The organism is Caenimonas sp. SL110 (assembly GCF_001044395.1).
Lineage (GTDB): Bacteria > Pseudomonadota > Gammaproteobacteria > Burkholderiales > Burkholderiaceae_C > Ramlibacter.
Map to the genome: position 1 here is coordinate 1 of NZ_JANU01000006.1, position 53,767 is coordinate 53,767.

The 53,767-nt window shown below is 63.2% G+C and carries 62 protein-coding genes (1 of these 62 cut by a window edge); 34 read left to right on the forward strand and 28 right to left on the reverse strand.

Annotated features, from left to right (window positions below; all coding sequences use genetic code 11):
* Nucleotides 1-135: 135 nt before the first annotated feature.
* Genes AQ12_RS03630 through AQ12_RS03650 form a run of 5 tightly spaced genes read right to left on the reverse strand, consistent with a single transcriptional unit; the run spans nt 136 to nt 7,830 of the window.
* The gene (locus AQ12_RS03630; RefSeq protein ID WP_048438514.1) at nt 136-888 is read right to left on the reverse strand and encodes a YoaK family protein; all 753 of its coding nucleotides are present in this window, start codon (nt 886-888) and stop codon (nt 136-138) included.
* 2 nt (nt 889-890) lie between these two features.
* Complete coding sequence (locus tag AQ12_RS03635) at nt 891-2,357, reverse strand: DASS family sodium-coupled anion symporter (RefSeq protein ID WP_048438515.1); 1,467 nt, start codon at nt 2,355-2,357, stop codon at nt 891-893.
* Nucleotides 2,354-5,143: a cation-translocating P-type ATPase gene (locus AQ12_RS03640; protein ID WP_048438516.1), complete on the reverse strand. Its 2,790-nt coding sequence runs from the start codon at nt 5,141-5,143 to the stop codon at nt 2,354-2,356. Before AQ12_RS03640 ends, AQ12_RS03635 begins: the two co-directional genes overlap by 4 nt.
* Complete coding sequence (gene arsA / locus AQ12_RS03645) at nt 5,143-6,939, reverse strand: arsenical pump-driving ATPase (RefSeq protein WP_048438517.1); 1,797 nt, start codon at nt 6,937-6,939, stop codon at nt 5,143-5,145. The genes AQ12_RS03640 and arsA overlap by 1 nt, the downstream gene beginning before the upstream one ends.
* Before the next feature lie 9 nt (nt 6,940-6,948).
* Complete coding sequence (locus AQ12_RS03650) at nt 6,949-7,830, reverse strand: MBL fold metallo-hydrolase (protein WP_048438518.1); 882 nt, start codon at nt 7,828-7,830, stop codon at nt 6,949-6,951.
* A gap of 99 nt (nt 7,831-7,929) precedes the next feature.
* On the opposite strand from AQ12_RS03650, the gene AQ12_RS03655 reads away from it, so the two are divergent.
* Genes AQ12_RS03655 through AQ12_RS03670 form a run of 4 tightly spaced genes read left to right on the forward strand, consistent with a single transcriptional unit; the run spans nt 7,930 to nt 9,791 of the window.
* The gene (locus AQ12_RS03655) at nt 7,930-8,256 is read left to right on the forward strand and encodes a metalloregulator ArsR/SmtB family transcription factor (protein ID WP_048438519.1); all 327 of its coding nucleotides are present in this window, start codon (nt 7,930-7,932) and stop codon (nt 8,254-8,256) included.
* The gene (locus tag AQ12_RS03660; protein ID WP_048438520.1) at nt 8,253-8,687 is read left to right on the forward strand and encodes a YeeE/YedE family protein; all 435 of its coding nucleotides are present in this window, start codon (nt 8,253-8,255) and stop codon (nt 8,685-8,687) included. The genes AQ12_RS03655 and AQ12_RS03660 overlap by 4 nt, the downstream gene beginning before the upstream one ends.
* 21 nt (nt 8,688-8,708) lie before the next feature.
* A complete protein-coding gene (locus AQ12_RS03665; protein WP_048438521.1) occupies nt 8,709-9,146 on the forward strand; it encodes a YeeE/YedE family protein in 438 nt (145 codons plus the stop codon).
* 9 nt (nt 9,147-9,155) lie between these two features.
* The gene (locus AQ12_RS03670; RefSeq protein ID WP_053076541.1) at nt 9,156-9,791 is read left to right on the forward strand and encodes a DUF599 domain-containing protein; all 636 of its coding nucleotides are present in this window, start codon (nt 9,156-9,158) and stop codon (nt 9,789-9,791) included.
* Nucleotides 9,792-9,817: 26 nt separating this feature from the next.
* Here the strand turns inward: AQ12_RS03670 and AQ12_RS03675 are convergent, their stop codons facing one another.
* Nucleotides 9,818-10,855, reverse strand: a complete 1,038-nt coding sequence (locus tag AQ12_RS03675) for a zinc-dependent alcohol dehydrogenase family protein (RefSeq protein ID WP_048438718.1) — start codon at nt 10,853-10,855, stop codon at nt 9,818-9,820.
* A gap of 42 nt (nt 10,856-10,897) precedes the next feature.
* Complete coding sequence (locus AQ12_RS03680; protein ID WP_048438522.1) at nt 10,898-11,923, reverse strand: RNA methyltransferase; 1,026 nt, start codon at nt 11,921-11,923, stop codon at nt 10,898-10,900.
* 65 nt (nt 11,924-11,988) lie between these two features.
* Here AQ12_RS03680 and yghU point away from each other — a divergent pair, with 65 nt between their 5' ends.
* Nucleotides 11,989-12,855 (forward strand): glutathione-dependent disulfide-bond oxidoreductase, encoded by an 867-nt coding sequence (gene yghU, locus AQ12_RS03685; RefSeq protein ID WP_048438523.1) that lies wholly within the window; start codon nt 11,989-11,991, stop codon nt 12,853-12,855.
* Here yghU and AQ12_RS22640 read toward each other — a convergent pair.
* A complete protein-coding gene (locus AQ12_RS22640) occupies nt 12,852-13,160 on the reverse strand; it encodes a hypothetical protein (RefSeq protein WP_152682659.1) in 309 nt (102 codons plus the stop codon). The genes yghU and AQ12_RS22640 overlap by 4 nt on opposite strands.
* Nucleotides 13,161-13,386: 226 nt before the next feature.
* Between AQ12_RS22640 and AQ12_RS22940 the strand changes: the two genes are divergently transcribed.
* Nucleotides 13,387-13,557 (forward strand): hypothetical protein, encoded by a 171-nt coding sequence (locus AQ12_RS22940; RefSeq protein ID WP_161798979.1) that lies wholly within the window; start codon nt 13,387-13,389, stop codon nt 13,555-13,557.
* Nucleotides 13,558-13,734: 177 nt separating this feature from the next.
* On the opposite strand, the gene AQ12_RS03695 is transcribed toward AQ12_RS22940, so the two are convergent.
* The gene (locus tag AQ12_RS03695; RefSeq protein WP_048438525.1) at nt 13,735-14,133 is read right to left on the reverse strand and encodes a helix-turn-helix domain-containing protein; all 399 of its coding nucleotides are present in this window, start codon (nt 14,131-14,133) and stop codon (nt 13,735-13,737) included.
* A 95-nt stretch (nt 14,134-14,228) separates the two neighbouring features.
* Between AQ12_RS03695 and AQ12_RS03700 the strand changes: the two genes are divergently transcribed.
* The gene (locus tag AQ12_RS03700; RefSeq protein WP_048438526.1) at nt 14,229-14,729 is read left to right on the forward strand and encodes a hypothetical protein; all 501 of its coding nucleotides are present in this window, start codon (nt 14,229-14,231) and stop codon (nt 14,727-14,729) included.
* Nucleotides 14,730-14,814: 85 nt separating this feature from the next.
* Here the strand turns inward: AQ12_RS03700 and AQ12_RS03705 are convergent, their stop codons facing one another.
* Nucleotides 14,815-15,027, reverse strand: a complete 213-nt coding sequence (locus AQ12_RS03705; protein WP_152682660.1) for a hypothetical protein — start codon at nt 15,025-15,027, stop codon at nt 14,815-14,817.
* A gap of 64 nt (nt 15,028-15,091) precedes the next feature.
* Here AQ12_RS03705 and AQ12_RS03710 point away from each other — a divergent pair, with 64 nt between their 5' ends.
* Genes AQ12_RS03710 through AQ12_RS03720 form a run of 3 tightly spaced genes read left to right on the forward strand, consistent with a single transcriptional unit; the run spans nt 15,092 to nt 17,765 of the window.
* A complete protein-coding gene (locus AQ12_RS03710; RefSeq protein WP_048438528.1) occupies nt 15,092-16,003 on the forward strand; it encodes a glutaminase in 912 nt (303 codons plus the stop codon).
* A 14-nt stretch (nt 16,004-16,017) separates the two neighbouring features.
* Complete coding sequence (locus AQ12_RS03715; RefSeq protein ID WP_152682661.1) at nt 16,018-16,857, forward strand: rhodanese domain-containing protein; 840 nt, start codon at nt 16,018-16,020, stop codon at nt 16,855-16,857.
* A gap of 2 nt (nt 16,858-16,859) precedes the next feature.
* Nucleotides 16,860-17,765 (forward strand): pseudouridine synthase, encoded by a 906-nt coding sequence (locus AQ12_RS03720; RefSeq protein ID WP_048438530.1) that lies wholly within the window; start codon nt 16,860-16,862, stop codon nt 17,763-17,765.
* Nucleotides 17,766-17,775: 10 nt separating this feature from the next.
* Here the strand turns inward: AQ12_RS03720 and AQ12_RS03725 are convergent, their stop codons facing one another.
* Entirely contained in the window at nt 17,776-20,058 is a 2,283-nt protein-coding gene (locus AQ12_RS03725) for an ATP-dependent DNA helicase (protein WP_048438531.1), read from the reverse strand.
* Between the two features lie 48 nt (nt 20,059-20,106).
* Between AQ12_RS03725 and AQ12_RS03730 the strand changes: the two genes are divergently transcribed.
* Both AQ12_RS03730 and katG read left to right on the forward strand, forming a co-directional pair.
* The gene (locus tag AQ12_RS03730; protein ID WP_048438532.1) at nt 20,107-20,706 is read left to right on the forward strand and encodes a M15 family metallopeptidase; all 600 of its coding nucleotides are present in this window, start codon (nt 20,107-20,109) and stop codon (nt 20,704-20,706) included.
* Between the two features lie 91 nt (nt 20,707-20,797).
* Nucleotides 20,798-22,984, forward strand: a complete 2,187-nt coding sequence (gene katG / locus AQ12_RS03735; protein WP_048438533.1) for a catalase/peroxidase HPI — start codon at nt 20,798-20,800, stop codon at nt 22,982-22,984.
* Between the two features lie 21 nt (nt 22,985-23,005).
* On the opposite strand, the gene AQ12_RS03740 is transcribed toward katG, so the two are convergent.
* Entirely contained in the window at nt 23,006-23,377 is a 372-nt protein-coding gene (locus AQ12_RS03740; protein ID WP_238587642.1) for a DUF1992 domain-containing protein, read from the reverse strand.
* Nucleotides 23,378-23,505: 128 nt separating this feature from the next.
* Between AQ12_RS03740 and AQ12_RS03745 the strand changes: the two genes are divergently transcribed.
* Nucleotides 23,506-24,540, forward strand: coding sequence for a VWA domain-containing protein (locus tag AQ12_RS03745; RefSeq protein WP_048438535.1), 1,035 nt, complete (start codon nt 23,506-23,508; stop codon nt 24,538-24,540).
* Between the two features lie 14 nt (nt 24,541-24,554).
* On the opposite strand, the gene AQ12_RS03750 is transcribed toward AQ12_RS03745, so the two are convergent.
* Both AQ12_RS03750 and AQ12_RS03755 read right to left on the reverse strand, forming a co-directional pair.
* Nucleotides 24,555-24,809 carry a hypothetical protein gene (locus AQ12_RS03750; protein WP_048438536.1) on the reverse strand — a complete coding sequence of 85 codons (255 nt, stop codon included), beginning with the start codon at nt 24,807-24,809 and terminating at the stop codon, nt 24,555-24,557.
* A 26-nt stretch (nt 24,810-24,835) separates the two neighbouring features.
* Nucleotides 24,836-25,768: a hypothetical protein gene (locus tag AQ12_RS03755; protein WP_048438537.1), complete on the reverse strand. Its 933-nt coding sequence runs from the start codon at nt 25,766-25,768 to the stop codon at nt 24,836-24,838.
* Between the two features lie 62 nt (nt 25,769-25,830).
* Here AQ12_RS03755 and AQ12_RS03760 point away from each other — a divergent pair, with 62 nt between their 5' ends.
* The 4 genes from AQ12_RS03760 to AQ12_RS03775 all read left to right on the forward strand — a co-directional run bounded on the left by AQ12_RS03760 (nt 25,831) and on the right by AQ12_RS03775 (nt 28,946).
* The gene (locus tag AQ12_RS03760) at nt 25,831-26,238 is read left to right on the forward strand and encodes an FKBP-type peptidyl-prolyl cis-trans isomerase (protein ID WP_048438538.1); all 408 of its coding nucleotides are present in this window, start codon (nt 25,831-25,833) and stop codon (nt 26,236-26,238) included.
* 25 nt (nt 26,239-26,263) lie between these two features.
* Nucleotides 26,264-26,977, forward strand: a complete 714-nt coding sequence (locus tag AQ12_RS03765; protein ID WP_048438539.1) for a YebC/PmpR family DNA-binding transcriptional regulator — start codon at nt 26,264-26,266, stop codon at nt 26,975-26,977.
* A 67-nt stretch (nt 26,978-27,044) separates the two neighbouring features.
* Nucleotides 27,045-27,914, forward strand: a complete 870-nt coding sequence (locus tag AQ12_RS03770) for a hypothetical protein (RefSeq protein ID WP_053076542.1) — start codon at nt 27,045-27,047, stop codon at nt 27,912-27,914.
* A gap of 48 nt (nt 27,915-27,962) precedes the next feature.
* Nucleotides 27,963-28,946, forward strand: a complete 984-nt coding sequence (locus AQ12_RS03775; protein ID WP_048438540.1) for a tripartite tricarboxylate transporter substrate binding protein — start codon at nt 27,963-27,965, stop codon at nt 28,944-28,946.
* Here AQ12_RS03775 and AQ12_RS03780 read toward each other — a convergent pair.
* Nucleotides 28,933-30,372, reverse strand: a complete 1,440-nt coding sequence (locus tag AQ12_RS03780; protein ID WP_048438541.1) for a class I adenylate-forming enzyme family protein — start codon at nt 30,370-30,372, stop codon at nt 28,933-28,935. The genes AQ12_RS03775 and AQ12_RS03780 overlap by 14 nt on opposite strands.
* A 7-nt stretch (nt 30,373-30,379) precedes the next feature.
* Nucleotides 30,380-31,816, reverse strand: coding sequence for a M28 family peptidase (locus AQ12_RS03785; RefSeq protein WP_053076543.1), 1,437 nt, complete (start codon nt 31,814-31,816; stop codon nt 30,380-30,382).
* 28 nt (nt 31,817-31,844) lie between these two features.
* Between AQ12_RS03785 and AQ12_RS03790 the strand changes: the two genes are divergently transcribed.
* From AQ12_RS03790 to AQ12_RS03800, 3 genes are all read left to right on the forward strand, one after another.
* Nucleotides 31,845-32,309 carry an EVE domain-containing protein gene (locus AQ12_RS03790; protein WP_048438542.1) on the forward strand — a complete coding sequence of 155 codons (465 nt, stop codon included), beginning with the start codon at nt 31,845-31,847 and terminating at the stop codon, nt 32,307-32,309.
* A gap of 99 nt (nt 32,310-32,408) precedes the next feature.
* Complete coding sequence (locus tag AQ12_RS03795; RefSeq protein WP_082151395.1) at nt 32,409-32,870, forward strand: CesT family type III secretion system chaperone; 462 nt, start codon at nt 32,409-32,411, stop codon at nt 32,868-32,870.
* 18 nt (nt 32,871-32,888) lie between these two features.
* A complete protein-coding gene (locus tag AQ12_RS03800) occupies nt 32,889-33,350 on the forward strand; it encodes a CesT family type III secretion system chaperone (protein WP_048438544.1) in 462 nt (153 codons plus the stop codon).
* A gap of 77 nt (nt 33,351-33,427) precedes the next feature.
* Here AQ12_RS03800 and clpA read toward each other — a convergent pair whose 3' ends face one another.
* Entirely contained in the window at nt 33,428-35,770 is a 2,343-nt protein-coding gene (gene clpA, locus AQ12_RS03805; RefSeq protein ID WP_048438545.1) for an ATP-dependent Clp protease ATP-binding subunit ClpA, read from the reverse strand.
* Nucleotides 35,771-35,837: 67 nt separating this feature from the next.
* The gene (gene clpS, locus AQ12_RS03810) at nt 35,838-36,206 is read right to left on the reverse strand and encodes an ATP-dependent Clp protease adapter ClpS (protein ID WP_048438546.1); all 369 of its coding nucleotides are present in this window, start codon (nt 36,204-36,206) and stop codon (nt 35,838-35,840) included.
* On the opposite strand from clpS, the gene AQ12_RS23465 reads away from it, so the two are divergent.
* On the forward strand, nt 36,196-36,762 hold the full coding sequence (locus AQ12_RS23465) for a cold-shock protein (protein ID WP_304413813.1): 567 nt from the start codon (nt 36,196-36,198) through the stop codon (nt 36,760-36,762). The two genes, clpS and AQ12_RS23465, sit on opposite strands and share 11 nt — an antisense overlap.
* 5 nt (nt 36,763-36,767) lie before the next feature.
* On the opposite strand, the gene AQ12_RS03820 is transcribed toward AQ12_RS23465, so the two are convergent.
* From AQ12_RS03820 to AQ12_RS03830, 3 genes are read right to left on the reverse strand one after another with little or no spacing between them, the layout of a single operon-like run.
* Nucleotides 36,768-37,943 (reverse strand): FAD-binding domain-containing protein, encoded by a 1,176-nt coding sequence (locus AQ12_RS03820; protein ID WP_053076544.1) that lies wholly within the window; start codon nt 37,941-37,943, stop codon nt 36,768-36,770.
* A 26-nt stretch (nt 37,944-37,969) separates the two neighbouring features.
* Nucleotides 37,970-38,278 (reverse strand): high-potential iron-sulfur protein, encoded by a 309-nt coding sequence (locus tag AQ12_RS03825; RefSeq protein ID WP_048438547.1) that lies wholly within the window; start codon nt 38,276-38,278, stop codon nt 37,970-37,972.
* 31 nt (nt 38,279-38,309) lie between these two features.
* The gene (locus AQ12_RS03830; protein WP_048438548.1) at nt 38,310-39,377 is read right to left on the reverse strand and encodes an NAD(P)/FAD-dependent oxidoreductase; all 1,068 of its coding nucleotides are present in this window, start codon (nt 39,375-39,377) and stop codon (nt 38,310-38,312) included.
* Between the two features lie 103 nt (nt 39,378-39,480).
* On the opposite strand from AQ12_RS03830, the gene AQ12_RS03835 reads away from it, so the two are divergent.
* From AQ12_RS03835 to AQ12_RS03845, 3 genes are read left to right on the forward strand one after another with little or no spacing between them, the layout of a single operon-like run.
* The gene (locus AQ12_RS03835) at nt 39,481-40,539 is read left to right on the forward strand and encodes a MerR family transcriptional regulator (protein WP_082151397.1); all 1,059 of its coding nucleotides are present in this window, start codon (nt 39,481-39,483) and stop codon (nt 40,537-40,539) included.
* Between the two features lie 59 nt (nt 40,540-40,598).
* The gene (locus AQ12_RS03840) at nt 40,599-41,177 is read left to right on the forward strand and encodes a heme-binding protein (RefSeq protein ID WP_048438549.1); all 579 of its coding nucleotides are present in this window, start codon (nt 40,599-40,601) and stop codon (nt 41,175-41,177) included.
* Between the two features lie 10 nt (nt 41,178-41,187).
* Nucleotides 41,188-42,435, forward strand: coding sequence for a TIGR01777 family oxidoreductase (locus AQ12_RS03845; protein WP_053076545.1), 1,248 nt, complete (start codon nt 41,188-41,190; stop codon nt 42,433-42,435).
* Between the two features lie 80 nt (nt 42,436-42,515).
* On the opposite strand, the gene icd is transcribed toward AQ12_RS03845, so the two are convergent.
* Entirely contained in the window at nt 42,516-43,769 is a 1,254-nt protein-coding gene (gene icd / locus AQ12_RS03850; RefSeq protein ID WP_048438550.1) for an NADP-dependent isocitrate dehydrogenase, read from the reverse strand.
* 199 nt (nt 43,770-43,968) lie between these two features.
* Here icd and AQ12_RS03855 point away from each other — a divergent pair, with 199 nt between their 5' ends.
* The 3 genes from AQ12_RS03855 to AQ12_RS03865 all read left to right on the forward strand — a co-directional run bounded on the left by AQ12_RS03855 (nt 43,969) and on the right by AQ12_RS03865 (nt 45,241).
* The gene (locus AQ12_RS03855; RefSeq protein WP_048438551.1) at nt 43,969-44,331 is read left to right on the forward strand and encodes a hypothetical protein; all 363 of its coding nucleotides are present in this window, start codon (nt 43,969-43,971) and stop codon (nt 44,329-44,331) included.
* A gap of 150 nt (nt 44,332-44,481) precedes the next feature.
* Nucleotides 44,482-44,691, forward strand: a complete 210-nt coding sequence (locus tag AQ12_RS03860) for a hypothetical protein (protein ID WP_048438725.1) — start codon at nt 44,482-44,484, stop codon at nt 44,689-44,691.
* Between the two features lie 94 nt (nt 44,692-44,785).
* Nucleotides 44,786-45,241, forward strand: coding sequence for a DUF192 domain-containing protein (locus AQ12_RS03865; RefSeq protein WP_048438552.1), 456 nt, complete (start codon nt 44,786-44,788; stop codon nt 45,239-45,241).
* A 115-nt stretch (nt 45,242-45,356) separates the two neighbouring features.
* Here AQ12_RS03865 and AQ12_RS03870 read toward each other — a convergent pair whose 3' ends face one another.
* Together AQ12_RS03870 and xseA are read right to left on the reverse strand one after the other, a co-directional pair.
* Nucleotides 45,357-45,938: a superoxide dismutase gene (locus tag AQ12_RS03870; protein ID WP_048438553.1), complete on the reverse strand. Its 582-nt coding sequence runs from the start codon at nt 45,936-45,938 to the stop codon at nt 45,357-45,359.
* Between the two features lie 61 nt (nt 45,939-45,999).
* Nucleotides 46,000-47,220, reverse strand: coding sequence for an exodeoxyribonuclease VII large subunit (gene xseA, locus AQ12_RS03875; protein WP_048438726.1), 1,221 nt, complete (start codon nt 47,218-47,220; stop codon nt 46,000-46,002).
* 331 nt (nt 47,221-47,551) lie between these two features.
* On the opposite strand from xseA, the gene AQ12_RS03880 reads away from it, so the two are divergent.
* The 6 genes from AQ12_RS03880 to adk all read left to right on the forward strand — a co-directional run bounded on the left by AQ12_RS03880 (nt 47,552) and on the right by adk (nt 51,381).
* Nucleotides 47,552-48,184: a MotA/TolQ/ExbB proton channel family protein gene (locus tag AQ12_RS03880; protein ID WP_048438554.1), complete on the forward strand. Its 633-nt coding sequence runs from the start codon at nt 47,552-47,554 to the stop codon at nt 48,182-48,184.
* Nucleotides 48,185-48,194: 10 nt separating this feature from the next.
* Entirely contained in the window at nt 48,195-48,626 is a 432-nt protein-coding gene (locus AQ12_RS03885; RefSeq protein ID WP_048438555.1) for a biopolymer transporter ExbD, read from the forward strand.
* 2 nt (nt 48,627-48,628) lie between these two features.
* Nucleotides 48,629-49,651: a tetraacyldisaccharide 4'-kinase gene (lpxK, locus tag AQ12_RS03890; RefSeq protein ID WP_048438556.1), complete on the forward strand. Its 1,023-nt coding sequence runs from the start codon at nt 48,629-48,631 to the stop codon at nt 49,649-49,651.
* The gene (locus AQ12_RS03895) at nt 49,632-49,838 is read left to right on the forward strand and encodes a Trm112 family protein (RefSeq protein ID WP_048438557.1); all 207 of its coding nucleotides are present in this window, start codon (nt 49,632-49,634) and stop codon (nt 49,836-49,838) included. Before lpxK ends, AQ12_RS03895 begins: the two co-directional genes overlap by 20 nt.
* Nucleotides 49,838-50,614 (forward strand): 3-deoxy-manno-octulosonate cytidylyltransferase, encoded by a 777-nt coding sequence (gene kdsB, locus AQ12_RS03900; RefSeq protein ID WP_048438558.1) that lies wholly within the window; start codon nt 49,838-49,840, stop codon nt 50,612-50,614. Before AQ12_RS03895 ends, kdsB begins: the two co-directional genes overlap by 1 nt.
* Nucleotides 50,615-50,724: 110 nt before the next feature.
* Complete coding sequence (adk, locus tag AQ12_RS03905; RefSeq protein ID WP_048438559.1) at nt 50,725-51,381, forward strand: adenylate kinase; 657 nt, start codon at nt 50,725-50,727, stop codon at nt 51,379-51,381.
* Between the two features lie 23 nt (nt 51,382-51,404).
* On the opposite strand, the gene AQ12_RS03910 is transcribed toward adk, so the two are convergent.
* Genes AQ12_RS03910 through AQ12_RS03920 form a run of 4 tightly spaced genes read right to left on the reverse strand, consistent with a single transcriptional unit; the run spans nt 51,405 to nt 53,255 of the window.
* Nucleotides 51,405-51,710, reverse strand: coding sequence for a hypothetical protein (locus AQ12_RS03910; RefSeq protein ID WP_369798956.1), 306 nt, complete (start codon nt 51,708-51,710; stop codon nt 51,405-51,407).
* Nucleotides 51,711-51,740: 30 nt separating this feature from the next.
* Nucleotides 51,741-51,869, reverse strand: coding sequence for a hypothetical protein (locus AQ12_RS23495; protein WP_369798957.1), 129 nt, complete (start codon nt 51,867-51,869; stop codon nt 51,741-51,743).
* A 25-nt stretch (nt 51,870-51,894) separates the two neighbouring features.
* The gene (locus tag AQ12_RS03915) at nt 51,895-52,314 is read right to left on the reverse strand and encodes a hypothetical protein (RefSeq protein WP_048438560.1); all 420 of its coding nucleotides are present in this window, start codon (nt 52,312-52,314) and stop codon (nt 51,895-51,897) included.
* Nucleotides 52,314-53,255 (reverse strand): asparaginase, encoded by a 942-nt coding sequence (locus AQ12_RS03920; RefSeq protein WP_048438727.1) that lies wholly within the window; start codon nt 53,253-53,255, stop codon nt 52,314-52,316. Before AQ12_RS03920 ends, AQ12_RS03915 begins: the two co-directional genes overlap by 1 nt.
* Nucleotides 53,256-53,320: 65 nt before the next feature.
* Between AQ12_RS03920 and lexA the strand changes: the two genes are divergently transcribed.
* A protein-coding gene (lexA, locus tag AQ12_RS03925; protein WP_048438561.1) for a transcriptional repressor LexA crosses the window boundary here: on the forward strand, nt 53,321-53,767 show its 5' portion. It continues 228 nt past the right edge of the window; only the first 447 of its 675 coding nucleotides appear in the window; the start codon lies at nt 53,321-53,323; its stop codon lies beyond the right edge, outside the window.

Genomic DNA, 53,767 nt, shown 5'->3' on the forward strand with positions numbered 1-53,767 from the left:
CGACAAAGACTTAGCGCTCAAATGAGAATGTATCTCCGGACACTAGTGGGTCAAGCCCGCAATGACAGCCAAAATACCCGGCTGTCATGCCGGACTCGATCCGGCATCCACCGCGAAGCGGCAGCTAGCTTCGCGTCAGGAACTCGTCCGCCTCAGCTCCACAAAATCCCTGAATAGCGGTATCGCCGAAATGGCAACCAGCACGGTGGCTATCGGCAGCACAGCCGCATAGCCGATCGACTTGAAACTCCACGCACCGACGATGGCGCCGACCAGAAACAGCGCAAAGATCGTGGACAACACCACAAGCCGCTCACGGTCGGCTCGCACAGGACCGGCTGCGCGACTGCCCCTGTTCCAGTAAACCAGACGCCCCAGTTCAATACCCAGGTCGGTGATCACGCCGGTCATGTGCGTGGTGCGAATTTCAGCGCGCGAAATCTTGGTGATCACCGCGTTTTGCAGCCCCATGATGAAGCACAGCAACAGCACCGTCGTCGGAACAAACAGTTCCACCAGCGTGTTCAGGTTGGCGCCCAGCACTCCAAAAATCAGCAGCAGCGCTGCCTCCACGATCAGCGGCAACGAAAACTCGCTGTGCAGCCGGTGACCACGCGCCCAGTTGATCAGCACTGCAGTGCACATCGCCCCCGCAATGAACGCAGACAGCAGCGCGATTCCGGCCAGCACGAGCCCGATCTGGCCCAGCACCAGGTCGTCGGCAATCGCCGAGACGATGCCCGTCATGTGCGAGGTATACCGCTGCACCGCCAGAAAGCCCCCCGCATTGATCGCACCCGCCACGAACGCCAGCAACCCGCCCAACTGGCGGTTCGCGCGCTGCGTGCGGTCCCGGCCGGTCAGCTTGTTCAGGAAGATCAGCGGCATCGTCAGGCAGGCTTGGTCATGTACCCCATCCAGGGCCAGTAGGTCAGCGCGAACACGACCAGCAGCGCCATCGCCGCCAGCGTGATGACAAGACCCGTGCGCACAAAGTCGCGCGCATCGAAGGTGTCGGTTCCATAAGCAATCATGTTCTGCGGCGCATTCACCGGCAGGATAAAGCCGAAGCTCACGACGAACTGCAGCAGCATCGTCATGCCGATCACGTTGATGCCCGGCGTCTGCACGGCCAGCAGCACGCTCATGATGATGGGGATCATGGTGGACGCCAGCGCAGTGGCACTCGCAAAACCCAGGTGGATGATGATGAGGAACAGCGACAGCAGCATCAGGATGACGAAGGCACTGGCCTGCGCAAGTCCCAGGTTCTGCACGATCAGGTTGGCCAGCCACCCGGCCGCGCTGGTCTTGAGAAGGGCCGTGCCGATGCTGATGCCCACCGCAAACAGCACCACGGTGCCCCAGGGAAACCCGCGCTGCGACTCCTTCCAGTCCATCACGCCGACACGCGGCAGCAGCATCAACGCAATCGCGGCGATGGTCGTCGATGAGGTGTCGAAGTCGTGCAGCACCTTCTCGGTGGCCCAGAAGCCCAGCAGCACCAGCACGATCGCCAGCAGCTTCCACTCGCGCACCGTTGTCTTGCCGATGGCGTCGAGCTGCTCGCGGATCGCCGCCTGCCCGCCTGCGATCTCTTCCATTTCGGGCTTCATCAACCGGGTCATGATGAAGTACACCGCAATGCTCAGCAGCGCGGAGAACGGCGCACCCGCCACGAACCACTCCAGCCAGGTGATGCTGGTCTGGAACTGCTTTTCGATGAAGCCGATGGCCACCATGTTCTGCGCGGCGGCGGTCTTGATGCCCACGTTCCACACGCTCGCGGTCTGCGCAGCCGTGATGACCAGCAAGCCCGCGAAGCGGCTGCGCTTGTCCACCTTGAACGCCAGGATGAAGCCCATCATGATGGGCACCAGGCACGCCACCCGCGCCGTCGTGCTGGGCACGATGAACGACAGCAGAAAGCCCACGACCATCGCGCCGATCACGATGTGGTTGGTGCGCGCATCAACCTTGGACAGCACCAGCAGCGCGATGCGCCGGTCCAGGCCGGTGGCCGTCATGGCCGCCGCGATGAAGCAGGCCGCAGCCACCAGCGCCACGGCGCTATTGGAAAAGCCCGACAGCGCCAGTGCGAGCGCTGCGCCGGTGCCCATGTCCGCGCCCGCAGGCTTTGCCGCATCGGGCACCCACGCCAGCAGGAAGATCATCAGCGCGCCGATCACCACCGCGCTCACGGCATAGTCCAGCGCCTCGGTCATCCACACGATCACCGCAAACGCCAGCACCGCGAGCATCACCTGCCCGGCTGCCGGTAGCCCCTTGGCCGCCGGCATCCACAGCACCAGGAGCAGCGCTGCCATCGCGATAAACAATCCGGCCTTCTTGATCATGCTGATCTCCTGTTGATGAATTTGCGCAGTTCGCTGACCCACAGGACGGCGCTTCCCATCGCCAGGCAGACCAGCCACTGGTGCGCAGACAACGGCGCAGTGCCGAAGGCGACGTTCAATATTTCAAGATGGACGACGCCGACCTGCAGTACAGCCGACAGCGCAACCGCAGCCCACAGCCACGGATTGCTCGTGAGGTTTTCAAAGGCGCTGGCCGTCTCCGACCGGGCGTTGAAGCAATTGAACAGGTGGGCAATGACCAGCACGGTGAAACCTGCGGTGCGTGCGTTGGCCAGGTCGCGGTCGCCTTCGATCAAGCCGCCGGGCAGGTACATGTCCATGGTGAGCAAACTCACCACCGCCACCACCGCACCCAGCAGGACCACACCCTTCCACATATCCGCATCAATCACGCGCTCACCGGCGTGGCGAGGCTTGCGCGCCATCACGTCGTCGCCCGCAGGGTCTATGCCCATCGCCAGCGCAGGCCATGAATCGGTGATGAGGTTGAGCCAGAGGATTTGCGTGGCGAGCAAAGGCAAAACCGGTGCACCGCCCGGCGCGGCAAGGCCGATCACGCCGGCGCCCACCACGCCCAGAAATACGGTGAGCACCTCGCCCATGTTCGACGACAAGAGGTATCGCAGGAACTTGCGGATGTTGTCGAAGATGCCGCGCCCTTCCCTCACCGCATGGACGATGGTGGCGAAGTTGTCGTCGGCCAGGATCATGCGCGCCGCGCCCTTGGCGACCTCGGTGCCCGTCACACCCATCGCGACGCCAATGTCTGCCGCCTTGAGGGCCGGCGCATCGTTGACTCCATCTCCGGTCATGGCCACGATATTTCCGTCGGCCTGCAGCGCGCCCACGATGCGCAGCTTGTGCGCAGGCGCGACGCGCGCGAACACGGATGTCTCTCGCACGGCTTGCGCAAAGCCCGCTTCGTCCAGCTGGTCGAGTTCGATGCCGGTCAATGCCGTTGCACCGGCATCCACAAGTCCGAGGTCGGCAGCAATGCGAGCCGCCGTGCGCGGATGGTCGCCCGTGATCATGATGACGCGGATACCGGCGCGGCGGGCCTGCGCAATCGCTACTGCGGCCTCTTCGCGGGGCGGATCGATGATGCCGGCGGTGCCAACAAAAATGAGGTCACGCTCCAGCAGTTCAGCCGCTTCCAGGTCCTCGTCGGGGCCTAGCGGGCGATAAGCAACGGCCAATGTGCGCAAGGCTGCATCGGACAGGGTGTCGACGTCTTTCAGCACTCTTGCCCGCAGCGCGTCGTCGAGTGCCACGACTTCCATGCCGACCCGCGCGCGCGTGCACAGGCGCAGCAGCACATCGGGCGCGCCCTTGCAGATGACGACGCGCTCATCGCCATGCTCATGGTCGATCTCGATGCTCGACATCCGCTTGCGCTCGGAGGTAAACGGGATCTCGGCGATCCGGTCGAACCGCTTTTCGCGCCGCTCGGTCGCACCCAGCTTGCGTTCGGCCACCAGGAATGCAGCCTCGGTCGGATCGCCGTGGACTTCCCAGGAACCATCTGCCAGTTGCCGCAGCGATGCGTTGCCCGCGAGGCTGCCGCCGCTCAAAAGCACCACATGCTCGGCATGCACAAGGCCCGATTGCAGGTTGGCCCCCTTGTGCTCCACCTGGCCTTCGGGCGAGTAGCCGACGCCGGTCACCTCGGTCGACCCAGAGGCCGTCATGACGCGCACGATCGTCATCTCGGACCGGGTCAGCGTACCGGTCTTGTCGGAGCAGATCACGGTGGTGGCGCCCAGCGTCTCGACCGATGACAGGTTCTTGATGATGGCGTTGTGCCGGGCCATGCGCTGCACGCCCAGTGCCAGCACCACCGACAAGATCGCCGGCAGGCCTTCCGGCACCGCGGCCACGGCGAGCGCCACACCCAGCAGCAAGACACCCACCACGCCTGCGACGCTGTCCGGCCGGTAGATGAAGAGCACGGCGGCAACCACGACCACCGCGATGACCAGCACCGCGATACCCAGCATCCGCCCGATCAGGGTGATTTCTTTTTCCAGCGGTGTGCGCTGCTGCTCTGTGGTCGCCAGCATTCCGGCAATCGAGCCCATCTGCGTGGCCATGCCGGTGGCAACCACCAGCGCACGACCGGTGCCCTGGGCGACGAACGTGCCCTTGAACACCATGTTCAGCCGATCGCCCAGCGCCGCAGCAGCCGCGAGCGGCGCAATGTCCTTGAGCACGGCGGCGCTCTCACCGGTCAGCGAGCTTTCCTGTATCTGCAGCGATGCGGCCTGCACCAGGCGGGCATCGGCTGCGATGGCATCGCCCTCGGCGAGCACCAGCAGATCGCCCTTGACGAGGTTCGCGCTCGGCACCCGTTGTGCCTGCCCGCCCCGCACGACCGAAGCCGTGGGCGCACTCATGCGCGCGAGCGCGGCCACGGCGTCGTGCGCCTTGGCTTCCTGCACATGGCCCAGCACTGCGTTGAGGATGACGATGGCGGCCACGACGATCGCGTCCACCGGCCAGCCCGACATGCCCTCGAACACCCATGCGGCGATCGAGATCGCAATCGCGGCCAGCAAGAGATAGATGAGCGGGTCCTGGAACTGCGCCAGCACCCGGCGCCACGCGGGGGTGCGCGCCACGGCGATGAGTTCGTTTTCGCCGTCGTTCGCGAGGCGGCGCGCAGCTTCAACCGCCGTGAGGCCGAGTTCCAGGTCCGAGTCGAGCGAACGTGCGAGATCGTCGACGGAGGCTACAGAGGGATCGCCTGGTTGCCCGGTCTGCGCCATTACTGTGCGGGCGTCACCAGCTTTGACAGTTCGGTCACTCCGACGGGAGGACGGGTGAGCCATGGAAGGACGAACAGCCGCCGGGCCAATCCGCCCGACATTCTCTTGATCTGCTTGCGCTCGCCCTCCAGCCGCGCCCGCAGCAAGGTATCGCGTGTGCCTGCGGCGATCACGCTCTTGTTGAGGACCCATGCATAGGGTTCGATGCCGGCGCGGCGCAGGTCGTCTTGCAAAGCCGCCGCTTGCGACACGGGCGTCACCTCGGGCAAGGTCACCAGGATGATTCGGGTGTATGACGCATCCTGCAGCCGCATCAAGGGCGTGATGACGCGCGCAGCCCCTGCTTGCTTGCCGGTTCCTTCGTACGCCTGCATCATTTGCCGATGATAGGCCCCCGTGGCGTCCATCAGCAGCAGCGAGTGCCCGGTCGGCGCGGTGTCGAGCACCACGAATGCACTTCGCGCTTCACTGACGATGTGCGAGAACGCATGGAACACCGCGACCTCTTCGGTGCAGGGCGATTGCAGGTCTTCCAGCATGAGCGCCTGTTCCTGCGCATCGAGGCCGGGCGACTTCGCCGCCATCATCTTGTCGATGTAGCGCTGCGTCTCGACCTTGGGGTCGATGCGGTCCACGCGCAGTCCCGGCACCTCGCCCTGCATCGTCACTGCCAGATGCGCGGCCGGGTCGGTGGTGCTCAGGTGCACCGTCTTGCCGCGCTGGGTCAGCCCGATGGCCAGGGCCGCAGCAACGGTCGTCTTGCCGACTCCGCCCTTTCCCATGACCATGATCAGCCCGCGCCCCGCGGCGGCCAGTTCGTCGGCCAGCGCGGAAAGATCCTGGAGGTCGTCGATCTGAACCGGGGTCACTGCAATGGCAGGCCGGGCTGTTGCATTTTCCGCATTCGCCGCATCCCCCGAAAGCAGGGCACGCAACGCTGGCAGACCGACCGTGTCGAAGGCGCGAAGCGGCACCTGGTCCTGCGGCAGTGCGCCCAATGTGGCGGGCATTTTTGCCAGCGCCTCGCGCTCCAGCGCTTCGATGGATGCGGCAACCGCATCGCCCGCGTCGCTGGCGTGGAACACACCGTTGACGATCAGCCGCTGGTTGTTCAGACCCAGCGTGCGCAATTCATCGCTGGTGCGCGCGGCTTCGGCAATGGCGCCCTTGTCGGCGCGGGTCACCAGCACCACCGTCGTCTGCGCCGGATCGCTCAATGCAGCCAGCGCCGCATTGAATCGCTCCTCCTGCATCTTCAACCCCGAGTGCGGCCCGAGGCACGAAGCGCCCCTGTCGTTGCCGCCCAGGAAACCGCTCCAGGCCTTGGGCAGGCTGAGCAGGCGCAGCGTGTGCCCGGTGGGTGCGGTGTCGAAGATGACGTGATCGAACAGGGCGCCGTCTCCTGACAGGAGCGATGCAAACTCATCGAAAGAAGCGATCTCGGTGGTGCAGGCACCCGAGAGTTGCTCGCGCACTTCGGCCAGTTCTGACGAATTCGCATCGGTCCCCATCTGCGCCAGCACGCGCTGGCGATAGGACTCGGCCGCCGTATCGGGGTCGATGTTCAGGACCGACAGGCCGGGCGCACCGGGCACAGGAACCGGCGAGTTGCGAAGGGCGATGCCCATCATCTCGTCCAGGTTCGAGGCTGCGTCGGTGCTCACCAGCAGGACGCGCTTGCCAGAGTCGGCAAGCGCAAGCGCCGTGGCCGCCGAAAGCGACGTCTTTCCGACACCTCCTTTGCCGGTGAAGAAAAGATGGCGCGTCGGCTGGTTCAGCCACGACATGTCAGGCATGCAGGTTCCTTATCGATGTACCGGCAACGCATTGAGCGGAATGCGCAGGTAAGAGACGCCGTTCTCGTCGGCGGGTGGCAATTGTCCGGCGCGGACATTCACCTGGATGGACGGCAGGATGAGCGTGGGCACATCGAGCGTGGCGTCGCGCGCCTTGCGCATCGCGACGAATTCTTCTTCGGTGATGCCGTCACGCGCGTGGATGTTGCCCGCGCGTTGAGCAGCGACCGTCGTCTGCCAGGCCGCGTCGCGCGTCACGGGCGGATAGTCATGGCAGACGTACATCGTGGTCTCGGGCGGCAGCGCAAGCAGCTTGCGCATCGACCGGTACAGCTCATGCGCATCGCCACCCGGAAAGTCCGCGCGCGCGCTGCCCACGTCGGGCATGAAGAGCGTGTCGCCAACGAACACCGAGCCATCGATCAGGTAGGCCATGTCGGCGGGCGTGTGGCCCGGCACGAGGATGGCCGTGGCCTGCACGCCGCCGATCATGAAGGTTTCGCCGTCCTTGAACAGGTGGTCGAACTGGCTGCCGTCGGGCAGGAAATTGCGCTCCAGGTTGTAGAGCTTCTTGAACACACCCTGCACCACGCGAATGTTCTCGCCGATGGCGATCTTGCCGCCGGCCTGCTGCTGGAGGTAGCGCGCGCCGGACAGGTGATCCGCATGGGCATGCGTCTCCAGGATCCAGTCGAGGGTCAGGTCCTTGTCTTTCAGGCACGCGAGCACCTGGTCGGCTGACGTGGTGCTGGTGTGGCCGGACTTGAAGTCGTAGTCGAGCACAGGGTCTATCACCGCCGCGCGACGGGTGGCGGGGTCCCACACCACATAGCTGACAGTCCATGTGTTCGGGTCAAAGAAGGCTTCGGTCCTGATTTGGGGCTGGTTCATCGCATTTCCTTTTGCAGTTTCGATCTATTGACGGATATTATATTACTTGATATATTATCTGCAACCCTGTTCAATCAACCCGCCTCAATTGCATCCCTCATGAAAGAACCTGTACTCATCCTCGACCCCGAAGCGCTGCGTGCCGCTGCGGGCAAGGCCGTCGGCACGCTGAAACTGCTGGCCAATGTCGAACGCATGCTGCTGCTGTGCCAGCTGTCGCAAGGCGAAATGTGCGTGAGCGACCTTGAAGTCAAGCTCGACATCCACCAGCCGACGCTGTCGCAGCAGCTGGGCGTTCTGCGCAGCGAAGGCGTTGTGAGCACGCGCCGCGAAGGCAAGAACATCATCTACGCAATCGCCGATCCCGACTTGATCGAAATCATCTCGGTGCTTTATGACCTCTACTGTCCAAAGGATGAAAAATGACAATCGCATGGAATGAATTCACCCCGTGGTCCGCGCTGGCCGGTGGCGCGCTGATCGGTCTTGCTGCCGCGATGTTCGTGCTGCTCAACGGCCGCATTGCCGGTATCAGCGGCGTGCTGGGCGGCTTGCTCAAACCCGTGAAGGGCGACATTGGCTGGCGCGTTGCCTTCATGGTCGGGCTGGTGGGTGCACCGCTCGTCTATGCGCTGGTGGCTGCCTTGCCTGTCCCCCGGATCGATGCGGGCTTCGGCGCTCTTGTGCTTGCCGGCTTGCTGGTGGGCGTGGGAACGCGCTACGGCGCAGGCTGCACCAGCGGCCACGGCGTTTGCGGGCTTTCGCGCCTGTCGCCGCGTTCGCTGGTGGCAACGGCTGCGTTCATGGGCGCGGGCTTTGCCACCGTCTTCGTCATGCGTCACATTCTCGGCATCTGAACAGCCACCTGAAGGATCAACATGCTTGTCTTTACCTCTCTCCTCGCGGGCCTGGTCTTCGGAATCGGCCTTCTCATCTCCGGCATGGCCGACCCGGCCAAGGTGCAGGGATTCCTCGACCTCGCGGGCGCATGGGACCCTTCGCTCGCGTTCGTCATGGGCGGCGCCATCGCCGTGGGCGTGATCGCATTCGCGCTGGCACGCAGGCGCAGCGTTTCCATCCTGGGCGCCGCCATGCGCCTGCCCAATTCGCGCGAGATCGACCGCCGGCTGGTGGGCGGCAGCGTGCTGTTTGGCATCGGCTGGGGCGTGGCGGGCTTTTGCCCGGGCCCAGGGCTGGTCGCGCTCGGCATGGGCGAGCCCAAGGCGCTGGTCTTTGTCGCTGCGATGCTCGCTGGCATGGGCGCGTTCGAGTTGTTCGAGCGGCGCAAGCACTCGGCCGTGCCGCGCACCGCATAAACTGCCCTGATGGACAGCTACCTCGTCTGGCTCTCAACACTCTCGACCATCGTCGTGCTGCTGGGCTACGAGGGCGCGCTGGCCGTTGCGCAGCGCAGGCGCCCCGATAGCGTGGCCCGTACAGCCCACGCCACGCTGCGCGAGGAATGGTTTGCGGCGGTGTCGCAAACCAGGGGCAGCGAGATCCTGGCCGTGCAGACGCTGCGCAACTCGCTCATGTCGGCAACCATGACGGCCTCGACGGCTGTGCTGGGATTGATGGGCACCGTGACGCTGGCCGCGCCGTCCTTGCATGCGACCTTCGCGCAGGACGCCACGCCGGGCATCACGCCCCGGCTGGTGCTGGAGCTGTTGCTGCTCGCACTGCTGTTCGCTTCGCTGGTGTGCTCTGCCATGGCGGTGCGCTACTACAACCATGCGGGCTTCATTGCCGGTATGCCGGTCGAGTCGCCGGCCCGGCAGAAGTGGGCGACCGCCGGTGCCGCCTATGTGCGCCGCGCAGGCATCCTGTACAGCTGGGGCCTGCGTCACCTGATCCTGGTGGCGCCTGTGCTCGCATCGCTGCTGCATCCCCTTGCGGGTCCGGTCGCAGCTGTTGCCATCGTGGTGGTGTTGTCCGGCTTTGACCGCATCGGCGCGAAGTAACGGCAACAGGCCAAAGCACATGAGTGCTACGCCTCGATGATCACCTTCAATGCCTTGGTGTCTGCTGCGCGCGCGAACGTGTCGTAAGCCTCCAGGATCGCGGTGAGCTTGAAGCGGTGCGTGATGAGTTGCGTCGCATCGATGCGCTTTGACTGCACGGACTTGAGCAACATCGGCATCGACACCGTATCGACCAGCCGCGTGGTGATCGTGATGTTGTGCGACCACAGCCGCTCCAGGTGCAGGTCGGCTTTCACACCATGAACGCCGACGTTGGCGATCGTGCCGCCTGCCGTCACGATGTCTTCGCACAGCGTGAAGGTTGCCGGAATGCCCACCGCCTCGATCGCCGTGTCCACACCGCGCCCGCCCGTCAACGCCATCACCTGTTTCGCGGCCGTGCCGTCGGTGCTGTTCACCGTGGCCGTCGCGCCAAAGCGCTTGCCCACGGCCAGCCGGTTGTCGTCCAGGTCGATCATGATGATTTCGGACGGTGAATAAAGCTGGGCCGTGAGCAGCGCGGCCAAGCCGATGGGCCCCGAGCCGACGATGGCAACGGTTGAGCCCGGTTGCACCTTGCCGTTGAGCACGCCGCATTCGAAGCCGGTGGGCAATATGTCGCTCAGCATGACCAGTGCTTCTTCGTCGGCACCATCGGGAATCGGATAGAGGCTGGTGTCGGCATGGGGTATGCGAACGAACTCAGCCTGCGTCCCGTCGATGCTGTTGCCCAGTATCCAGCCGCCTGTGGTGCAGTGCGAGTACATGCCCTTGCGGCAATACTCGCAGCGGCCGCAGGCGCTGATGCATGAGATCAATACCTTGTCGCCCGGTTTGAAGGTGACGACGCCGGGGCCGACCGAATCGATGATGCCGACGCCTTCGTGACCCAGCGTGGTGCCGGGCTTGCAGGTGGGCACATCGCCCTTGAGGATGTGCAGGTCGGTTCCGCAGATCGTTGTCCTGGTGACGCGCACGACGGCATCCGTGGCGCCCTGGATGACCGGCTTGGGGCGTTCATCGAGTTGTTTCTGGCCTGGGCCGTGATAGACGAGAGCGAGCATGAAGACTTTCTGTGTTGGGTTTGCCAACACCATGCGCGCTGGTCACCGCATCGTCTGTTCGCTGACGTACAAAGTGCCCCGCGCCCGCAGCTGGCCACAACCCGCATCGACGTCCTGTCCTGCTGAGTTGCGCAGCTTGGTGAGCACCCCCCTCGCGTGGAGTTCGCGCGCCAGCGCATCGGCTTTCTCCATCGAGGGACGCCGATAGCCCAGGCCCGGCACGGTGTTGTACGGAATCATGTTGAGGATGGCGTACTTGCCCTTGAGCAGGCGCACCAGGCCGTCGACTTCTTCTGCCGTGTCGTTCACGCCGTCCAGAAGGGTCCACTGCACCTGCATCGGATAGCCGGTCGCACGCGCGTAGGCCTCCCCTGCTTCAACCAGGTCATCAGGGGTGATTCGCGGTGCGCGAGGCAGCAGCTGTTCGCGCAGCTCGGCCCGCGTGCTGTGCAATGAGAGCGCGAGCGCGGGCTTGACCGGGCTGCGGGGCAACGCGTCGAAAACGCGTTCGTCACCCACGGTCGAAAACACCAGGCTCTTGTGCCCGATGTTGCCCGCCGTGCCTAGAAATTCGATGGCTTCCATGACATTGGCGAGGTTGTGCGCGGGCTCGCCCATGCCCATGAACACGACCTTCTTGACGGATTGCAGCGTGCGCGCCAGAACCACTTGCGCGACGATCTCGGCACTGCCGATCTGCCTGACCAGGCCGCCCTGCCCTGTCATGCAGAAACGGCAGCCGACCGCGCATCCGATCTGGCTCGACACGCAAAGGCCGCCTCGCAGCAGCAACACGCTTTCGCAGGTCTGCCGGTCGTTCAACTCCACCAGCAATCGCTGCGAGCCGTCCGCGCCGGGGTGCTGCGATGCGATGCTTGCCAGTGCGTTGAACTCACTCATCAGTGCGGGCAACGCATCGAGCAGTTGCCGGGGCATGAAGTCTTCAAGCTTGCGACTGCCGCTGTCCTGCGGCAGCGCATTCGCCCAGAGGCGAAGCACGCGCTGCGCGTGACGCGGGTTGGCGCCTGAAGCAAGCAGGCGCTGGCGAAGTTGCGAGATGGTGGTCATGTGAAGAACACAAGCTTAACGTGCGCTCCCTGCGGGTTTCAGGTGCGCTCCCTATACTTCATCGCATGTCTGATCCAAGCACCTACACACCCCCTCCCGTCTGGACCTGGAACAAGGACAGCGGCGGCAAGTTCGCCAGCATCAACCGCCCTGTCTCCGGCCCCACGCACGAGAAGGAATTGCCCGTCGGCGCGCATCCACTGCAGCTTTATTCGCTGGGCACGCCCAACGGCGTCAAGGTCACCTTGATGCTGGAGGAGTTGCTGGCGCTGGGTCATCAGGGCGCCGAATACGACGCCTGGCTCATCAATATCAACGAAGGCGCGCAGTTCGGCAGCGGCTTTGTCGAGATCAACCCGAACTCCAAGATTCCTGCCTTGCTCGACCGCAGCGGCGAACAACCCATCCGCGTCTTTGAATCGGGCGCGATCCTGATTTACCTGGCCGAGAAGTTCGATGCGTTCCTGCCGAAGTCCGGCGCGGCCCGCGCAGAGTGCCTGTCGTGGCTCTTCTGGCAAATGGGCAGCGCGCCGTTCCTGGGTGGCGGGTTCGGGCACTTCTACGCCTATGCGCCGCAGAAGATCGAGTACGCCATCGACCGCTATGCGATGGAAGTCAAACGCCAGCTCGACGTGCTCGACCAGCGTCTTGCGCAATCGAGGTACGTGGCCGGCGACCACTACACCATCGCCGATATCGCCATCTGGCCGTGGTACGGCACGCTGGCGCAGGGGCAGCTTTATGGCGCGGGTGAGTTCCTGCAGGTGCAGGGCTACAAGCACGTCCAACGATGGACAAATGAAGTCGCAGATCGTCCCGCAACAAAGCGGGGGCGCATGGTCAATCGCGCTTGGGGCGAGCCCGCAAGCCAGTTGCGGGAGCGGCACGACGCGGGGGATTTCGAGACGAAGACGCAGGACAAGATCGGCTAGATCGAATTGGCTGTCATTGCGGACTTGATCCGCAATCCATCGTTAATCAAGCACAGTGGCCGCTTCGCGGTGGATGCCGGATCAAGTCCGGCATGACAACCTTCGGATTGGGGTTGCAGCAACTGCTGGTGGTGTTCAGGCGCTTCGAAGTCGGCGAGCAGCTGACCGGTATTCACCGGCGTGCCAATGTCCGCCTTCCATGCCTTGATATAGCAGGGACGCGATCGTATCGGCGCGCGAGATAAGGCCTCGATGCGCGCGGTTAGTTCAAAGTTACGAAATCCAATCTTGAGCCAAGCCCGCACGGGTCGTGTGCCACGCGGACTAAGAGCCATTGCCCAGATTCACGGTCCTGCTTTCTTCAAATGCAGTCACTTGTACCCCGATTCCTTACGACAGCGTTTCCACCTAGGAACCGCGGGCTCTTGTTTTTATCTATCGTTGACCTACAGTCAAGTTTGATAAAGCCACAAAACGAAACTTGGTGTGTCCCTAGCGAATTCAGGGTGGCGCAAATTTGGAACGGGATCGATGAACAAATCTTTTTTGCCAGAACTGATCGCGCAATTTCGAAGCGACTGGTCGAAGCTCACAGCCTTGCTACTTGTCGTGGTGATGCCCGCCGCATTTTTTAGCGCAGTTGCGCTCTGGGCCGATTTTCCCGTTGCTCGAAGACTGTTGGGCATCATGAGTGCCATCTGACGGGTCTCAGTTTTGGGCTAGCACCAGTCCTTCCGAGCAGACTTGATGTCATATCGATCTGTAGGATTGCTCTACGCCAACGTGACTCGATCGCCGCGAACAGACTCAGTTCCGATTCGGGCTGCACTGCTCGATTCACCGTCGGTCAAGCCGACGTTGTCCACCGCTTCACCACTGTTACTTTGTTTTCAATGAACCCGAAGCCGCGGCCAGCAGCAGCCGTTGAAACGTCGGGCATTCACTGTGGCTTGGCGCGGGGCACACGGCGGCATGACGAAGACCTTTGCTCATCGCCTTGAGCCGCGCGACCTGCGCGTCGATCTCGTCGGCTTTCGAGGCGAGCATCTTGCGATCGATGTCAGGCTTGCCGTTGGGCGCGAACATGGTCGCAATCTCGTCCAGCGAGAATCCCGCCGCCTGGCCGAGCGCAATCAGCGACAGCTGGTCGATCACACCCGGATCGAACACGCGTCGCAGGCCCTGACGTCCGATGGAGGTGATGAGCCCTTTTTCTTCGTAGTACCGCAAGGTCGAAGCCGCGAGACCCGAGCGTTTGGCGACCTGTGCGATGTCCATGAAAAAACCTCTTGACTTCAAGTTGACTTGAACTTCTATAGTGCAGTCACTCCACCCGTTCGTCAACACGACTCATCCCGAAAGGAATCCACACAATGACCCAGACACTTGCTACTTTTGCCGCCCAGGCTCACGACGTGCTCGCCACGCAGAACAATCCCGCAGGCCGTGAAATCGTGGCCGGTCTGCTGCGCGATGCACTGAACAACCGCGCGTTCGTCGAGTCGCTTTTCGACGATGCATCGCCCGAGCGAAAGGTCGTCTACGAAGACAAGGACCTGGGGTTTTGCATCCTCGCGCATCGCTACACCGATGCAAAGGACAGCGGACCGCACGACCACGGCCCTTCATGGGCGATCTATGGTCAGGCCGATGGGGAGACGGTGATGACCAACTGGGCTGTGAAGCAGGCGCCATCTGGTGATGCGCCGGGCAAGGTCAGCCCGCTGGACAGCTACTCGCTGACGCCGGGCGTCGCGCACGTCTACAACGAGGGTGAAGTGCATTCACCCAGCCGCGCGGGGCCGACACGGCTGGTGCGGATTGAAGGGGTGAATCTGGCGAATGTGGCCAGGGGGAAGTACGAGGTGGTTTGAGGCTGCAACGCAGTTGAAGCTGTCGGCCCTCACCCCGGCCCTCTCCCAAAGGGAGAGGGAGAAATACCACGGGAGCGGAGCGCCGTTATTTTTTCGGCGACATCACGCCCATCATCAGGTCGGTATTGAGCTTGGCCATCTGCTGGATCAGCGACCACTGCTTGGTCATGATCTGGGCGAATTCGGGGCTGGTCGGGTTGGCCTTGCCGGACATGGCGAGCTGCGCCGTCTCCTGGGCCATCTTCTGTTGCTCGCCCATGATCTGTTTCACGGCTGCGTTGTACTCATCCAGGGTCATGATTTCTCTCCAGTTTGCAGGCAGGTTGCCTGCGCGCATCTTACGGTCCACGTCAGAATGCGCCATGGATTTCCAACCCGTTCTTGAAGAAATCGTTGCAAGCCTGCGTCCGCAGCTGGGCCTGGAGGGCCAGGTTGCCAGCTACATCCCTGCCCTGGCCCGCGTGTCGCCCCTGCAGTTGGGCATTGCGCTGCGTACCTGCGACGGCCAGGAAGCGCACGCCGGTGACAGCCTCACGCCGTTCTCGATCCAGAGCCTTTCCAAGCTGTTTTCGCTGACGCTGGGCATGCGCGAGATGGGTGAAGCGATCTGGGAGCGCATCGGGCGCGAGCCGTCCGGCAACCCGTTCAATTCGCTGGTGCAGCTCGAGTCCGAGCAAGGCATTCCGCGCAACCCGTTCATCAATGCGGGCGCGCTCGCGGTCACCGACCGGCTGGTGACCTTGTTCGACGCCAAAGCGCAAATGCTGGCGCTGCTGTCCAGCCTGTGCGGCGAAACGGTGCACTTCGACGAGGAGGTTGCCGCATCGGAAGCATCGACGGGCTTTCGCAACGCGGCGCTTGCCAATTTCATGAAGAGCTTCGGCCGTATCGACAACGATGTGTCCGAGGTGCTCGATGCGTACTTTCATCATTGCTCGGTCAGCATGAATTGCCTGCAGCTCGCGCGCGCTGCGGGCTTTCTCTGCCGCGACGGCGCGCACCCGTTTGCAGGGGAGCCGCTGCTTTCCGAGCGCCAGACGCGCCGCATCAATTCGCTGATGCTCACCTGCGGCACCTACGACGCAGCGGGCGAATTTGCGTTTCGCATCGGCCTGCCGTGCAAGAGCGGCGTCGGCGGCGGCATTGTGGCTGTTGTGCCCGACAAGCTGACGATGTGCGTCTGGTCTCCCGCGCTGGAGGCCAGCGGCAATTCGCTGCTGGGCATGAAGGCGCTGGAGATGTTCACTGCCCGCACGGGACTGTCCATCTTCTGATGGGAAAATGCGCCATGCATCCGAACGACGACCTGGTCCACACCGCCTTCTACAAATTCTCTCCCCTGGCCGACCCCGAGCAGGTCGCAGCGGCGCTGCGCGAATTGCTCGCTTCGCAGGGGCCGGGTGCAGTGACCGGCAGCGTTCTCGTCGCGCCCGAAGGCATCAACGGCATGCTGGCCGGGACGCAGGCCGTGGTGACGCGCGTCGAGCAGGCACTGCTGGGCGATGCGGTGTTTTCGGGCGCTTTCAGCGGCATGGTTTTCAAGCGCAGCGACTGCATCACGCGCCCCTTTGCCAAGCTCAAGGTTCACGTCAAGAAAGAGATCGTGCCGCTGGGAATCGACGGCGTGGATGCGCGCCAGACCGGCATCGACGTCAGCCCGCAGGAGTGGCGCGAGTTGATCCGGCAGCCCGACGTGGTGCTGCTGGACAACCGCAACAGCTTTGAATACCGGCTCGGCCACTTTGAAGGCGCGATCGATCCGCTGGTGCAGAATTTTCGCGACTTTCCCGAGTACGTTCGTGCGCATGTGGACGAGTGGAAAGCGCAGGGCAAACGCGTTGCGATGTATTGCACCGGCGGCATCCGCTGCGAAAAAACCAGCGCCTGGATGCGCGAGATGGATATGCCGGTCTACCAGCTCGAAGGCGGCATCCTCAACTTCTTCCAGCAGATGCCTGACGCGCAGCGCGACTGGACCGGCGAATGCTTTGTCTTCGACAACCGCGTCGCGCTCGATACGAAGCTGCACGAAACATCGACCACGCTGGAAGACGTGTACCAGGGCGAGCCCGACGGGCAGTGGCGGTTGCAGCGCGCGCGCCGCCTCGCGCTTGCAGGCGAGCAGTAAGCATGCTGCCGGTGCGCGACGGCGTTGGCGCGAGCCAGGTCTCGCTGCCTGCAGGTCCGTGGATGTGCGTGCTGGACTTTCTGGTGGAGCGGTTTCCTGCGATCAGCGCGAATGAATGGATAGACCGCATGTCCAGCGGCGACGTGCTGGATTCGGCGGGCCATGCCGTCACACCGGCGCAGGCGTACGTGCCGCACGGCAAGCTCTTTTACTACCGCACCGTTGCAAACGAAGCGGTGAACGCAGCGACAGCAGCCGTGCTGTTCGAAGATGAGTTGCTTGTCGTCGCTGACAAGCCGCACTTCCTGCCGGTAACGCCATCGGGCCAGTACCTGCAGGAGACCCTGCTCGTGCGCCTTCGCAGGCTACTGGACGAACCTGAACTGACGCCGATTCACCGCATCGACCGCGAGACCGCAGGTGTTGTGATGTTTGCGAAGAAGCGTTCGATGTGCGCGGGGTATCAGGCGATTTTTGCCAGGCGTGAAGTGGACAAGCGCTACGAGGCGATTGCGCCCTTCGACGCGCGGATCGCGTTCCCGCTCACGCGCAGCAGCCGGCTGGTCACCAGCGAACACTTCATGCAGATGCGCGAAGCCGATGCTGGTTCGGGCGCCGTCGCCAATTCAACAACAGACATCGAGCTGCTGGAAACGCAGGGCGCGTGGGCGCGTTACCTTCTGCGACCCGCCAGCGGCAAGCGGCATCAGTTGAGGGTGCACATGGCTGCACTGGGTTTGCCCATTCTGGGGGACCGGATTTATCCGCAGCTGCTCGGGCAGGCGGGAGATGATGTGGGCAATCCGCTTCGGCTCCTTGCGCAGGGCATTGCGTTCACGGATCCGTTGACCGGTGCGAAGCGCAGTTTCAGGTCGTTGCAGGATTTGAGATTTCCGTCATCTGCATAGATCCCTGAAGTCATGGATGCCGGATCGAGTCCGGCATGACAACCCGCCACCAGGCTGGCAATAGCTCCCGCACCTGCGCGCGTGCAAACCGGTCATCGATCAGGTACACCACGCCCTGATCCTCCTGCGTCCGGATCACCCGCCCCGCCGCCTGCACCACTTTCTGGATCCCCGGATACAGATAGGTGTAGTCATAGCCCGACCCGAACGCCGCTTCAAGATGGGCCTTGAGCTGCTCATTGCGCTGGTTCACCTGAGGCAATCCCAGCGTCGCGACAAATGCACCAACAAGCCGGTCGCCACGCAGATCAATGCCCTCGCCAAAGCTGCCACCGAGCACCGCGAACCCAACACCCGCGCCACCCGGCGCAAACCGGTCGATGAACGCCCGGCGCGCGCCCTCGTCCATGCCGCGCGATTGCGTCCACATCGGCACTTGCGGGAACAGCCGTTCAAATTCGCCAGCCACCAGATCCAGGTAATCAAAGCTGCTGAAAAACGCGAGGTAGTTGCCCGCCTGCTCGTCGAATTGCTGCGCGATGAGCCGGGCAATCGGAGCTGCAGAACGCTGGCGATCGGGAAAGCGCGTCGATATCTGGCTCACGACTTTGACCTGCAACTGATCCGCGCTGAACGGCGACTGCACATCGATCCACGCCGTGTCATCGGGCAGGCCGAGCATGTCCATGTAGTAGCGCGGCGGGTTGAGCGTTGCAGAGAACAAGGTCGCACTGCGCGCAGACGCAAAGCGCGGTTTCAGGAAAGGCGCCGGGACCAGGTTCTGGATGCGCACGGTGGTTGAAGGCTTGCCGAACGCCACTGATTCCGATGCCAGTTCGATCAGCGAATGCGATCCGAATGACTCGGCCAACCTCTGGAAACCCAGCATGTCGAAATAGAACTGTTGCAGCGCGCCATCGACTGCGCCGGGCTGCGCTTCAGCCAGATGAGACTCGACCGCGGTCACCGCTTGCTTGAGCGCGTTGGTGAAGCTGGCCGGAAGCGAGTCGAGCGTTCCGTCGGCCTGCAAAGGTGCCTTGCGCAGCGCAGTCCAGCTGCGATTGAATTTATCCAGCGCGGGTTTGATGGCCACCGGCGCAGAAAGCCGCACGCCGCGAAGGGGCGCCTGGCCGAGCGATACCGAGTACATAGCGCGGGCGCGCTCGACCAGGTTGTGCGCCTCGTCCGCCAGCACGCCGACTCGCCAGTCGTTGCCTGTCGTCATACCGTGCAGCATCGCGCTGCTGTCGAAGTAATAGTTGAAGTCGCCGATGACCAGATCGGCCCATCGCACGAGTTCCTGCCCGAGGTAATACGGGCAGACCTGGTGCTTGAGCGCAACCGTGCGAACGGCCGTGCTGTCGGTCATCTTGGACGCGACGCATTCCAGGCGTGCTGCAGGCAGCCGGTCGTAGAAGCCGCTTGCCAGCGGACACGAGTCGCCGTGGCAGGCCTTGTCTCTATGCTCGCAGGCCTTGTCGCGCGCCACCAGCTCCAGCACCCGCAGATTCAGCGAAGGCGCGCTGTCACCAATCAGCTGTGCGGCATCGAGCGCCATGCGCCTGCCGGTGGACTTGGCCGTGAGATAGAACACCTTGTCGAGCTTCTGGGGCTTCATCGCCTTGAGCATCGCGAAGGTGGTGCCGACTGTCTTGCCGATGCCGGTGGGCGCCTGCGCCATCACGCAGCGGCCTGTCGCGGCGCCCTTGTACACAGACTCGGCCAACTCACGCTGGCCCGTGCGAAACGCCGGATGCGGAAACGCGAGCGTTGCAAGGCAGTCGTTCCTGCCCTCGCGGTGCGCCATTTCCTGCTCGGCCCAGGCCGTGAAATCACGGCATTGCGCCTCGAAGAATTCACGCAGCTGCACAGCCGTGTGGATTTCGGTGAAGACTGTCTCGGTCTGCGACGCAATGTCGAAGTACACCAACGCCAGCGTCACATCCTGCAACGCCCTCGCCTCGCAAAGCAGCGCGCCGTAAACCTTGAGCTGCGCCCAGTGCAGGTGACGATGGTTTGCGGGTTGCCGGGACAAGTCGCCGCGATGCGTCTTGATCTCTTCGAGGCGGTTCTGCATACGGTCATAGCCATCGGCGCGGCCGCGAACGGTGAGCGGGCCGAACTCAGCGCTCAGGCTGACCTCGGTTTCATAGGCGTCGCCGCGACGGCTCGCCACGAACTGGTGCCCGGCAATACCCTCCTGCGCCGACGGCGAAGGCGTGAACCGCAGGTCCAGGTCGCCGCGCTTGGCGGTGAACTCGCAAAGTGCGCGGACGGCGACGGTGTAGGGCATTGGCTGATCGTATGCGATGGACTTTTCTTTGCCGCTATCCTCGGATGAATGCTGTGCGAAGACCTCTCTCCCGGCCACGGTTTCCTGCGGTTGGCCTCCATCCCCAACATCACGGTCGACCTGCGCTACGCCAGCGAAGACAACTTCGTCGGGCGCAACCTCTACGGCACGCTCGACTGCGCCTGGCTGCATGAACTTGCCGCCGCCGGCCTGTCTCGCGCGGCGGTTTTGCTGCAGGAGCGAGCGCCCGGACATCGCCTGCTCGTGCTCGATGCACTGCGGCCTCATCGCGTCCAGATCCTGCTGTGGGATCACCTGGAGGGCACCGACTTGCGCCAGTACGTGGCCGATCCGGCGCGCGGCTCGATTCACTCGTTCGGCATGGCGCTCGATGCGACCATCCTCGATCCGCAGGGCAAGGAGCTCGACATGGGAAGCGGCTTCGACGAAATGACCGAGCTGTCCCATCCACGGCTGGAAGACATGCACCTGGCCAATGGCGAGCTGACAGCATGGCAGGTGCGCAACCGCCAACTGCTGCGGGGTGTGCTCATCGATAGCGGCTTCACCGGCGTTGACAATGAGTGGTGGCACTTCGACATGCTCGATCGCCAGCAGGTTCGGGGAACATTCATACGCGTCGAGTGAATGAATGACCCCACAAGCTCATCCGGGATTGTGATGAACCTCCCTGTCGGGTCCTCGAAAGCCTACAGTCGCATCACAGGAGATTTCAGCCATGAGTTCAGATGCCCAGTGCCCCGTCGCACACAAGCCCAAGCCCACACGAAACAACGCCAACTGGTGGCCGGACCAGCTCAACCTTGGCCTGCTGAACCACCAGTCCGAGCTTTCCAACCCGATGGTCCAGGACTTCGACTACAAGGCCGAATTCAAGACGCTCGATCTCGACGCCGTCATCAAGGACCTTCATGCGCTGATGACCGATTCGCAGGACTGGTGGCCCGCTGATTACGGTCATTACGGTCCCTTCTTCATCCGCATGGCGTGGCACGCTGCGGGCACCTATCGCATCTTTGACGGACGCGGCGGCGCACGGTCAGGCGAGCAACGCTTCGCACCGCTCAACAGCTGGCCCGACAACGGCAACCTGGACAAGGCGCGGCGCCTTCTGTGGCCGATCAAGCAGAAGTACGGCCGCAAGATCTCGTGGGCCGACCTGATGATCCTGACGGGCAACGTCGCACTCGAGTCGATGGGCTTCAAGACATTCGGTTTTGGCGGCGGACGCGAAGACATCTGGGAGCCGCAACCCATCGACTGGGGCCCTGAATCGACCTGGCTGGGCGATGAGCGCTACAGCGGCGAACGTGAGCTCGCCAGGCCGCTGGCTGCCGTGCAGATGGGCCTGATCTACGTGAACCCCGAAGGCCCGAACGGCAAGCCAGACCCGGTTGCATCCGGGCGCGATATCCGCGACACGTTCGCACGCATGGCGATGGACGATGAAGAGACCGTGGCCCTGGTTGCAGGCGGGCACACCTTTGGCAAGGCCCACGGCGCGGGCGATGCAAAGCTCGTCGGAGCGGAGCCCGAAGGCTCCAACATCGAAGAGCTCGGCCTGGGCTGGAAGAACTCGTTCGAATCCGGCATCGGCGCCCACACCATCACCAGCGGAATCGAAGGTGCCTGGAAATCGACTCCGACACAGTGGGACATGGGTTACTTCGAAACGCTGTTCGGCTTTGAATGGGAGCTGACCAAAAGCCCGGCTGGCGCGCATCAGTGGCGCCCGACGGGCGGTGCCGGTGCGAATGTGCCGGACGCGCACATTCCCGGCAAGTTCCACCAGCCGATGATGACGACCGCCGACATGGCGCTGCGCGTGGACCCGATCTACGAAAAGATTTCGCGCCGCTTCATGCAAAACCCGGCCGAGTTTGCCGACGCGTTCGCGCGAGCCTGGTTCAAGCTGACCCATCGCGACATGGGGCCCAAGGTGCGCTATCTCGGCCCTCTGGTGCCCAGGGAAGACCTGATCTGGCAAGACCCGGTTCCGGCTGCGACTCACGCACTGATTGACGATGCCGATATCCAGTCATTGAAGGCGCAGTTGCTGGCATCGGGCCTGACCACCCAGCAGCTGGTCAAGACGGCGTGGGCATCTGCTTCGACGTTCCGGGGCACCGACATGCGCGGCGGTGCAAACGGCGCGCGCATCCGGCTCGCGCCCCAGAAGGATTGGGCAGCCAACGAACCGGCCGAGCTTGCGCAGGTGTTGGCCAAGCTGGAAGCGGTGCAGCAAAAATTCAATGCAGGCGCAACCGGGGGCAAGAAGGTATCGCTGGCTGACCTCATCGTGCTGGGCGGCTGCGCGGCGGTGGAAGATGCAGCGCGCAAGGGCGGGCACGACGTCAAGGTGCCATTCACGCCGGGTCGCACCGATGCTTCGCTGGATCAGACCGACGTCGATTCATTTGAAGTGCTGGAGCCTGCAGCCGATGGCTTTCGCAACTACGCGCGGCCCGATACGCAAGCCACTGCCGCGACAGCCCTGATCGACAAGGCGAGCCTCTTGACCCTGAGCGCACCGGAGATGACCGCGCTGGTCGGCGGCATGCGTGCGCTCGGCGCGAATGCCGGCAACTCGACGCACGGTGTGTTCACCCAACGGGCCGGAACACTCTCGCCCGATTTCTTCATCAACCTGCTGGACATGCGCACGGCATGGAAGAAATCGGAGACCACGCCCGGTGTCTTTGAAGGCCGTGACCGCAAGACCGGTGAGCTGCGCTGGACGGCGACGATCGCCGATCTGGTCTTCGGCTCGAATGCGCAATTGCGCGCGCTGTCGGAGGTGTACGCCGCCAACGACGGCGAGGCGCATTTCGTCAATGACTTCGTGGCGGCGTGGTCCAAGGTAATGGACCTGGACAGGTTCGACGTGATCTACGGCGGGAAGTAAGCGCGACAGGGATTGAACGGTTCACAGGGAACCGTTCATCCGCAACGATTCCAGGCGCAGCGTGATCTTTTGCTGCAGGTCACTCAGCCTTCTTCGCAGCACCACTCGCTCCGGTTCAGATTGGCAACCGTCGAGGGCAGCCGTCAGTGCTGCCCGCTCATGAAACAGTTCGACCTCGGCAGGCACCACGCCCGCATCCTTGAGAATCTTGAAAGGCATACGCAGAGCCTCGGGCGTTGCTTCCCAGCCCGCGTCCTGCGTCAGCGGTTTGCCGAACCCTTTGGTTCCAGCCAGTTCACCGGACGCGAGGGCCTCGCGAAGATGCCGCGCGATTTCTTCGTCTTGAGTTGGCATGGGGTGCTCCCGGGTTTGGACGAATACGCAGTCTGCCACCCCCACTCCAGGCGCTCAAGTAGCCGCCACGAAACTCTGCGCTGTTCGCACCCAGTTGCCAACCCGCCCCATCCCGTGCACGATGTTGCTGCACCGCAAAAATCCCCTCGCGCCCTGCTCTCAAGCCAATGCTGTTCCTCTGGCCCCAAACCCTGTGGTTGCTGCTTGCGTTGCCGCTTCTGCCGGTGGCGTACCTCTGGTTGCTGCGCCGGCGCGGCAAGGCGGCGCTGCGCTACAGCACGCTGAACATCGTCAGCGCGGCGGCCGGTTCCAACTGGCGTCGGCACATTCCACCCGGCCTTCTTTTGCTGGCACTCGCGGCCATGCTGCTGGCTGCGGCGCGTCCCATGGCTCGCATACCGCTACCGTGGGCGCGGTCCTCCATCATGCTGGCCATGGATGTCTCGCTCAGCATGCGCGTGACCGATATCAAGCCCACCCGGCTGGTCGCCGCCCAGGTGGCCGCGAAGCAGTTCCTGCGCGATTTGCCCAAGGAGATCGAGGTAGGCCTGATCACCTTTGCGGGCAGCAGCCAGGTGGCGCAGGGCACGACGCTCGATCGCGAAGCGCTGGTCGCTGCGATCGACGGCTTCCAGATGCAGATGGGGACGGCGGTGGGCAATGCCATCGTGCTGTCCCTGGCAGAGATGTTCCCGGATCACGGCATCGACGTGGGCGAGCTGACGTTTGGCAGCAGACGCACCGGCCGCAGCCTGGACGACAGGAACAAGCCGCCTCCCAAAGAGATCACGCCTGTCGCACCGGGCTCATACAAGTCCGGCGCGATCATCCTGCTCAGCGATGGGCGACGCACGACGGGAATCGATACGCTGGCAGCGGCGAAGATGGCAGCCGATCGTGGCGTGCGCATCTATGTCGTGGGACTGGGTACCGTGGACGGCGAAGCATCGTCCATCGAGGGCATGCCGATCTATCTCAAGCTGGACGAGCCGACCTTGCGCGAAGTCGCACGCATGACCGGTGGCGAGTACCACCACGCGGGTACCGCCGAAAAGCTCGTTCACGTCTACGAGAACCTGGGCTCGCGCATGCAGGTGATCACACGCGAGACGGAACTGTCGGGCCTGTTCGCACTGGCAAGTGCACTGCTGATGTTCACGGCGGGCCTGCTGTCCCTGGTGTGGTTTCGCCGCTTGGTTTGAACTGGAGGCTTGTATCAGTCCGGCACGAACCGTTCATTGAAGCGTGCTGCATCGGCCTCGATCTCGAATGTGACCAGTTGCCCGTTCTTGCGGTCGACCAGCCGGTGCGCCGCGAAAAGGCTCCACCGCCCTTTGGGTTGATAGCTCGGCGGATCGATGAGCGCGTAGGGATGTGGCACGAACACTTCGTGAGCGAAGATTTCCCGGTCGCGGTTGCGCGGCGACGGAAAAAGCTTGTAGATGCCGGTGTTGATGGTTTGTTCGGGCATGGAGCGACTTTAGGCGATACGCGTCATCAATCCAGCCCAAGCTGGATATCGTCTCGCGCAATCAGGTGCTTCAGCACGATCCTGGATGACCACAGTCGCTTCGCCAGTTCGGAATAGCCGGAGTAGGCGTACCCGGACCCCGCCTGCAGCTTGACGACCATCAGCTGGCGTGAGAGAGCCAGCATCAGCAGATCGACGATCGCGTCGCGATTGCGGTTGAACAGGTCGGTTGCGGCCGATGCAGTCCTGTGAAGCGGCTCGCCGGCCTGGGCAGGCAGCGATGAAAAAGAAAACACACGGTGCTCGCCCAGTGCCTGCCTGAACTCGTGCAGCACGGCGGCGTTGTCGGTGGCGACAAACAACTTTCCGGGAGTCGCATCGCGCAACTGCTCCAGTATCGGCAGATAGTCGCTGCGGTAGTCGGTGTGCCGAACGTGCACGGCGTCGTAGGCTCCGGCCATTGCGATGAGCCTTCGCTTGAGTTCGTCGGCTACCTTGCTGGTCAATCGCATCCGCAGCAAGGCAAACATCGCCACCTCGTTGCGGCCATCGGCGTGATGGACCAGCAGGTCGTGTGGGTGCGAGCGGTTCATGTCGAACGAGAGCAACTTGCCCGTTTGCGTATCGATCCATGCCGCAAGGTCCCCTTCGCGCCGCTCACCTGGTGCCGGCCTGGGTCGCCGCTGCGCCTGGTAGGTGGACACGCGACCTTGCAGGAACTCCGGCGCGACGGTGGCGGCGTCCAGCGCTTCAGGCGTCTCGTCCAGGCCCAGCAGCAAACGTGACTGCAGCGACTCGAAGTAGTGGCGCAGGTCGTCATTGAAGGTCGAGGGACCGCCGAAGTTCGCGTCGACGATGACCCGGCGTCCCGATCGTTCTGCGTACCGGCAGCAGACCTCGATCCGGCTCAGCATGTCGTTCAGGCCACCCTGCGGGCGGCACAAGAGGGCGCGTTCCATCGCGGCGAGTTTAGCGGCCGGGTGGCGGCCGGGTGGCGACCCAATTCAGGGACAATGTGCCGATGCGTACATTCATCATTTCAGCGGCCATTGCGATGGCTTTCACCGGCAGCGCCATTGCGCAGGCTGCACCCGTCACCACCGCCAGCGGCCTGGTCTATCAATCCCTCAAGGATGGCGCAGGCGCTTCGCCTGCCGCTTCCGATACCGTCAGCGTGCACTACCGCGGCACGACGCTGGACGGCAAGGAATTCGACAGCTCCTACAAGCGCGGGCAGCCCGCCGAGTTCGTGCTCAGCCGCGTCATCAAGTGCTGGACCGAGGGCGTGCAGATGATGAAGCCCGGCGGCAAGGCCAGGCTGACCTGCCCGAGTGCGATTGCCTATGGCGAGCGCGGTGCTGGCGGCGGGGTCATCCCGCCGAACGCGACATTGAACTTCGAAGTCGAGCTGATTTCGGTCAAGAAATAAAACGGACAAAACGAGGAGAGCACCGATGGGCGCGCAATGGAAAGCAAAGGGCAAGGCGCAAGCTGCTGATGCCCGTGGCAAACTTTTTGGCCGACTGGCCAAGGACATCATGGTCGCCGCGCGAAACGGCGCCGACCCCGCATCGAACTCGCGCCTTCGGCTGGTGGTCGAGCAGGCGCGCAAGGTGTCCATGCCCAAGGAGACACTGGACCGGGCCATCAAGAAAGGCGCAGGCCTTACTGGCGAGGTGATCCACTACGAACGCGTGATCTATGAAGGATTCGCGCCGCACCAGGTTGCGGTGATGGTCGAGTGCCTCACGGACAACCTGAACCGCACGGCGCCCGAGATGCGGGTGCTGTTTCGCAAGGGGCAATTGGGCACCTCCGGATCGGTGTCGTGGGACTTTGACCATGTCGGCATGATCGAGGCCGAGCCGTCAGCCGCAGGCGCCGATGCGGAAGTGGCTGCCATTGAAGCGGGCGCCCAGGATTTCGAAGCCGCAGGCGAAGATGGCGTGACCACCTTCATCACCGACGCAACCGACCTGGACGTCGTGAGTCGCGCCCTGCCCGCCCACGGCTTCACGGTGCTGTCCGCCAAGCTTGGCTACAAGCCGAAGAATCCGGTCGATCCAGCCAGCCTGGGCGCCGAGAAACTGGAAGAAGTCGAGGCCTTCCTGGCGGCCATCGACTCGAACGATGACGTGCAGAACGTCTACGTGGGGCTCGCCGGCTGATTGCGTCCTGAATGTGCCACGCCTAAACTGAATCGGCGCGAAATCGCGCAGCTTCGGGAGACCGGCGATGGCACTGCCTGCGATCACGATCACTGTGGACCAGTACAAGGGCGCAGGCGAGGTATCGCCTTATCCCGTCGAGCAGTTCAGCAAGGTCTGTCTTGCGCAGGGTGACTCCTGGTTTTCGATCGGCGCGTTCCCCCCGCCGCTGACGACCAACCTGCTTTTCTCGCTCAAGCTTTCGCGGTCGTGCGTGATCATCAATTGCGCATCGCCTGGCAACGTGCTGAGCCACATGGCCGACACCACCCGAAGCAGAACCTTCCTGCAGCTGCTCAACGGAGCCCAGGCGATGGCTTTCGACGCCATTTTCTTGTCCGGCGGCGGCAACGACCTGGTTGATGCTGCGCAATCGACCGATCCTTCGCCTTCCAGAAGATTGCTGCGCACCAAGGCCGAATGGGGGCCGAGCGTGGCGGCAGGCATGCGCTACATCAGTGATGCGGGATGGGCGGTGTTCGAAGCCCATATCGATGCGGTGTTGGGCGAACTCATCAAGGCGCGCGACAAGCCGGCCAGCAAGAACCGCAATGTGCCCTTGATCCTGCACACCTATGACCGGCCCTCACCGCGCGATTGTGGCGCAGGCATGGGTTGCGGCCCGTGGATGTCGAAGGCGTTGCAAGCATTTGACATACCCCAAGCCGACTGGGATGCGGTCGCCGGCGAACTGTTCACCCGACTCCGCGACTTGCTCATGGCAATGTCAGCGAAGTATCCCCATGTGCATCTGGTCGATACGCAAGGAACTCTGGTGCCGGCAGGAAACACGCAAACCGCCCCGACTGCCGACTGGCAAAACGAAATTCATCCGACGCGAGCGGGGTACCGGCAACTTTCGGCGAAATGGGCGACGGTGCTGGACGCCGTGATCTGAGATCGCTTGCCGGAAGTGATCCGGTTGTGCTCTAAACTGCTGAGCACCATGACCACCCGCCGCCAATTTGCCTCCCGCCTTGCCGCCGCAACCGCCAGCGCAACTACCGCGTCGGGTGTGTTTTCGCAAGGTATCTCGTCCGGCTCCACGTCGGGCACGCTGATCGTCCCCTTTTCCGCCGGGTCGCTGGCCGACCTGCTTGCGCGGCGATACGCGACGCTGCTGTCCGAGGCAACCGGTGGCAACTTCCTGATCGACAACCTGCCGGGCGGCGCTGGGGTCATCGCTGCCCGCGCACTGCTCAAACGCCCCGCCGACGGCCGCACCTTGCTCTGGGCGAATTCCGGCCTCATCTGCAACACGCCCCTGCTTGCAAAGCCCGCGCTCGAGTTCGATCCGGTCACCGATTTCACGCCGGTATGCACCTTCGCTGCGTCGCCCTTCGTGCTGTTTGCGGGCCGCGACTTCCCGGCTTCCAACCTCGACGAGTTCCAGCGCCTTGCCAGGGCGCAGGCAGAGCCGGTCAGCTACGTCGGCGCCGATGTCGGCAGCGCCAACCACGTCGCAGCCGAAGTGCTGCTGCAGCGCCTGGGCGCTCGCGGAATTCACATCCCCTACCGCAACAACCAGCAGGCTTACCTGGATGTGAGTGAAGGCCGCGTGCAGGTCGGTGTCTTCGGCTGGAACAACATCGCACCGCTGGTGAAGGCGGGCAAGGCCAAGATCCTCGCCGTGCTGGCCGACAAGCCCCTGCTGTCCGATGGCAACGTGCCGACCATGCTGGCCCAGGGCCACGGACGTTTCGACATCCAGGGCTGGTTCGGGCTCTTTGCGCTCAAGGGCACCCCCGCAGCACAGATCGCCGAGCACGAAAGACACATGCAGTCGATGCTCAAGAACAAGGGTTTCGCGGATTTCCTGGTCGAAGCCGGCCAGGAGCCCGCCTTTCGCAGCCATGCGCAGGCCGTGCCGTTCGTCGAATCAGAAGTCGAACGCTATCGCCGCGTGCTGCAGCGGCTCAAGCTGATTTGAGTTCCTGGGCGAATTGGGTGCCCAGCCGCGCGCGAATGATCTTGCCGGCCTCGTTTCGCGGGATTGCGTTCGCCCGCATATAAACCCTGGGCGCGCGACCCAGCCCGAACTTTGCAGTACATGCGCGCCGGAGTTCGTCGGCATCGATCTCACCGGCGCAGACGATCGCAGCGGTCAACTGCTCGGCTCCGTTGGCCGCCTCCACCACGAACACGGCTGCATCCTGCACACCCGGGACATCGCAGAGAAACTGCTCCAGCGGCACCGGGTCGACCTTGACACCGCCGGCGTTGAGCAGATCGGTGTCACGGCCCGCGAGTTCCAGCAGCCTGCCCGGGCCCCACCGGCCCCTGTCGCCAGGATAGAACCAGCCACCACGAAAAGAGCGCTCCGACTCTTTGGGGTTCTTCCAGTAGCCGTTCGCCATGTGCGGGGTGCGGATGCGGATGGAGCCTTCCTGACCCGCTTCAACGGCGTTGCCTTCGGCATCCACGATCTCGACTTGCGCATCGGGCTGAAGGTAGCCGGCAACCGATGGCGTGGTGTCGGCCTGCGGTCGGTGCGCGGCCATGCCGCCCGCCTCGGTCGAGCCATACATCGTCATGATGTTGGGAGACAGGCGCTCCGCGATGTTCTTCACAAGCGCCTGCGAGACCGCACCACCGGCAATGCGCACACTCTTGATACTGGGCAGTTCGCCCGGGCCCTTGAGCGCGTTCACAACGGCGGCGATCTGCGCCGGAGATCCGTAGACGCCTTCGATTGAAAAACGCGTGATGCAGTGGGCGGTCCTGGCCACACTGCGGCTCGCGTAAACCGGCTGGCCGGCGATCAGTGATGCAGCGGCCGAATTGAACCCACCCGCAGACGCCAGGCCCATGACCGAGATGGCGTTGTGAGGACCGCGCAGCGCCAGGCTGGCCCGGGCACGCGCAACCAGATCGTGCATCGTCAATGCAACCGCCTTGCTGTGCCCGGTTGTGCCACTGGTCATGAAGATGCGCGCAGGGCTTGCGCCCGATTCGTAACGGCGCTGGGTGACGGTGCCGCGTCTTGCTTTCGCTGCCGCAATCCATTCGTTGGTCAGGCGAATGGTTTTGGTCCCATCGAGCTTGGGCTCCGGCGCGTCCGTGACGACCCAGTCGTGCGCAAGGCCAGAACCCACAGCCTCATACCCCGGCGTCGAATTCGTGATCGCGCCCTCGTGCATCAGGGCGAGCGTCACGATCCAGTCGATGTCCTTGTTCGGTGTGGCCACGATCACGACGTGCCCGGGCTTCACACCTGCCTCGCGCAGGCCGGTGGCAAACCGTCGGGTCAGGCGAAGCAACTGGAGGAAGTTCAGCTCGATCTTGAGGCTTTGAAGCGCAGGAGCCTTTGGGCTCAAGCGTGCCCAGAAAACGAGATGGTCATACAGATTGGCCATGATGCTCCTAGCGCCGGGGCGCAATGGGACCGAAAGCGACGTCGGCCTGCGCAGCGATCCACGCCACGGTTGCCCAGGCCGCCGCGTTTTGCGCCATGTCGCCGGGATTGACCTTGTCGATCGTGTCGGCCACCGTGTGATGGATGTCGAAGTAGTTCGTGCCGTCCTGCGTCAGGTCAATGGCAGGCCAGTTGTTGGTTCGCATCAGCACGGCGGCATCGGGCCCGGCCGAGCCCTCGTTACCCTCGGCTGCGATGCCCAACGGCCTGAGCAAGTCAGCCATTGCCGTGATGGCCGGTAGCGCTGCTTCGCGCACGCGGCTGCGAATCCGCCATATCCGGCCCGCCCCGAAGTCGCTTTCCCCAACGAGCTGGTGGGGCGTGTCCTTGTATCGCGCAGCGTACGCATGGGCGCCGTCGAAGCCATTTTCCTCATTGGCAAACAGGACCACGCGTATCGTGCGGCGAGGCTTTTGCTTGCCGTTCAGGATGGCGTGCGCCGCTGCAGTCACGATGCCAACGCCAGCGGCATCATCCTGCGCGCCGGGCGTGATGTCCCACGAATCAAGGTGCGCGCCGATCAGCACGATCTCGCCGGCGAGGTCCGTGCCGGGAATCTCCGCGATGACGTTGTTCGACATGGCCTGGATTCGCGAGGTGCGAGCCATCAAAAGCCTCATGCGAAGCGGCTCACCCTTGCCCGCGCGTTCGGCTATCCAGTCGGCATCGGGCACGGAAACGGCCACCGCCGGAATCGAGGCGACTTGCGGGTCGTAGCGCAAGGCACCGGTGTGGGCGATGCGATCGGCGTCGGTGCCCAGCGACCGGATCGCGACGGCCAGCGCACCACGTCGGCTGGCTTCCACGGCGCCGCTGATGCGCGAGAGAATTCCCCGCGAATAGCCGCTACCGTCGCGCGTGCGGGTGATTTTTTCGTCGATGAAAACGATACGCCCTCGGGCCCTGTCGCTTGTGTCGCCGCGAAGGGCCATGAAGTCCGCGTAATACACGACCTCGGCTTCGATGCCCGCCTCAGGCGTGCCCACGGTGTTGCCCAGTCCGGTCACCACCAGCTCGCGACCATTGGTGCCGGTCACCGCCCCGCTGGTGGCGCCGCGTTGCCACGCGACAAGCGGCACCGGCTCTGCGCGCACGTTGGAGAATCCGAGCCGCGTCAGGTTCGCGACTGCCCATTGCACGGCCTTTGCGTCGCCGGGTGTGCCTGCAGCGCGAGGGCCCACCTCGTTGACGAGCGATGCCATCAGCTCGAACGGCAGTCGCGCGGCAAGCGCCGTGTCGCGCAGCAAAGCTGCATGGGTGAGGTCTGATCCGTGAAGCACAGGTGCAGCCGATTGTGCGCGAGTTCCCAATGACACAGCCCCCATGGCCGGCGCCAGCAGTCCATTGACCAGCAGGGCACGCCTGAATCGCGAGAATTTTTTCATCGGGAGCATTTTGCATAATCCGCGCCATATGGCGAAGAACTACTGGTTGATGAAGTCGGAACCGCAAGAGGTATCCGTTGACGACGCGCTCGCAGCGCCGAATTCAACGGTGGCCTGGACGGGTGTGCGCAACTACCAGGCGCGCAACTTCATGCGGGACCAGATGCGAGTGGGTGACGGCGTGCTTTTCTATCACTCGAGTTGCGCGGAACCCGGCATCGTGGGCATTGCACGCGTAGCTTCCACACCCTACCCCGACCCCACACAATTCGACAGCAAGTCGCCGTATCACGACGCCGCATCCAGCAACGATGAGCCCCGGTGGCAACTGGTGGATGTGCAGGTTATCAAGAAGACGCGCAACCTCACATTGCCCGAGCTGCGGGCGACGCCCGGCCTCGAAGACCTGGTCGTGTTGAAAAAGGGAAACCGCCTGTCCATCACGCCGGTGGAGCCCAGGCATTGGCGCCAGATCATGGAGCTTGTGGACTGATCCGCTTTTTGGTGCGGACACCGGAACGAACCGCTGTGCGTCGTTACTCAATGTCTGAGCCAGTGCGACTCTCGCGCCGGTAGCCAGAAAGGACCCCGAATGACTTCCGAGCAATACATGTTGCTATTGCAGGACCTTGCCCGTGTGGCCGGCCTGGCCGACCCATCGGCCCTGATGGAGAACGGCCGGCTGAAGGTCCAGGATCTGGACTGCGTGCTCGAACACTCTCCCGCCTACGACGAGAAGCTGTTGCAGGTTCGCATGCGGCTTGGAACCATGCCTGCCGACACCACGGACCTCACACGTGCAATCCTCGAAGCAAACTACGTGAGCGGCTACGGCGGTGAATGCGTCTTCAGCCTGTACCCCAAATCAGACGACGTGATCATCACCATGAAAGTGCGGCTGCAGGAATCGCTGACTGCGCAAGAGCTCTGGCAAGGAATCTCCGATGTGGCGCAGCACGGCAGCCAGATGTGGGAAGGCATCGTCAACATGGCACGCGCCTCAAATGATGAAGCACCCCACGATCTGCGCCACCAGAACAGCTTCAAGCCCTGAACCCAGGACCCATCCCAAATGAACTCTGAACAGTATCACGCGCTGCTGCAGGACCTCGCCAAGCGAGCCAACATGGCCGACCCCTCGGGGCTGGTCGACCACGGCCGGGTCAGGATCGGCGACCTCGACGCTGTGCTCGAACACGCACCGGGCTACGACCCCAAGCTGCTGCAGGTGCGATTGAGACTCGGCGCGCTTCCACAAAAGGGCGATGAGCTGGTCCGTGCGGTGCTCGAAGCCAACTACACCAGCGGCTATGGCGGCGAATGCGTCTTCAGCCTCTATCCAGCCACGGACGACGTCATCATCACCATGCGAGTGCGCCTGGACGAGGCGATGACGGCCCAGGAGTTGTGGCAAGCGATATCGGACGTTGCACGACATGCCACGCACATCTGGGAGGGGATTGCTGCAGAGACCCACACTGCTGCCAGTGCCCTGCCCCACGAACTACGCATGATGCCCGGGATGATGGCCTGAAGAGGCTCCCCGCGCCGCATGACAGAAAGCCGCCCGAGGGCGGCTTTCTTTTGATAGCGGGTCGACCGCTGCGCGGCCTACTCGCCGGTGGAAACCTCTTCCGGTTCCGGCTTGGCCTTGCCTTCTTTCTTGGGCAGCGGCTGGATGTCGAGCTTGACCTCGGAAATATCGACACCCTTCTCGTCCTTCTTTTCCTCGATGTCCACCGTCAGGCGTCCACCGTCGGTCAAGCGGCCAAATAGCAGTTCGTCGGCCAGCGCACGGCGGATCGTGTCCTGGATCAGGCGCTGCATCGGCCGCGCGCCCATGAGCGGATCAAAGCCCTTCTTGGCCAGGTGCTTGCGCAGTGCGTCGGTGAAGGTCACGTCCACCTTCTTTTCCGACAGCTGCTGCTCCAGCACCAGCAGGAACTTGTCGACCACCCGCAGGATGACCTGCTCGTCGAGCGCCTTGAAGCTCACGATCGCGTCGAGGCGATTGCGGAACTCAGGCGTGAACAGCCGCTTGATGTCGGCCATCTCGTCGCCCTGCTCGCGCGAATTCGTGAAGCCCATCGTCGTCTTGTTCAGCGACTCGGCGCCGGCATTGGTCGTCATCACGATGATGACGTTGCGGAAGTCGGCCTTGCGCCCGTTGTTGTCCGTCAGCGTGCCGTGGTCCATGACCTGCAGCAGCACGTTGAAGATGTCCGGGTGCGCCTTCTCGATCTCGTCGAGCAGCAACACGCTGTGCGGCTTCTTCGTGATCGCCTCGGTCAGGAGGCCACCCTGGTCGAAACCGACGTAGCCCGGAGGCGCACCGATCAGGCGCGATACCGCGTGCCGCTCCATGTACTCGGACATGTCGAAGCGAATCAGCTCGATGCCCATGATGTACGCAAGCTGCTTGGCCGCTTCGGTCTTGCCCACGCCCGTCGGACCCGAAAACAGGAACGAGCCGATCGGCTTGTCACCCTTGCCCAGACCGGAGCGCGCCATCTTGACCGAGCTCGCGAGCACTTCAAGCGCCTTGTCCTGGCCGAACACCACGCTCTTCAAGTCGCGCTCGATCGTCTGCAGCTTGCTGCGATCATCGTTGGACACGTTGGCCGGTGGAATACGAGCGATCTTCGCCACGATTTCCTCGACCTCGGTCTTGGAAATCGTCTTCTTGCGCTTGCTCACAGGCAGGATGCGTTGTGCAGCGCCAGCCTCGTCGATCACGTCAATGGCCTTGTCGGGCAGATGCCGGTCATTAATGTACTTGGCCGACAGCTCCGCAGCCGCCTGCAGCGCGCCAGCCGCGTACTTCACGCTGTGGTGCTCTTCGAAGCGCGACTTCAGGCCCTTCAATATCTCGATGGTTTCCTGCACGCTCGGCTCGACCACATCGACCTTCTGGAAACGCCGCGAGAGGGCAGCGTCTTTCTCGAAGATGCCGCGGTACTCGGTGAACGTCGTCGCGCCGATGCACTTGAGCGCGCCCGAACTGAGCGCAGGCTTGAGCAGGTTCGACGCATCGAGCGTTCCGCCCGACGCCGCGCCTGCACCGATCAGGGTGTGGATTTCGTCGATGAACAGGATCGCGTTGGGCTTGTCCTTGAGGGACTTGAGCACGCCCTTCAGGCGCTGCTCGAAGTCGCCACGGTACTTGGTGCCGGCAAGCAGTGCGCCCATGTCGAGCGAGTACACGTTCGACTCGGCCAGGATGTCCGGCACTTCCTTTTGCGTGATGCGCCAGGCCAGGCCTTCAGCAATCGCCGTCTTGCCAACGCCGGCTTCACCGACCAGCAGCGGGTTGTTCTTGCGGCGGCGGCACAGGATCTGGATCACGCGCTCGACTTCGTACTCGCGCCCGATCAGCGGATCGATCTTGCCCTCTTTGGCAGCCTGGTTGAGGTTTTGCGTAAATTGCTCGAGCGGCGAAGCCTTCTCGTTCTTCTCGCCACCCTCTTCGTTTTCGCTGGGTGCAGCCTCGCCACCCTTGGTGGGCTCGGGCGGGTCACTCTTTTTGATGCCGTGCGCGATGAAGTTCACCACGTCCAGCCTCGTCACGCCCTGCTGGTGCAGGTAGTAGACCGCGTGCGAATCCTTCTCGCCGAAGATGGCGACCAGCACATTGGCGCCAGTGACCTCCTTCTTGCCATTGCCAGTGCTTTGCACATGCATGATGGCGCGCTGGATCACTCGCTGGAAACCGAGCGTCGGCTGGGTATCGACGTCATCGGTCCCCGCCACCTGGGGCGTGTTGTCCTTGATGAAGTTCGACAACGACTTTCTCAGGTCGTCGATGTTGGCCGAGCATGCCCGGAGCACTTCCGCCGCGCTGGGGTTGTCCAGCAGGGCGAGCAGCAGGTGTTCCACGGTGATGAACTCGTGGCGCTGCTGGCGTGCCTCCACAAATGCCATGTGGAGGCTGACTTCCAATTCCTGGGCAATCATGAAATTTCCTTTGCCTTTGACTTGACTGACACTGTTGCAGATTACTGTAAATCGGTTCGAGTCGCGGTTATTCAACCGGTTCACTCACACATTGCAAAGGATGACCCGCCTGGCGGGCCGCGTCCTGGACCTGGTCGACCTTCGTGGCGGCTACATCGCGCGAATAAATTCCGCAGATCGCCTTTCCGTCCAGGTGGATCTTCAACATGATTTGCGTGGCCGTCTCCCTGTCCTTGTTGAAAAATTCCTGAATGACCACCACGACGAACTCCATCGGGGTGTAGTCGTCATTGAGCATGACGACCTGGTACATCTGGGGAGGTTTGGTCTTTTGGGTGCGCCGCTCGAGTACGACCGACCCGCCTTCATCAGCCGGCTTGCGCGTCTTGGGCGCAACCGGTGGGGTCGTGGGGGGTTTGGTTGCCATGAATTTCATTCTATCGAGCGCGCTTTGCTGCTGCAGCCTTCGGTTGAATTGGAGATGGATTCGTCACATTCAAGATACGTTGTGCCGAAAGCATTTTGCGGCCTCTTGCGACCACAAAAACAGACGCAGCAAAAGACAATTCAACGAAAGCCGGCTTCAAAAATCGCAGTTAGTGAAAAAGTTGACAGGTCATCCTGATTTCCGGGACACTTCGAAAAGCATTTGGGAAAACTGCGGGAAGAAAAAAATGGCGACAGGCACAGTGAAATGGTTCAACGACGCAAAGGGTTTTGGGTTCATCGAGCCCGATGGAGGCGGCGCGGATGTGTTCGCCCATTTCTCTGCGATCGCGATGGAAGGTTTCAAAACCCTCAAACAGGGTTCGCGCGTGTCATTTGAAGTCACAGACGGCCCCAAGGGCCAGCTCGCACAAAACATCCTCGCGGAGCCCGGCCAGGACACACCCCAACCCATCCAGACACAGGACAGACAGCGTCACTCCAAGGTTCGTGCACCGCAGTTCCACGCGACCGGGCATGGGCACGGAGACATGCTGACCAAATAGCTGCGTCATCCTGCGGTGTGTCTGCTCAGGCCGGGCGACGCGCGAGTCCACCATTGCGAAAACGAGTCGCAGCGCCGGTCTACCGGCGCAAACAACGTGGGAGCTGCGTCGCACTCAGCCCAGCTCGGCAACCACGCAGACAGGTGCGGCTCTTCAACGCTGCTCACGCGCTGGGCACCCTCAAGGGCGACCTGAATGCTTGCAGCGTCCCCATGCCAGCAGCAGGAAGTGAGCTCGGCCATCCGCGCGGCCACGAAGCGCCAGCGCCTGTCGCTCCACGGCCAGGTGCGATGAAATTCGCTGACGAACACGCCCAGCACCAGTGTGCCGTGCGGCAGCTCAGGCAGCCGGCCGAGGTTCCACGGATGCACGAGCCACACCTGCCTGCCTTTCACGAGATTGGGATCGGGGGCAACCGCGCCCACATCCTGCGGGGGTTCGCCGGCCAGCGGCGGCTCTGTCGCGCAAGGCCACCCCACCGGGCTGCCGGAAGCCGGCGCCGGTTGTCGGGTCAGTTGGTCCAGCGCCTCGTACGACACATCGATCACGCTGCCTGGGCTGTGCCATGACACCGGAGCGTAACGAGCCACGTTGTCGGCGTTGAACAGGTAAGGCTTGTGGCTACCCGTGCCGGCCACCCATTGCCACGACAGGTGGTTGCTTGCCAGATCGCCGTCGAGCAAATGCCCATAGAGCCAGTTCGCGCCACACCGCCAGTGCACCTTGCGCACGTGCACGACATAGCTCGCCAGCCACATGCGCGCATGGTTGTGCAGCATGCCCGTGTCGTACAGCGTGCGCACGGCCTGATCGATCACTGGTATGCCAGTGCAACCCTGGCGGATGTCGGCAGGCAGCTCGGTGGCGTAGGCCGCGTCAGGCATCGAGCCCTCGTGGATGGACTCCAGGATGCCGTCGCCGCGGTGGTCCCAGACGTGCCGGAAGTACGCTCGCCAACCCAGTTCGTAAACAAACTTGTGCTGCGCCGCCAGCGGGTGCCGTGCGGCTACACCAGCCAGCACGTCCGTCAGCGAGACCAACCCGTGCGTGATGTAAGGCGACAGCCCGCTGACTGCGCCGTCGAGCGCGTTGCGCGTGCGCGCATAGGCATTCGGGCGCACTGCGGCGATGCGTGCGTGCGCCGCAGCAATCGTTGGGGCGTATGCGTCAAGCAAAGGCACAAGTCGATCGCCAGGGCCACACCGGATCAGGCCTTCTTGGCCCAGGCATTGCACCAGCCGGCGCCCTGCACCAGCTTTGTCCCGAACAGCGGGCAGCCGGCGGCCTTGTCGGTGGCCTTGCCCTTGTAGAGCGCGCAGTTCGAGCAGACTTGACCGGCGGCGTACTTCGGAAATTTTTTCGTATCAACGCGCTTGGCGTCGGCCACGTAGCCCAGCGTTGCGGCCTGCGGATCCTTTTCGTCCACAAGCGCCTGCGCCTGGGCGAGCGTGCTGACGCCGGCAACGCCAGAGGCCAGGGTCATGAGAAAGATGCGCCGTTGGTTCGACTGGGTCATGGAGAACTCCTTGGAGGATCGTTGTGAAAAATCATGTAGCGGACGCTGGGGGCGTAAAGGCCGCCTCACGCCGCATCGCTTCGAACAAGGCTTGCGCAGATTGCCAGGCGCCTTCGACGCCGGTGCTGCCAAAGAAATCGCCACACACACCCAGGCCCAGGGCGCCGTCCCACCAGAACCGCTGAGGCGCATCTGTTGATGCTCCTGCTGCCGCGGACGGTGGCATGGCATAGCGCCAGCGATGCACCACGGCGTGCTGCCACAGGATGGGCTCACCCAGCCAATCCTGCAGCGCAGCCTGCATCTGGGCCTGAACCCACGCTGCCGGCTGTTCGATGTGTTCAAGGCTCCAGGCAGGACGTGCGTGCGCAACCCAATGCGCTTCATCGGGTCGGGACTCGCGGCCGGGCTTGGCGTCATTGCGCATGACCCAGCCCAAAGGACCGTCTTCGGGTTGCCCGGCGTCACCGATGCCGCCATTCACCGGGCTGCGGGCCACGCCCATCAGCGTCCAGCGGGGTTGCATGGGGACAGGCGATGCGCTTTGAGCCCAATCGCCCCGGTGAGCAGCAATCAGTGGCGCGGCCTGGGCAGGAGGCAAGGCCAGCACCACGGCATCGAAGTGTCCGGCAAGCGTCGCACCCGCTGCTTCAATCTGCCAGCCAAGCGGTCCTTTCTGAATCCGATCCACGGGAAAAGACCAGGTCGCCGTGAAGTCGCGCAGCAACCAGCGGCAAAGCGAAGGCATATCCGGCGCGGGCAACCACTGCGACCCGATATCGCCCGAGGGCCGCTTGCCGCGAGGGCCTGCCGGACTCCACTGCACCAACGCGTCTGGTGGGAAAGCAGTGCGCAGGAATTGCTGGAATGCGGGATCGTCCGCCCTGAAGGCTGGCGCGCCGTGATCGAACCGGGTCATGCGGCGGTTGCCCTCGCCATCGAGCCACTCAAGTCGCCGGGTCGCCAATCGGCCGCCCGCCCCCCGGGCTTTGTCCACGACCTGGACGTCGAAGCCTTGATCGGCCAAGGCCCGGGCGCAGGCCGCTCCGGCGATGCCTGCGCCAATGACGACGACTTTGGGTGGCGAGACTCGGTTCATGGCCGTGATTGTACGCACATCCAATTCAATACCAATTCACTTCTGAATTTATGGTCATTTATCCGATAAAATTGGCGTCAATTCCGATTCACTGGAATTAAATATGAAGAAGACCACATCACCTCAACTACCCGAAAAATCCAGGTCCACCACGGGACACCGCAGCGGCGCAGTGGCCCGGATGCTGCAAATGCCGGTAGCCACCTTGCGTGTCTGGGAAAGGCGTTATGGCGTGACGCAGCCGAGCCTATCGGCCAGCGGGCAGCGCCTGTATTCGGCGGACGACGTGCGGCGCCTGGCCGCGCTGAAACAGCTGACCGACCTCGGTCACGCCATCGGCAGCCTGGCACGGCTGGACATGGAGCAACTCCAGCAGGTCGCCAACACCCATGCCGCCATCTCGGTGACGCGCCACAGCGAACAACCGTCCGACAAACTTCCGGCGCCGACCCAACCCTGGCGCGTGGCGGTCATTGGCACTGCCTTATATGCACGGCTTCAAAAACCCGCTCTGGTGCAACGGCTTTCGCGGCCGGTGCGGCTGGTGGGGCCGTTCCAGGACGCCGCACAGGCCGCCGCTGCCTTGCAGGACGAGCCAGCCGACGCACTGGTGATGCACGAGCCACGCGTGCACGAAGGCTGGCTGGCCGCGCTGCAAGCTGGGGCGCCGTCGCTTGCAACCACACCCAAAGCGGTGTTGTATCGCTTCGCTGCCGAATCGACCTGCGCAGCCTTGGCAACGGCCGGCATTGCCCTGTTGCGCGAACCGCAGAACGACATCGTGGTCGGCCAATGGTTGCAAGGTGTTTTGAACGCGAGGCTGACAGCCAGCACGGCCCCGCGCGAGCCGGTGCATGCCGATCCCGCCACGCAACCGCGCCGCTGGGACGACGCCGCGCTTTCGGACTTTTCCGCGATGTCATCGACCATCGCCTGCGAGTGCCCGCGCCATGTGGCCGAGCTGTTGATGCAACTCGCGCACTTCGAGGCCTACAGCGCCGAGTGCCGCAACCTCAGCACGGGCGACGCGCAATTGCATGCCTATCTGCAGCAGGTGGCGAGCAGCTCGCGCATCCGCTTTGAGCAGGCGCTGGAATATGTCGCGTTGCACGAAGGAATGCTCCTGCCGCGCCCTGAACAACCCGGACACACCACACCATGAAACCCCCCACCCTCCCCCCTACCCTCCTTCACAAATTCCTCGGACTCCTATTTGCTGCCATGCCGCTCGCAAGCCACGCCATCGAAGAGCCGGACTACGAAGTCGTGCGCAAGCTCGAGCAGGTGGAAGTGCGCCAATACGCCCCGTATGTCGTGGCCGAGGTCGTACTCGATGCCAGCGCGGACGAGGCCGGCAACCAGGCGTTCCCGATCCTGGCCGGCTACATCTTCGGCAAGAACAAGGGAGAAAAGAAATTTGCGATGACCGCGCCTGTGACCCAGAGCGCCGTGCCAGTGAAGATGGCAATGACCGCGCCGGTCACGCAGGCTGCGGTCGCAGGCGGCATGCGGGTGCAGTTCGTCCTGCCCAAGGGTGTGACACTGGAATCTGCACCGCAACCCCTGGACCCTCGCGTGCAACTGCGCCTGGTTCAAGCGGCCCAATGGGCCGTGATCCGCTATTCGGGCACCTGGTCCCAATCCAACTATGACGAGCACCTGGGCCTGTTGAAGGCCGCGCTCGACAAGGCCGGCGTTGCCACGCAAGGTGAGCCCGTGCTGGCCCGCTACAACGCGCCCTTCACGCCGTGGTTCATGCGACGCAACGAAGTCTGGCTGGCCGTGCGGCAAGCTCCATGAAGGCGGTGTCATGCGTATCCTGATGACCGGCGCCACGGGGCTGATCGGACGCGAACTGGGAAAGGCACTCGCGTCGCGTGGCGATTCACTCGTCTGCCTGGTTCGCGACGTGAGCGCGGCACGCAGGCGGCTGCCGTTTCCTGCCACCTGCCATGCCTGGGACCATACCCGTGCCGTGCCCGCGCAAGCCCTTCACGGCGTGGATGCCGTCGTGAACCTGGCCGGTGAGCCGGTCGCCGACAAGCGCTGGACGACAGCACAGAAGCAGCTGATCAGCGACTCGCGGGTTCTGGGCACGCAGCAGCTGGTTCGCGCGGTCCTGGAGCACGGGCATGGTGTGGCCGCCTTCGTGCAAGGCTCGGCTATCGGCTACTACGGCGAGCGCGGCGACGAGCGGCTGACCGCATCCAGCGCAAAGGGATCGGGCTTCGCCGCGGATTTCGTCAAAGCCTGGGAAGACACGCTCGAACCGCTCGCCACGCAGCGCCCCCGTATGCGCGTACCGATTGTGCGCACGGGCGTCGTGCTGGCGCGGGACGGCGGCGCGCTTGGCAAGATGCTGCCGATGTTCCGGCTGTCGTTGGCTGGACAGCTGGCATCGGGCAAGCAGTGGATGAGCTGGATACACCTCGAAGACATCATCGGCCTGTTCATGCACTCGCTCGATGCCGCACCTTCAGGCGTGCTGGAGGGCGTGGCGCCGCAACCGGCCACCAACCGGCAATTCACAAAAGCACTGTGCCGGTCGCTGGGCGTGATCGAAAACGTGCCCTTGCCCCGGCCGGCGATCGCCGTCATGTTCGGGGAGCGGGCCGACATCGTGATTGGCAGTACGCGGGTGGAGCCAATGGCAACGCGGGCGTCGGGGTTCCGGTTTCAGTTCGAGACGATCGAATCCGCACTCGAAAATTTGCTCGCCCCGCTGCGTGGTGGTGTCCACCTTCGGGTGTGGGAGCAGTGGGTTGCGACAACCGAAGCAGACCTGCGCCCCTTCCTCTTCGGTGCCGCGAACCTGAAGGCCTGGGACCCGCCGCGACGCTTCATCGATGCGCGGGCCAGCGGCTTCGGCGCGCTTTGGGAGCACACGCACGACTTCATCCCGATGGCAGGTGGCACGCTGTTGCGCGACACAGTTCGCTACCGACTGCCTGCCCGCTGGCTGGGCGCACTGGCCGGCGGAGGCAAGGTGGCGAGCGACCTCGAACGCGTCTTCGACCGCCGCGCGCGCATGATCGACGAGCGCTTCAAGGCTTCGTAAAACAAAAACCCCATGCGAATGGACCGCATGGGGTTTGGGATCGAATCGCCGGCGACGCGCTGCGCCGCCCCGACGCCGAATTACATGTTGTCGATCATCACCTGGCCGAAGCCCGAGCAGCTCACCTGCGTCGCACCATCCATCAGGCGGGCGAAGTCGTAGGTCACCTTCTTGGACAGGATGGACTTCTTCATCGAGCTGATGATCAGGTCGGCCGCTTCGGTCCAACCCATGTGGCGCAGCATCATTTCGGCCGACAGGATCTCGGAACCGGGGTTCACATAATCCTTGCCCGCGTACTTGGGTGCCGTGCCGTGCGTGGCTTCAAACATCGCGACAGTGTCGGACAGGTTTGCGCCGGGGGCGATGCCGATACCACCAACCTGTGCGGCCAGGGCGTCAGACACGTAGTCGCCGTTGAGGTTCAGCGTGGCGATCACGCTGTACTCGGCGGGGCGCAACAGGATCTGCTGCAGGAACGCGTCGGCAATGCTGTCCTTGATGGTGATGTCCTTGCCCGTCTTCGGGTTCTTGAACTTCATCCACGGGCCGCCGTCGATTTCGACCGCGCCGAATTCCTTCTTGGCCAGGGCGTAAGCCCAGTCACGGAAGCCACCTTCGGTGAACTTCATGATGTTGCCCTTGTGCACGATGGTCACGCTGGGCTTGTCGTTGTCGATGGCGTACTGGATCGCCTTGCGCACCAGGCGCTCTGTGCCTTCGCTGGAAACAGGCTTGATGCCGATGCCCGAAGTATTCGGGAAGCGGATCTTCTTGACGCCCATTTCGTCCTGCAGGAACTTGATCAGCTTCTTGGCCTTGTCGCTTTCAGCTTCGAATTCGATGCCGGCGTAGATGTCTTCGGAGTTCTCGCGGAAGATCACCATGTGGGTCTTGTGCGGCTCTTTGACCGGCGATGGCACACCATCGAAATACTGGATCGGGCGCAGGCAGACGTACAGGTCCAGTTCCTGGCGCAGGGCCACGTTCAGGGAACGGATGCCACCGCCAACGGGCGTCGTGAGAGGACCCTTGATCGACACCACATAGTCGCGCACGGCAGCCAGCGTTTCCTCAGGCAGCCACACATCGGGGCCGTAGACCTGCGTCGACTTTTCGCCGGCGTAGACCTCCATCCAGTGGATCTTCTTCTTGCCGCCGTAGGCCTTGGCCACGGCCGCATCGACGACCTTGAGCATGACGGGGGTGATGTCCAGGCCGGTGCCGTCGCCCTCGATGAAGGGAATGATCGGCTGATCGGGAACATTCAACGACGTGTCGGCGTTGACGGTAATCTTCTGGCCTTCGGCAGGCACCTTGATGTGCTGATACATGGGGGAACGTCTCCGGGGGGTGGAACTACTGTGCGGCCTTGCCGCCATGCGGGGAAAACCCTCGAATTCTAGCCTTGAAACTGTCCTGCACCTTGCAACTGTGCAGTGGATGTCAACCGATGGGCTGGATGCCGCGTTGCCGAGGGTGCAGCCTGCTTCAGGCAGCATCATCCAAAGTCAGTCACATAGGAATTACCCCATGAACAAGCTCCTCGCTACCCTGGTCGCCACGCTCTTCGCAACCGCAACGTTTGCTGCTTCGCACGCTGGCGCCCCGATGGCAGCTGCTTCCGGCAAGGCTGCAGCCCCGGCTGTCGCCGCTTCCGCCGCCACCAAGGCAGAAGTCAAGGCCGAGAAGAAGGAAATGAAGGCCGAAGCCAAGGCCGAGAAGAAAGAAGCCAAGGCTGACGCCAAGGCAGAAAAGAAGGAAGCCAAGGCTGTCGAGAAGACTGAAAAGGCCGCCGCCGAAGCCAAGAAGGACAAGGCAGTAGCTGCTGCTGACGCCAAGAAGGACAAGAAGGAAGCCAAGGCTGAAGCCAAGAAGGAAGAAGCCAAGAAGTAATTCAAGGCTCTCTTGAAAACGCCCGCTCCAAGCGGGCGTTTTTACTTGTGCACCGGTGTCAACCGCTGCGCCAGACGACTCATTAGGGATGAGCCTTCCGAGCAATTGGGAGGATTTCAAAAAAATCATCACAACATTGAAGGACCTTCCATGACCAAGCTGCTCGCAACCCTCGTCGCATCCATTTTCGCCGTCTCCACCGCTTTCGCAGCTTCGCACGCCGGCGCCCCGATGGCCGCCGCCTCCGGCGCCAAGGTCGAGAAGAAGGAAGAAGCCAAGCCCGCTGCAAAGGCTGAAAAGAAGGCCGCAAAGAAGGCCCCCAAGAAGACCAAGAAGGCTGCTGCAAAGAAGGCTGCTTAATTACCCGCAAAAGAAAGTCGCATCCGTGCGACCTTTCATTGCCTCAATGCCCGCTTCGCGCGGGCATTTTCATTGGCGCGTCAAAATATCACCCATGAACAAAGCACTGTCGTTCGTTGCCGCACTGGCTGCCTCCATCGCCCTGTCTCCTGCATTCGCGCAGGAAGGGCCGCAAATGAACCTGCCGCGGGTGAAGCTCTCAGCCGGCATGCATCAGATCGAAGCCCAGGTTGCGCAGACCAACGAGCAGCGCCAGACGGGCCTCATGCACCGCAGGGAGATGCCCCAGCACGAAGGCATGCTGTTCATTTTCGAGCAGCCCACCCAGCAGTGCTTCTGGATGAAAAACACCCTGCTCCCGCTGGCGATCGCCTTCGTCGCGGACGACGGCACCATCGTCAACATCGACGAGATGAAGCCGCAGACGCTCGACTCGCACTGCTCCACAAAGCCCGTGCGCTACGTGCTGGAAATGAATACGGGATGGTTTGGCAAGAAGGGCATCAAGGCCGGCGCGAAACTGGCCGGCGAGCCCTTCAAGGCACGGTAAGCTCGCCGCCATGCCGGACTTGATCCGGCATCCACCGCAAAACGGCGACGGCGCCGGATCGAAGATGGATTGCGGATCGCGTCCGCAATGACAGCCTGAAAGACAGGTGTGTCGATCAGCCGAAGTTCTTCTGCGCGAAGTCCCAGTTCACCAGCTTGTCGAGATAGGTCTCGACGAACTTCGGACGCAGGTTGCGGTAGTCGATGTAGTAGGCGTGTTCCCAGACGTCAACCGTCATGAGTGCCTTGTCTGCAGTGGTCAGCGGCGTGCCGGCGGCGCCGGTGTTCACGATGTCAACGCTGCCATCGGGCTTTTTCACCAACCATGTCCAGCCTGAACCGAAGTTGCCAACGGCGGACTTCACGAAAGCTTCGCGGAACGCTGCATAGCTGCCCCACTTGCTGTTGATCGCATCGGCCAGCGCGCCGGTCGGCTCGCCACCGCCTGCGGGCTTCATGCAGTTCCAGAAGAACGTGTGGTTCCAGATCTGCGCGGAGTTGTTGTAGATGCCACCAGAGGACTTCTTGATGATCTCCTCAAGCGACATGTTCTCGAACTCAGTGCCCTTTTGCAGGTTGTTGAGGTTGACCACGTAGGCGTTGTGATGCTTGCCGTGGTGGAACTCCAGCGTCTCCTTCGAGTAGTGGGGCGCGAGCGAATCGATCGGGTACGGGAGCGGGGGAAGGGTGTGTTCCATGGCTTGGCTTTTCCTCTTGAGGTTATGGGTCGGACTTCAGCCGACGATTCTATGAACTAAATCAGGCCGATGGCGTAACCGTGACCGGTACCTGCCCGTCGGCAAGGGTCGCGACCAGGTTCTGGCCCACAACGGCCTGCTTCACGCTGGTGACCGGCTTGCCTGTCTCATCGGTCAGAAGCGCATAGCCGCGCTGGAGCACCAGCTTGGGGTCCATCAGTTCCATCCGCAGCTTCGCGTGGTCGAGTGCCTGCGCCTCGTGTTGAACGCGCGAACGCACGGCGTAACCCAGGCGATGGGCCATGGAGCCCAGCCTCAACTGCTGGGTAGCGATGCGGCCCAGCGGACGCCCCAGCCTTGACGCGGCGTGATCCGTGCGCTGCGCCGCGACATCCAGCCGGCGACGAATCGCCCCAGTCATGCCCTGCGCTACGCCGAACAACTCATCCATCCAGGCATCGCGCGCGCGCGCTGCCAATTCTGCCGCCGCAGTCGGCGTGGGCGCGCGCACGTCAGCGCAGAAATCTGCGATGGTGAAGTCGGTTTCGTGCCCGACACCACTGACGAGCGGCACAGGACTTTCAACGATCGCATGCGCAAGCTGCTCGTCATTGAACGACCACAGGTCTTCGATCGAGCCGCCCCCACGCACCAGCAAGATCACATCGATTTCGCCGCGCTCTGCCAACGCATACAGCGACCGCAGCGCCTTCACCAGTTCACCCGCCGCCTGCGCACCCTGCACCGGGGCAGGTGCGAGTACCACGGGCACATGGGGCGCGCGCCGCCGCAGCGCAGTGACCACATCGTGCAATGCGGCTGCGCCGGTCGAAGTGACAAGCCCGATGCCCCTGGGCATGAGGGGAAGCTGCCGTTTGCGTGCGGAGTCGAAGAGACCCTGCGCTTCAAGCCTGGCCTTCAGTTGCAGGAACTGCTCGTACAGCGCGCCCTGCCCGGCCCTGGACAGGCTTTCAACGATCAGCTGCAAATCGCCCCGCGGCTGGTAGACGTCGAGCCGGCCGAAGACCTCGACCTGATCCCCGTCACGCGGCACAAAGTTCAACAGCGATGCGCTACGCCGGAACATCGCACACCGGATTTGCCCTTGCCCGTCCTTGATCGAAAAGTAGAAATGTCCGCTGGACGGCCGCGAGAAGCCCGAAACCTCCCCGCGAACCGCGACAGGGTTGAACCTTGCTTCCAGCGCATCAGCAACGGCGCGGCACAGCGCGCCAACTTGCCAGATTCGCGGCGTCAATCCTGCATTTGCCACGCCGCCCATCAGCATCGGCCCGCGTTTCGCCGCAATTGGGGGTTGCTGTTAGTCCACAGCGCGCAGCATTGCCCCTGCCAGCCGCGGGTTTCCCCGCGAAACGCTGATTTTTCCGAGCAAGTGCATGATTTCATTGATTATTTTCCTGCTCAATTTGTCATCGATTTGTCATGATGCAGGTTTGGCGCGGGTTAGCGGACATCGGGGGTGTAGTTCTCAACAAAGTTATCCACAACTTCTGTGGGTCAGGTCCTACACATCGAGAGCGAATTCCTACAGGACGGCGCGGGTACACGATAATCGCCCGCACAACGAAGTAGTTGCCATCCGGAGCCCCCTCTTGCTTTCGATCATACAAGCCGCAGGCTGGCCAATCTGGCCCCTGGTTGCCTGCTCCATCCTTGCGCTCGCGCTCGTGATCGAGCGTTTCATCAGCCTCAAGACCGCCAAGGTCGTGCCGCCGAAATTGCTCGAAGAGGCGCTGGCCGTTTCGCGCAACGCCGTGCCTGCACCGGATGTCGTCGCACAGCTGTCGCAGCACTCGGCGCTCGGGGAGGTCTTGGCCAGCGGATTCCGGGCCATCAACTCGGATCCGCGCTGCACCGAAGCGGACCTGCGCGCGACGATGGAAAACACGGGACGCGCCGTCGCCCACCGCCTTGAACGCTACCTGAGTGCGCTGGCCACCATTGCATCTGCGGCGCCCTTGCTCGGCCTGCTGGGCACGGTGATCGGCATGATCGAAATCTTCGGCTCACAGGCACCTGCCGGCGGCACCACGGGCGGCAATCCGGCGCAGCTCGCGCACGGCATCTCCGTCGCGCTCTACAACACCGCTTTCGGGCTGATCGTCGCGATCCCGTCGCTGATTTTCTGGCGCTATTTCCGGGTGCGGGTCGACGATTACCTCTTGACGCTGGAGCTGTCTGCAGAGCGGTTCGTGCGCCACCTCAACACGATTCGCGGCCGCTGAACCGGACACCATGAACTTCCAGCCACGCAAGAAGGACGAACCGGAGATCAACCTGATCCCGTTCATCGACGTATTGCTCGTCGTGCTGATCTTTCTCATGCTGTCCACCACCTACAGCAAGTTCACGGAGCTGCAGCTTCGCCTGCCGGTCGCCGACAGCGACGCGCAGCGCGACTATCCCCGCGAAGTGATCGTGTCCGTCTCCAGTGACGGGCGCTATTCGGTCAAAGGCACCCCCGTCAACGGGCGTGACGTCAACGCAGTTGCACAAGCGCTGTCCGAAGGCGCCAAGGCAGGCAAGGACAGCGTCGTCATCATCACTGCCGACGCCGCGGCGCCCCACCAGTCCGTGATCACGGTCATGGAAGCGGCGCGTCGCATCGGCCTGAACCAGATCACCTTCGCCACCCAGTCATCGGCCCAGGCGGCCGCGACCCGCTGACGATGGGCCACGCGCTGCAGCGCGCATGGCTGCGGCGCGGCGCGCTGGCACGGGTCCTCTGGCCGCTGTCGCTCGTGTTTGGCGCGCTCTCCGCGCTGCGGCGCCTGGGCTTTCGCTCAGGCTTGATCAAGCGCAACCGGATGCCGGTGCCCGTGATCGTGGTGGGCAATGTGGTGGCTGGCGGGTCGGGCAAGACGCCGGTGGTCATCGCGCTGGTCGATCACCTGCGTTCGCGCGGAATCAACGCCGCAGTCGTGTCACGCGGCTACGGACGCGCCGCCACCGACTGCAGGCAGGTGCACGCGACAAGCGATGCCCGGGATGTCGGCGATGAGCCGATCCTCATCTCGCGCGCATGCGGTGTGCCGGTCTTCGTTGCACCTGCGCGCGCCGACGCCGCGCGCGCGCTGCTTGCCGCGTATCCGCAAGTGCAAGTCGTCGTTTGCGATGACGGCCTGCAGCACTACGCCCTTGCGCGCGATATTGAAATCTGCGTCTTTGACGACCGGGGCATCGGCAACGGCTGGCTTCTCCCAGCCGGTCCGTTGCGCGAGCGCTGGCCGCGTGACGCCGACCTCGTGCTGCGGACGCAGGGCGCAAAAGACATAGCGGGCCACCTCGTTGGCCGCCACCTCGCCAGTGCTGCCGTACGAGCCGACGGAGCGAAACGCGCCCTTGGCCAATTGCGATCAGAACGCGCACTGATCGCCGTCGCCGGCATCGCAAGACCCCAGGCGTTCTTTGACATGCTCCGAACGCACCAGCTGCTCCCCGTCCGAACGCTGGCTTTGCCCGACCACGCCGCTGACTGCGACTACCTGTCGCTCCTGGCGGGCATTCCATCCGGCGCCACACTCGTGTGCACCCTGAAAGACGCGGTCAAGCTGTGGAAGCATCGCCCCGATGCATGGGCCGTGCCGCTGGAGCTCGACATTGCACCGGAGTTCTGGCGTGAGCTCGACGCACTGCTGCAACCCCTGCTCGATGCAAAGCTATCATCCGGCCATGGATCCCAAACTGCTTGAGCTGCTGGTGTGCCCCGTGACCAAAGGTCACCTGGACTACGACCGCGATCGCCAGGAGCTGCTGTCGCGCAGCGCTCGCCTGGCCTACCCGATACGCGATGGCATTCCCATCTTGCTGGAAGAAGAGGCACGAACGCTGAGCGATGAAGAGCTGGAACGCCTGCCCGCTCGCACGCCTTTGGTCTGATGGGTTTTTGCGTCCTGATCCCGGCGCGGCTCGCATCCACCCGCCTGCCGAACAAGCCGCTTGCGGATATTGCAGGCCAGCCGATGGTCGTGCGTGTTGCGCAGCGGGCCAGGGCCTCGTCCGCAAGCCGAGTTGTCGTTGCAGCGGACGACGCGTCCATCGTCGATGCTTGCAGAGCCCACGGCGTCGAAGCGATCCTGACGCGCGCCGATCACCCTTCGGGCAGCGACCGCCTCGCCCAGGCGTGCGAGCAACTCGGGCTGGATGGTCGCGACGCGGTCGTGAACGTGCAAGGCGACGAGCCGATGATCGACCCATCCCTCATCGACTCTGTGGCCGACCTGCTGGAAGCCCGGCCCGAAGCCAGCATGAGCACGGCCGCGCACGCCATCGACAGCGTCGCCGAATTCGTCAATCCGAATGTGGTCAAGGTCGTGCTCGACGCCAACGGCCTGGCGCTCTATTTCAGCCGCGCGCCGATTCCGTGGTGGCGCGATGCGAACGCTGCAGGCATCACCGCCCTGCCTGATCCCCGGCCTCTGCGGCATGTCGGAATCTACGGTTATCGCGCGGGCTTCCTGCGTGGATTTCCGAAGATGGTCGCCGCGCCCGTTGAAGGCATCGAGGCACTCGAGCAGCTGCGCGCGATGTGGCACGGCCACCGGATCGCCGTGCATGTGACCCCCGATGCGCCAGGCGTCGGTGTCGATACGCCAGAAGATCTTGAACGCGTGCGCGCCCTCTGGGCAGGACCCGCGTTCAAGCCCGGCGTGTAAGGCTCGCCGAAGGGCACGCGTGATATCCTTTGCCCCAATAAAGTGCAACGGCAGGAAGCATCGATTCCCGCTCGCAGCACCGGCCAAGATCTAACGTTCCGAGGACATCCATGAGACTGATTCTGTTGGGCGCCCCCGGCGCAGGCAAGGGCACGCAAGCGACTTTCCTCTGCCAGAAATACGGCATCCCGCAGATCTCCACAGGCGACATGCTGCGCGCCGCGGTGAAGGCCGGCACGCCGCTTGGCATCGAAGCCAAGAAGGTGATGGACTCCGGCGCGCTGGTGAGCGACGAGATCATCATCGGCCTGGTGAAAGAGCGCCTGGCCCAACCCGATTGCGCCAAGGGCTTTCTCTTTGACGGATTTCCCCGCACGCTCCCGCAAGCCGATGCGATGAAAGCAGCCGGCGTCAATCTCGACTACGTGCTGGAGATCGACGTGCCGTTCGACGCAATCGTCGAGCGCATGAGCGGCCGGCGCTCCCACGTGGCGTCGGGTCGCACCTATCACGTCAAGTTCAATCCGCCCAAGGTTGCCGGCCTCGATGACGTCACCGGCGAGCCGCTGGTGCAGCGCAAGGACGACGAAGAGGAAACCGTGAAAAAGCGCCTGGAGGTCTATGCCGCCCAGACGCGTCCCCTGGTCGAGTACTACTCGAACTGGGCGAAGGCCGAGCCTGCGTCAGCGCCGAAATATCGCGCGATCAATGGCACCGGCACCGTCGAGGAAATCACAGCGCGCGCGTTGCAGGCCCTTTCAGCCTGATCGCCCGATCGAGCTGACGCAAATCAAACCGGGCTGGACCGCAGCCCGTACGCCTTCCCGTCCACGAACAGGTATTCCGCTCGCAGGATAGCCTCGCCCTTTTCGTCCTTGAAGATGAAGCCCAGCACCGACATGGAAGCGCCGACCTTGATCTCGGGCACCTTCCATGTCTCCAGCCGGGTGAGCGGGGCCAGTTCAATCTCCCATCGCCGGTCGCGCCTTCTGGGCAATGTGGCTCGCGTCAGCAGCGCCTTGCCGTCCACCGGCGCAGACTGTGCGGGCACCTGGCGCATTCCCAGGTCTGCGGGCAGCTTCAGATCCGCAGGCACCTCCAGCATCAGTTCGGCGTGCGGGTTCTGTCACTTCGAGCGGATGACCTTGCCTTCGAGGTAGATCGGCCTTTCCTGGTCGAAGCTGCTCCAGCCGTGGTGTGCATGCGCAAGGGTGGGCACGGCCATCGCGGCCACCAGAAAGTCGCGTCGTTGCATATGAAGATCTCCGGGTCGTGTGTGGTCAACGATAGGCGATCCAGCGTCCGCACGTGAGCACGGCCAGCCAGATCAGGGTGGAAGAAACCATGAGCATTTTTGCAGCGGCGTCCAGCTTGTGAAGCGACCCGCGTCCATGAAACCACGCCGCATTGCAGCCGGCGGCGAACAGCAGCAGGATCTTGAACGTGAAGGCCCGGTTGGCCAGAAGCTCGGCGGGCCGGGTTGCAAACATGACGAGACCCGAGGCCGCAGCGAGCGCGAATCCGGTCACTGCAATGCCCAGGCTGAGCCGTGCGAGATCTGCGACCGGCAATGCTGCGCCGCGACCGAATACGCGCAACTCGAGCAACACCAGATTGCCCAGTAGCAAAGCGATGCCGCAAATATGGACGATCTCCAGCAGCGGATAAATCCAGGCGCTGGACTGGATGGCCTGGCCCATCAGGCGAGCAAGTCCAGCAGCATGGCGATGCGAGCCTTCACCGGCGACAAGCCGCCTGAATCGGGAAACAGATCGCCCGGGTGCGGGATCACGCGACCGCAAGCAACGCGCGTTGATCGCACGATACGCACACCGGCTGCCTGCGCGCGCAAAAGCGCAGCTTCCAGATCGTGATGAATCGTGCCGTTGCCGGTTGCTGCGACGACGATGCCGCTGACTCGCTGTGCCAGCAGTGCGTCGACCACAGTGCCGCTTGCGCCTGCATGGCTCATGACGATCTCGACCAGCGGCCAGCCATCAGTCGGCGCCGCAACGACCTTTGCAAATGCCAACGCCGCATTGGACGCAGATTGCGGCCATGCCCGCGAAGCACGCACCACCCCCTCCTGGACCACCCCGATCGGCCCCGCATCGCCAGACGAAAACGCATCCAGCCGATACGTGTGCTGCTTTGTGACATCGACTGCACCGTGAATCGTGCCGGCGCACACAGCAACCACACCACGCGCACCGGGCGTGTTGGCCACTGCAATGGCATCGACGATGTTTTGCGGCCCGTCTGCAGCCAGCGAGGTCGCCGGCCGCATCGCGCAGGTGAGCACGACAGGCTTGCTGGCAGCCAGCACACAGTGAAGAAAGAAAGCAGTCTCTTCCAGGGTATCGGTGCCGTGGGTGATGACGACGCCGGCCACGTCCGGCTGCGACAGCCAGTGGCTGCATCGCTGCGCCAGCGTGGACCAGATGGCCCACGTCATGTCCTTGGAATCCACCTGTGCAACCTGTTCGCTCACCAGCGGCGTGTCCTTGAGCTGCGGGATCCGCCCCAGGATCTCGGCGATGCCCAGCTGGGCCGCGCTGTAGCCGACGTTGTCGCCCGCAGTGGCGGACGTACCCGCCAAGGTGCCGCCAGTCGCCAGAACGACTATTTTTTGTGGAGTCACTTGCACTCTTTTCAAAACTGTTCAAAAATACAGGTACTGGATATCAAAACAGTGGGGTCCCCAACATGCTCGATTCTCCCAAGCTCACCGCTCGCCAGCAGCAAATTCTGGAATTGATCCAGAGCGCCATCGCCCGAACGGGTGCGCCGCCGACGCGCGCAGAAATTGCCACTGAACTCGGCTTCAAGTCCGCCAACGCGGCCGAGGAGCACTTGCAGGCCCTTGCACGCAAAGGCGTCATCGACCTGATCAGCGGCACATCGCGCGGGATCCGGCTCAAGAGCGATGCGCTGCGCATGATCAATGAATCGCGGATCAAGCAGTTCTCCTTGCCCCTTCAATCGCTTGCGCAACTCGCGTTGCCACTGATTGGTCGCGTCGCCGCAGGCTCGCCCATTCTCGCGCAGGAGCATGTTGACCAGACCTATTACGTGGAAAACAGCCTCTTCCAGCGTAAGCCCGATTACCTGCTCAAGGTGCGCGGCATGTCGATGCGCGACGCCGGCATCATG

Coding starts and splice junctions, on each gene's coding strand:
- AQ12_RS23465 (WP_304413813.1), top strand. CDS start 36,196: ATGAATTTCATTCTATCGAGCGCGCTTTGCTGCTGCAGCCTTCGGTTG.
- AQ12_RS23495 (WP_369798957.1), bottom strand. CDS start 51,869: ATGCAACGACGCGACTTTCTGGTGGCCGCGATGGCCGTGCCCACCCTT.
- AQ12_RS03715 (WP_152682661.1), top strand. CDS start 16,018: ATGCATCCGAACGACGACCTGGTCCACACCGCCTTCTACAAATTCTCT.
- AQ12_RS03785 (WP_053076543.1), bottom strand. CDS start 31,816: ATGAAAAAATTCTCGCGATTCAGGCGTGCCCTGCTGGTCAATGGACTG.
- AQ12_RS03765 (WP_048438539.1), top strand. CDS start 26,264: ATGGGCGCGCAATGGAAAGCAAAGGGCAAGGCGCAAGCTGCTGATGCC.
- AQ12_RS03655 (WP_048438519.1), top strand. CDS start 7,930: ATGAAAGAACCTGTACTCATCCTCGACCCCGAAGCGCTGCGTGCCGCT.
- AQ12_RS03675 (WP_048438718.1), bottom strand. CDS start 10,855: ATGCTCGCTCTCGTCTATCACGGCCCAGGCCAGAAACAACTCGATGAA.
- katG (WP_048438533.1), top strand. CDS start 20,798: ATGAGTTCAGATGCCCAGTGCCCCGTCGCACACAAGCCCAAGCCCACA.
- AQ12_RS03635 (WP_048438515.1), bottom strand. CDS start 2,357: ATGATCAAGAAGGCCGGATTGTTTATCGCGATGGCAGCGCTGCTCCTG.
- AQ12_RS03865 (WP_048438552.1), top strand. CDS start 44,786: ATGAACAAAGCACTGTCGTTCGTTGCCGCACTGGCTGCCTCCATCGCC.
- AQ12_RS03640 (WP_048438516.1), bottom strand. CDS start 5,143: ATGGCGCAGACCGGGCAACCAGGCGATCCCTCTGTAGCCTCCGTCGAC.
- AQ12_RS03870 (WP_048438553.1), bottom strand. CDS start 45,938: ATGGAACACACCCTTCCCCCGCTCCCGTACCCGATCGATTCGCTCGCG.
- AQ12_RS03665 (WP_048438521.1), top strand. CDS start 8,709: ATGCTTGTCTTTACCTCTCTCCTCGCGGGCCTGGTCTTCGGAATCGGC.
- AQ12_RS03680 (WP_048438522.1), bottom strand. CDS start 11,923: ATGACCACCATCTCGCAACTTCGCCAGCGCCTGCTTGCTTCAGGCGCC.
- AQ12_RS03795 (WP_082151395.1), top strand. CDS start 32,409: ATGACTTCCGAGCAATACATGTTGCTATTGCAGGACCTTGCCCGTGTG.
- AQ12_RS03705 (WP_152682660.1), bottom strand. CDS start 15,027: ATGACCCTGGATGAGTACAACGCAGCCGTGAAACAGATCATGGGCGAG.
- AQ12_RS03670 (WP_053076541.1), top strand. CDS start 9,156: ATGGACAGCTACCTCGTCTGGCTCTCAACACTCTCGACCATCGTCGTG.
- AQ12_RS03730 (WP_048438532.1), top strand. CDS start 20,107: ATGCTGTGCGAAGACCTCTCTCCCGGCCACGGTTTCCTGCGGTTGGCC.
- AQ12_RS03755 (WP_048438537.1), bottom strand. CDS start 25,768: ATGGAACGCGCCCTCTTGTGCCGCCCGCAGGGTGGCCTGAACGACATG.
- AQ12_RS03885 (WP_048438555.1), top strand. CDS start 48,195: ATGAACTTCCAGCCACGCAAGAAGGACGAACCGGAGATCAACCTGATC.
- AQ12_RS03650 (WP_048438518.1), bottom strand. CDS start 7,830: ATGAACCAGCCCCAAATCAGGACCGAAGCCTTCTTTGACCCGAACACA.
- AQ12_RS03855 (WP_048438551.1), top strand. CDS start 43,969: ATGAACAAGCTCCTCGCTACCCTGGTCGCCACGCTCTTCGCAACCGCA.
- AQ12_RS03895 (WP_048438557.1), top strand. CDS start 49,632: ATGGATCCCAAACTGCTTGAGCTGCTGGTGTGCCCCGTGACCAAAGGT.
- AQ12_RS03840 (WP_048438549.1), top strand. CDS start 40,599: ATGCCGCTCGCAAGCCACGCCATCGAAGAGCCGGACTACGAAGTCGTG.
- AQ12_RS03775 (WP_048438540.1), top strand. CDS start 27,963: ATGACCACCCGCCGCCAATTTGCCTCCCGCCTTGCCGCCGCAACCGCC.
- arsA (WP_048438517.1), bottom strand. CDS start 6,939: ATGCCTGACATGTCGTGGCTGAACCAGCCGACGCGCCATCTTTTCTTC.
- AQ12_RS22940 (WP_161798979.1), top strand. CDS start 13,387: ATGAACAAATCTTTTTTGCCAGAACTGATCGCGCAATTTCGAAGCGAC.
- AQ12_RS03750 (WP_048438536.1), bottom strand. CDS start 24,809: ATGCCCGAACAAACCATCAACACCGGCATCTACAAGCTTTTTCCGTCG.
- AQ12_RS03830 (WP_048438548.1), bottom strand. CDS start 39,377: ATGAACCGAGTCTCGCCACCCAAAGTCGTCGTCATTGGCGCAGGCATC.
- AQ12_RS03800 (WP_048438544.1), top strand. CDS start 32,889: ATGAACTCTGAACAGTATCACGCGCTGCTGCAGGACCTCGCCAAGCGA.
- clpA (WP_048438545.1), bottom strand. CDS start 35,770: ATGATTGCCCAGGAATTGGAAGTCAGCCTCCACATGGCATTTGTGGAG.
- icd (WP_048438550.1), bottom strand. CDS start 43,769: ATGTATCAGCACATCAAGGTGCCTGCCGAAGGCCAGAAGATTACCGTC.
- AQ12_RS03790 (WP_048438542.1), top strand. CDS start 31,845: ATGGCGAAGAACTACTGGTTGATGAAGTCGGAACCGCAAGAGGTATCC.
- clpS (WP_048438546.1), bottom strand. CDS start 36,206: ATGAAATTCATGGCAACCAAACCCCCCACGACCCCACCGGTTGCGCCC.
- AQ12_RS03720 (WP_048438530.1), top strand. CDS start 16,860: ATGCTGCCGGTGCGCGACGGCGTTGGCGCGAGCCAGGTCTCGCTGCCT.
- AQ12_RS03700 (WP_048438526.1), top strand. CDS start 14,229: ATGACCCAGACACTTGCTACTTTTGCCGCCCAGGCTCACGACGTGCTC.
- AQ12_RS03770 (WP_053076542.1), top strand. CDS start 27,045: ATGGCACTGCCTGCGATCACGATCACTGTGGACCAGTACAAGGGCGCA.
- xseA (WP_048438726.1), bottom strand. CDS start 47,220: ATGGGCGGCGTGGCAAATGCAGGATTGACGCCGCGAATCTGGCAAGTT.
- AQ12_RS03660 (WP_048438520.1), top strand. CDS start 8,253: ATGACAATCGCATGGAATGAATTCACCCCGTGGTCCGCGCTGGCCGGT.
- AQ12_RS03695 (WP_048438525.1), bottom strand. CDS start 14,133: ATGGACATCGCACAGGTCGCCAAACGCTCGGGTCTCGCGGCTTCGACC.
- AQ12_RS03745 (WP_048438535.1), top strand. CDS start 23,506: ATGCTGTTCCTCTGGCCCCAAACCCTGTGGTTGCTGCTTGCGTTGCCG.
- lpxK (WP_048438556.1), top strand. CDS start 48,629: ATGGGCCACGCGCTGCAGCGCGCATGGCTGCGGCGCGGCGCGCTGGCA.
- yghU (WP_048438523.1), top strand. CDS start 11,989: ATGTCTGATCCAAGCACCTACACACCCCCTCCCGTCTGGACCTGGAAC.
- AQ12_RS03780 (WP_048438541.1), bottom strand. CDS start 30,372: ATGGCCAATCTGTATGACCATCTCGTTTTCTGGGCACGCTTGAGCCCA.
- AQ12_RS03845 (WP_053076545.1), top strand. CDS start 41,188: ATGCGTATCCTGATGACCGGCGCCACGGGGCTGATCGGACGCGAACTG.
- AQ12_RS03725 (WP_048438531.1), bottom strand. CDS start 20,058: ATGCCCTACACCGTCGCCGTCCGCGCACTTTGCGAGTTCACCGCCAAG.
- AQ12_RS03860 (WP_048438725.1), top strand. CDS start 44,482: ATGACCAAGCTGCTCGCAACCCTCGTCGCATCCATTTTCGCCGTCTCC.
- kdsB (WP_048438558.1), top strand. CDS start 49,838: ATGGGTTTTTGCGTCCTGATCCCGGCGCGGCTCGCATCCACCCGCCTG.
- AQ12_RS03630 (WP_048438514.1), bottom strand. CDS start 888: ATGCCGCTGATCTTCCTGAACAAGCTGACCGGCCGGGACCGCACGCAG.
- AQ12_RS03835 (WP_082151397.1), top strand. CDS start 39,481: ATGAAGAAGACCACATCACCTCAACTACCCGAAAAATCCAGGTCCACC.
- AQ12_RS03710 (WP_048438528.1), top strand. CDS start 15,092: ATGGATTTCCAACCCGTTCTTGAAGAAATCGTTGCAAGCCTGCGTCCG.
- AQ12_RS03825 (WP_048438547.1), bottom strand. CDS start 38,278: ATGACCCAGTCGAACCAACGGCGCATCTTTCTCATGACCCTGGCCTCT.
- adk (WP_048438559.1), top strand. CDS start 50,725: ATGAGACTGATTCTGTTGGGCGCCCCCGGCGCAGGCAAGGGCACGCAA.
- AQ12_RS03915 (WP_048438560.1), bottom strand. CDS start 52,314: ATGGGCCAGGCCATCCAGTCCAGCGCCTGGATTTATCCGCTGCTGGAG.
- AQ12_RS03760 (WP_048438538.1), top strand. CDS start 25,831: ATGCGTACATTCATCATTTCAGCGGCCATTGCGATGGCTTTCACCGGC.